The following is a 48718-nucleotide window of genomic DNA, read 5'->3' on the forward strand; positions in this document are numbered from 1 at the left end:
TCGCCGAGGAGCTGTCCCGCCTGCCCAAACGGACCCCGGTGGTGGCCATCCTGACCAAGACCGACAAGGTCGCCGACGCCGACCGGATCGGCGCGCGGCTGCTCGACGTGGCCGGCCTCGGCGAGTTCAGCGACATCGTCCCGGTCAGCGCGATCCGCTCCTACCAGGTGGACGTGCTCGCCGACGTGCTGGCCGCCCGGCTGCCGACGGGCCCGGCGCTCTACCCCGGTGGCGAGCTGACCGACGAGCCCGAACAGGTCATGGTCGCCGAGCTGGTCCGGGAGGCGGCGCTGGAGGGGGTCCGCGACGAGCTGCCGCATTCGCTGGCGGTGGTCGTCGAGGAGATGATCCCCCGGGAGGGTCGATCGCCCCAGAACCCGCTGCTGGACGTGCGGGTCAACGTCTTCGTCGAGCGGCCCAGCCAGAAGGCGATCGTCATCGGCTCCGGCGGCTCCCGGCTCAAGGCGGTCGGCACCCGGGCCCGCGGGCAGATCGAGGCGCTGCTCGGGACGCCGGTCTTTCTGGACCTGCACGTCAAAGTCGCGAAGGACTGGCAGCGAGACCCCCGCCAGCTACGCCGCCTGGGCTTCTGACCCCGCGGCCGGGACGGGGTCCCACCGGTGACCGCTGACCGGTCAGCGGCCACCGGCGCAGCGGTCACCGGGGCCACCGGGGCCATCGGGGCCACCGACGCGGGCGTGGAAGCGCCACGGTCGGGGGGTCGGATCCGTCGTTGACGACCGCACCGTCGACGATCTCCAGGATCGGTGGCATGGCCCGCCGCGGCCGCCGCTGCGCTGCCTTGCCGGAGTCCACGGTCGCGGGGGCGGGGGATCCGTCAGCCGGCGTCCCGGCGTCACCGCAACCGGCGCGCTGGGACACCGTGGCGTCGCTGGCCGTACCGTGCTGGTCGGTGGCCGTGGCCTGCTCGGACATCCTGGCCTGTTCGGTGGTCACGGTCTCGTCGGTCGTGGTGTTCTGGTCGGTAGCCGTGGTGTTCTGGTCGATGGCCGTGTTCTGGTCGATGGTCGTGTTCTGGTCGGGGCGGGCGGCCTCGGCGGACGCCGGGGGCTCGCCGAACGTCCCGTCCCCGGGGGATGTCGAGGCCCGGCCGGATGACACGGCCGGCTTGGCTGCGCCGGCATCGCCGGATGCCGCGGTCTGGTCGGTCGCCGCGGTCTGGTCGGTCGCCGAGGTCTCGTCGGCGGCCGGTGCCGCAGCAGAGCCGGTTGCCGCCTCGGACCGCGCGGGCGGGACGGCGGTGGCAGTGGCCGGGTCGTCGGCAAGGGTCAGCGGTGGTGCGTCGTCGGTGAGCGCGGCGATCAGCAGCGCCTGACGGTTGGCGAGGATGAAGGCCTTGGCCTCCGGGGGTTGCAAGGCGTAGCGACTGAGCTTCTTGCCGCGCAGGTCGATCCGTTCGACGTCGTAGCGGCCCTTGGCGGGGTTCGTGAACTCCTCGCCGGTGCGCTTGCTCAGGTCCATGGAGACCAGGCGGCAGACGAAGAAGTGCGACACCGCGATCCCGTCGCCGCGCGGCGGGCTGGTGAGGAACACCTGTTGGACGCGGTCAACCGTGGCGCCGAGCTCCTCGGCGAGTTCGCGGTGCAGGGCCGCCTCCACCGAGCCGTCCTCGCGGTCCACCCCGCCGCCGGGGGTGGACCAGTAGGGCTTGCGCTTCGGCAGTGTCCGCCGGAAGAGCACCAGTCGGCCGTTGCCATCGATGAGGATCGCTCGCGCCGTCCGCCGTACCACCCGCACCGAGCCATCATCCGCAACCTGCGGCGTCCCGTGCAGGGGGAGTCCGGCTTCCACCGGCGAAAGTGTCCATTTGTGTTCTTTCGTATACGAGAGGTTGCGAAACGGGGCTGGTTCGTCGCGGCCATCTGCCGGATGACCTCGCCTTACCGCGCCGACCCGGGGTCGTGCAACCATGGGCGGGTGCCGGTGTATCGCGACGAAGGGGTCGTCCTGCGAACGACCCCTCTCGCCGAGGCTGACCGCATCATCACCGTGCTCACTCGGCGCAACGGTCGGGTCCGGGCAGTCGCCAAGGGTGTGCGCAAGACGTCCTCGCGGTTCGGCTCCCGGCTGGAGCCGGGCACCTACGTCGACCTGATGCTGCACTCCGGCCGGTCGTTGGACACCGTCACCCAGGCCGACATCATCTCCCCCTACGGGACGACGATCGCGCTCGACTACGCCCGGCACACCGCCGCGGCCGTGATGCTCGAGACCGCCGAGCGGTTGACCAGCGAGGAGCGTCAGCCCGCGCTGCGGTTGTTTCTGCTGCTCGTCGGCGGTCTGCGCACGCTCGCCGCGGGGAAGCGGCCGGCCCCGCTCGTGCTGGACGCGTTTCTGCTCCGATCGCTGGCGGTGTCCGGATACGGCATGGCCCTGGACGACTGTGCCCGGTGCGGAGAGCCGGGCCAGCACCTGTCGCTGTCCGTTGCCGGCGGCGGCGTAGTGTGCCCGCAATGTCGTCCGCACGGCGCGGCGTCGGTCTCGGCGGGTGCGGTACGGCTCCTCACCGACCTGTTGCGCGGCGACTGGGACGGCGCGCTGGCCAGCGAAGCCCGCGCCCGGCGGGAGGCCGGCGGCATCGTCGCCGCCTATCTCCAGTGGCATCTCGAACGGGGGCTGCGCGCGCTGCCGCACCTGGAACGGGCATGAGTGGCCGTGAGCGGGCCGGCACTGGACCCGCTGTTCGACGACCGCGCCGGGGTGGCGTCGCATCGATCGGTCCTTGGGCCGCGGGACGCGTTGGTCGGGAGGAGCGCGCTGCTCGGGAGGAGCGCGCTGGTCGGGAGGAGCGCGCTGGTCGGGGACGCGCTGGGAGGGGATGAGGACGGACATGGTGAGGTGGACAGCGGCGGTGGGGGCTCCCGGCGCGATCCGGCGTCGGCAGGGGGACGGTGCGGCGATGGCAGATACCGGTACGACGGATGACGGCTCGGCGCTGCCCCGGCCGGTTCTGGGGAGGTAGGCAGTGACTTTGCGCAATGACGTGGGGACGCGGTTCCGTGATCCGCACCCCCATCCCTCGGGGGCCCGGCCCCCGGCGCTGCCGCGCAGCCTGGTTCCGCGGCACGTGGGCATCGTCATGGACGGCAACGGCCGCTGGGCCAAGCGGCGCGGGCTCGCCCGGACGAAGGGGCACGAGGCCGGGGAGGACGCGCTGTTCGACTGCGTCGAGGGGGCGATCGAGCTCGGCGTGCGATGGCTGTCGGTGTACGCCTTCTCGACGGAGAACTGGAAGCGTTCGCCGGACGAGGTGGCGTTCCTGATGCGCTTCACCGACAGGGTGTTCGGCCGACGGATCGCGGACATGGATGCGCTCGGGGTGCGGGTGCGGTGGGCGGGGCGACGGCCCCGGCTCTGGGGGAACGTGATCCGGCGTCTGGAGTCCTCGGAGGAGCGAACCCGCGACAACGACCGGCTCACGCTGGTGATGTGCGTGAACTACGGCGGCCGGGCCGAGATCGCGGACGCCGCTGCGGCGATCGCCCGGGACGTGCGCGATGGGCGGCTGCGGGCCGACCGGATCGACGAGGCCACGGTGAGCCGCTACCTCGACGAGCCCGACATGCCCGACCTCGACCTGGTCATCCGGACGTCCGGCGAGCAGCGGCTGAGCAACTTCCTGCTCTGGCAGGCGGCGTACGCCGAGTTCTCGTTCGTCGAAACGCTCTGGCCCGACTTCGACCGCCGCGACCTGTGGCAGGCATGTGAGGAGTACGCCCGCCGCGACCGGCGCTACGGCGGGATCGTCGCGCATCGTGCCTGACCATCCGGCCGAAGCCGAAGCCGAAGCCGAAGCCGAAGCCGAAGCCGGAGCCGAAGCGCCCGGGCCCCCGGATGCGGCCCCGTCCGGCTTGGCGGCGGGCGGCGGGCTCGAGTCCGGGTGGCCCGGCGCCGGTGCGGGCTGGGCGGCGGCGGGTTCCGGCGCGCCGGTGGTCGCCGAGATCCGCTTCGCGGTGCCGGCGGCGGCCGCGGCCGGCTTTCCCACGGCGGCGCGGGCCGCGCTCGACGCGCTTGCCCGGGCTGCCGGTTTCCGGTCCGGCCGGCTTGCCCGAGCGCTCGACGAGCCGGAGTCCTGGCTGCTGACCAGCGAGTGGGACGGCCCCGGCCCGTGGCGCCGGGCCCTGTCCGCGTTCGAGGTGCGCTATGCCCTCACGCCGCTGCTCGTCCATGCCGTCGACGTGCCCGGAGCCTTCGAGGTGCTCGCCGCCGTGGACCCACCCGTGGCGCGGGATGCCGGCGGCGACCGGCTCGACGTCGATCCCGCCGAGGCGGCCGGCGGAGACGTCGCTCGCCTCGCCCGGACCTACTGCTCGGACCGCGCCGCGGACGCGGACACCGCCGCGCCCGGCCCGTCCTGATCTGCCCGCGCCCGTTCTGTTCCGTGGCGCCCGCCTGCCGGCGCGACTCCGGCCGCGTCTGGCCTGGCGGCGGATTGTCGGTGCCGACCGGTAGCCTCGAGTCAGCATCACCGACCCATGGATCTCCGCGTTCCGACGCATCGTGATGTCGGATCTCGGGGAGATCGGACCCAGGGCGACCGGGCCGGCCAGATCTTCGGGACTCCCATCCACGATCGTCGGAGGGTTCGTCCGGTAGGTCGCCGCGCGCGGCCGGGGCCGGACCGTGGATGGGGCGCCCCGCCCCGCTCGTGACCGTGACAGCGAAAAGCCGAGGCTCACCCGATGTTGACCATGCAGGACGCGTTGCTGGCGCTGACCCGCTACTGGACCGACCGCGGTTGCATGATCATGCAGCCGTTCAACACCGAGGTCGGCGCCGGTACGCTCAACCCGGCGACGGTGCTGCGGGTACTCGGTCCGGAGCCGTGGCGGGTGGCCTACGTGGAGCCGTCGGTCCGTCCCGACGACTCCCGCTACGGCCAGAACCCCAACCGGCTGCAGACGCACACCCAGTTCCAGGTGATCCTCAAGCCCGATCCGGGCAACGCCCAGGAGCTCTACCTCGGCAGCCTGGCGGCGATCGGGGTCGACACCGCCGCCCACGACGTGCGCTTCGTCGAGGACAACTGGGCCTCGCCCGCGCTCGGCGCCTGGGGGCTCGGCTGGGAGGTATGGCTCGACGGGCTGGAGATCACCCAGTTCACCTATTTCCAGCAGGCCGGCGGCCAGACGCTCGACACGATCAGCGTCGAGATCACCTACGGCATGGAACGCATCCTCATGGCGCTGCAGGGGGTCCGCCACTTCAGCGAGCTCGCCTACGCGCCGGGCATCTCCTACGGCGAGGTGTTCGGCCAGGCCGAGTACGAGATGTCGCGGTACTACCTCGACGACGCCGACATCGACACCGTGCGCCGCCTCTACGCCGACTACGCCGCCGAGGCCCGGCGGCTCGTCGACGCCCGCCTGCCCGTTCCGGCGCACTCCTACGTCCTGAAGTGCTCGCACGCGTTCAACATCCTCGACTCGCGCGGAGCCGTGTCGACCACCGAGCGGGCGACCTCCTTCGCCCAGATGCGCGGGCTGTCCCGCGAGGTCGCCGCCCTGTGGCGGGACCGCCGCGAGGAGCTCGGCCACCCGCTCGGCGTGGCGAGCCCGCCCCCGGCGGCCGTGCCGGTCGCCGTGTCCACCCCGGTGCGCGAGCCGGCGACCCTGCTGTTCGAGATCGGCACGGAGGAGCTGCCCGCGGCCGAGGTGACCCGCACGGTGGCGGTGGTGCGCGCCGGCCTGCTCGACCGGCTGGCCGCCACCCGGCTCACCCACGGCGAGATCCGCGTGCAGGGCACTCCCCGCCGGATCGTCGCGATCGTCGAGGACGTGGCCCCGCGCGAACCGGACGTCGAGCGGGTGGTGCGCGGCCCGCGGGTCGCGGCCGCCTACGACAGCGCCGGTGCGCCGACGAAGGCCGCGGTCGGTTTCGCCCGCGGGCAGGGCGCGGACCCGGCGGATCTCCAGATCGTCACCCACCGCGACGTCGAGCATGTCGCCCTGGTCCGCACCGAGGCCGGCCGGGACGCCACCGACGTGCTGGCCGACGTCCTCGGCGAGCTCGTCGCCGGGCTGCGCGCGGAGCGCAACATGCGCTGGAACGACCCGGAGCTGTCCTTCAGCCGCCCGGTGCGCTGGCTGGTCGCCCTGTTCGGGGAGACGGTGGTGCCGGTCGCGGTGTCCACCCTCGCCGCCGGGCGGACCACCCTGGGCCACCGGCGGGCGGGATCGCCGCCGATCGAGGTGGCCAGCGCCGACGGCTACCCGGAGCTGCTCGCCGCCCGCTCGATCCTGCTCGACCCGGCGGTGCGTCGCGACCTCGTCGTGGAGGAGGCCGCCAAGCTCACCGCGGACACCGGCGGCCACATCGATCCCGATGCCGACGCCGACACCCTGGCCGAGGTGACGAACCTCGTCGAGTTCCCGCGGCCGCTGCTGGGCGCCTTCGAGGCGCGGTTCCTGGAGCTGCCCGCGGAGATCCTCACCACCGTCATGCGCAAGCACCAGCGGTACCTGCCCGTGCGTGACGCCGCGGGGCGGCTGCTGCCGGCCTTCATCGCCGTCGCCGACGGGCAGATCGACGACGCGCTCGTGCGCGCCGGCAACGAGGACGTCATCCGGGCCCGGTTCACCGACGCCGCCTTCTTCTACGACGCCGACGTCAAGGTGCCGTTGGAGACCTTCCGCGCCGGGCTCGCGAAGCTCACCTTCGAACAGCGGCTCGGTTCGGTCGCCGACCGGGCGGACCGGATCGGGACGCTGGCCCGCGCGCTCGGCGACGAGATCGGCCTCGGCGCCGACGACCGGGCGACCCTGGATCGGGCGGCCACGCTCGCCAAGTTCGACCTGGCGACCCAGATGGTGGTCGAGCTGTCCAGCCTCGCCGGCACGATGGCCCGGGAATACGCCCGTCGGGCCGGTGAGCCCGAGGCCGTCGCCACCGCGCTCTACGAGATGGAGCTGCCGCGCCGGGCGGGCGACGACCTGCCCGCCACCGTCTCCGGATCGCTGCTCGCCCTCGCCGACCGGCTCGACCTGCTCGTCGGGCTGTTCGCTCTGGACGCCGCGCCGACCGGCAGCTCCGACCCGTTCGGGCTGCGCCGGGCTGCGCTGGGTGCCGCCGCGATCCTCGGTAGCCGGCCCGAGCTCGCCGGCCTTGCCGTCGCCGACGTCCTCGCCCGGGCCGCCCGGCTCACCCCCGTGCCGGTGTCCGGGCAGGCGCTCGCCGCGGCCGAGGCGTTCCTCCGCGGCCGCTACACCCAGCAGCTCCTCGACAGCGGGGTCGACCACCGCCTGGTCGGCGCGGTCGCCCCGCTCACCGGCACCCCGGCGCGCGCGGCGACCACCCTGGCGACGCTGCGCGGGCTGATCGCGGTGCCCATCGGGGCGGCGCTGGCCAATGCCGGCGAACCGGCCACCGCCACGACGACGCCTGCGACGACGACGCCTGCGACGACGGCCGATCCGGCCGTGTTCGCCGCCCTGGCGGCTGCGCTGCAGCGGGTGCGCCGCATCGTTCCGGCTGACGCCCCCGCCGTCCTCGACGGCGAGCGGCTCACCGAGCCGGCCGCCGCCCGGCTTCTGACCGTGGTCACCGCACTGACGGAGCGCCTCGGCGCGCGAGCAGGTTCGCCCGCTCCGGCCGTGGCCGACGGTCCGGTCGTGGCAAACGTTCCGGCCGGCTCGAGGGCGTCGGCGTACCCGGCGTTCGTCCCGCTCGGCGAGCTCGTCGCTGCGGCGGGGGAGCTGCCGGCCGCGATCGACGGGTTCTTCGACGCGCTGATGGTGATGGACCCCGATCCGGCGGTCCGGGCGGCTCGGCTCGGACTGCTCGCCCGGATCCGGGATCTCACCGCGGGAACCCTGGACTGGGAGGCGCTCGGCTCGCTGCCCGCCGGGCACTGACCTCGGCGCCGAGGACCGGACCGGCGCTGCTCGGGCCGGGTGACCGGCCGGTCCGGCGGGCACGGTCCGGCCGCCGTCCGGTCACCCGCGAAAGAACCAGGACAAACGGGCGCATAGGCCGCGCTGTGTCGGATAGCCCGCCACGGGGGGCTACTGTTCCATCGCGTGGGTCTGTCCCGTCCTAGCCTCGCCGTCCATCCGTTCCGCGCGACCTGGTACCAGGTGCCCTGGTGGCGGTGGGCGATCCGGGCTGTGGCCGCGGTCGTCGCCGCCGTCGTGATCCTCACCGTGGTCACGTTCGTTCAGGTGTGGTGGGTGGGCCGGGAGGATCACCGGCCCGCCTCCGACACCCTGGTCGTCCTCGGAGCCTCGCAGTACGACGGGCGTCCCTCGGCGGTCTTCGCCGCCCGCCTCGACCACGCGCTGGAGCTCTACCGGCAGGGCGTCGCACCCAACGTGATCACGATCGGTGGCAAGCAGCCCGGCGATCGCTACACCGAGGCCGAGGCCGGCGCCGCGTACCTGCGCCGCCGGGGAGTTCCGGCCGATCGGGTGATCGTCGTCCCGGAGGGCTCGGACACCCTCGGCTCGCTGACCGCGGTCGCGGGGGTCATGAACACCCGGCACTGGCGGTCGACGGTCCTGGTCACCGATCCCCCGCACAGCCTGCGGTCCCGGACGATGGCGCGCGACCTCGGGCTGGACGCGACCACGTCGCCGGTGACCCGCGGCCCGGCCGTCCACGGCTTCGACACCAAGGCCCGCTACATCATTCGCGAGGGCATCGGCTACCGCTGGTATCAGCTCTTCCACCGGGCCTCGCCGCCCTCGGCGACCACGCGGGCGGTCTGAGCCCGGGCCGCGACGGCCCGCCGCCGCGGTGGGCAGGGGCGGCCGGGGTGCGCAGGGGCGGCCGGGGTGCGCAGCGGCAGCCGGGGTGCGCAGGGGCCGCAGGGGCGGCCGGGGCGGCAGGGTGCTCCCCGAGACCGCTCCCGCGCGGCCGTCGCGAGAGTTGTCGATTCGGGCGCGGACAGGCCCGCCTCCGGCACCGACCGGCTCGGCACCTTCCGGCGCGTGGGCGGCCGCCGGCGCGGTGGCCTCGCGCGGGCGGGCGGCGGTGGGCAGCGGCGGGACGGCCAGGGGCGCGCGGCAGCTGGCCGGGCCAAATCGGACGATTCACCGATGTGACCTACCCGCAGCGCGTTCGACCCTCTTCGGTGGTCACCCGCGCTGGTACGGTTCGGATCGCCGGGTGAGAGGGTAGTGCGACAAGCGGCAGTGACGCAAGGCGGCGGAGGCGGCCACCCGACGCGTGCGACAACACCCCGGAAATCACCTTCCGCGAGTGTAACGACTTCCTAAGGAGACTGGTGTGGCAACTCCCGTATCCGAGAGTGCGGTCGGGACGGCCGATCTGGAGACAGTCCGGGAACTCGCGCAGCAGCTGCGGGTCGACTCGGTGCGCAGCAGCACCTCGGCCGGCTCCGGGCACCCCACCTCTTCCATGTCCGCCGCGGACGTGCTGGCCGCCCTCGTGGCCCGGCACCTGCGCTATGACTGGGACAACCCCGAGGACCCGGCGAACGACCACCTCATCTTCTCCAAGGGCCACGCCTCCCCGCTGATCTACTCGATCTTCAAGGCGGTCGGGGTCGTCAGCGACGAGGAGCTCATCAACGGCTACCGCCGCTTCGGCGAGCGGCTGCAGGGCCACCCCACCCCGATCCTGCCCTGGGTCGACGTCGCCACCGGTTCGCTCGGGCAGGGCCTGCCCGACGGCGTGGGGGTGGCGCTCGCCGGGAAGTACCTGGACAAGGTGCCCTACCGCGTCTGGGTGATCTGCGGTGACAGCGAGATGGCGGAGGGGTCGGTCTGGGAGGCGCTGGACAAGGCCTCCTACTACAACCTGTCGAACCTGATCGCGATCGTCGACGTCAACCGGCTCGGCCAGCGTGGCCCCACCGAGCTCGGCTGGGATCTCGACACCTACGCCAGGCGGGTCGAGTCGTTCGGCGCGCGGGCGGTCGTCGTCGACGGCCACGACATCGCCGCGATCGACGAGGCGCTCGCCGGGGCCGAGGACGCGACCCGGCCGACCGTCATCCTCGCCCGCACCCACAAGGGCGCCGGCTTCTCGGAGACGTCGGACAAGGAAGGCTGGCACGGCAAGCCCTTCCCGGCGGACATGGCCGAGCGCGCCATCGCCGAGCTCGGCGGCGAGCGCAACCTGCGCATCCGCGGCCCGGTGCCGGGGCCGGACTTCCCGCGCCCGGAGCCGATCAGCCGGCCGGCGATCACCCTGCCCAGCTACGAGCTCGGGGCCAAGGTCGCGACCCGTCGGGCCTACGGGCAGGCGCTGGCCGCTCTCGGGGCGCGTACCGACGTCGTCGCCCTCGACGCCGAGGTGAGCAACTCGACCTACTCCGAGGACTTCGCCAAGGCGTACCCGGACCGGTTCTTCGAGATCTTCATCGCCGAGCAGCAGCTCGTCGCGGCGGCGGTCGGCCTGTCGGTGCGCGGCTACGTGCCGTTCGCCTCCACCTTCGCCGCCTTCTTCTCCCGCGCCTACGACTTCATCCGGATGGCGGCGATCTCCCAGGCCGACATCCGGCTGTCCGGCAGCCACGCCGGGGTGGAGATCGGCGCGGACGGTCCGTCGCAGATGGCGCTGGAGGACCTGGCGATGATGCGGGCCGTCGGCGGGTCGACGGTGCTCTACCCGAGCGACGCGACGTCCGCCGCCAAGCTCGTCGCGGCGATGGCCGACCTGTCCGGGGTGAGCTACCTGCGTACCACCCGGGGCGCCTACCCGGTGCTCTACGGCCCGGACGAGCCGTTCGCCCCCGGGGGCTCCAAGGTGCTGCGCCGTTCGGACGGCGACACCGTCACGCTCATCGGTGCCGGTGTCACCCTGCACGAGGCCCTGGCCGCCGCCGACACGCTCGCCGCGGAGGGAGTCGCCGCCCGGGTGATCGACCTGTACTCGGTCAAGCCGGTCGACGCCGCGACCCTGCTCGACGCCGCCCGGGCCACCGGCGGGCGCATCGTCGTCGCTGAGGACCACTACCCGGAGGGCGGCCTGGCCAGCGCCGTGCTCGGGGCGCTGGACGACAGCGGGCTGCCGCTGTCCGTCCGGCACCTCGCGGTGCGCTCGCTGCCCGGTTCCGGCACGCCCGAGGAGCTGCTCGACGCCGCCGGCATCTCGGCGAAGCACATCGTCGAGGCGGCCCGAGACCTGCTGCGCTGACGGCCTCCCCGGCGGCGCGCGGCGCCGCCGGGGAGGACCGCCGAAAGTGCGAGACGGCAGCGGGGCCGGGAGGACGACGTCCTCCCGGCCCCGCTGCCATCGTTACGCCCGTGGCCGCGCCACCAGGGCTCGGCGCCGTCACACGCCCGGCAGTCCCGGCTACGCGGCCACCCCCGCGTCGTCCCCCGCGGGTGAGATCCGTGCCGCCGGCGTCAGTCGTCGCCGGCCGGCGACGGCGCCCCACCGAAGGTCATGTCGACCAGGGTGAGGTAGAGCCGGTCCGGTCGCGGCAGGAACTGGATCTTGGATAGTGCCTGGTCCTGACCAGCGGACTCGACCACGAACTCGCCGTAACCGAGCAGCCGGCCTAGCGGATCCCGGTTGTAGGTCAGATCGGTGATCTTGGACAGTGGCATCGTCTGGACCTTGCGGAAGAAGATCCCCGACACCTTCAGCAGCCGCTTGTCGGTGATCATCAGATGATCGAACTGCCAGTCGGCGACCTTCCAGAGCATCCGCAAGATCATAAAGAGCGCGAAGTACCACAACAGTGTGGTGATGAAGCCCGCGTCGACGTCCTGCGCGGCGAACAGGATGTTCGCCACCAGGGCGAGCAGCACCGCACCCAGGGTCTGGAGGAAGACGGGGAGCAGGACGGCCCAGTGCAGCCGCACCATCATCACCAGGCGTTCCTGCGACGCCAGGTACTTGGTGTCGCGCTGGGCCGGATCCGGGAGCTGAAGTCTCACCACGTCCGCAGTGTCCCAGACATCAGGGCCGCCTGGGCGGGCATTACAGAGCGGTGTCGGTGACGAACGTGGACACCCCGTCGGCCCATGACTGCAACCATCCGAACACGCGGTCGATGATGCTGGCCGCACTGTTCGGTGCGGTCACCACGAAGAAGATAACGAACGCGATCGCGCCATACTTGATGATCTTGTCCACGGCGGGCCTCCGGGCCGATTGGGAAGGGTGCGCACAAAGTATCGTCGCTGCGATCGGCCGAGGTCCCCGAATCGCGCCGATACGCTCAACCTCGTGGTCGGTGAGTGGTATGACGCTTCGGATACGGTCCGTCGGGTCTCGGAACGCCCGAAGGCTACACCGCAGCCGCGGCCCCCGTTCGCCCGGGACCGGGCGCGGGTGCTGCACTCCAGCGCGCTGCGCCGGCTGGCGGGAAAGACGCAGGTCGTAGGCCCGCTCGACGACGATTTCCCGCGTACTCGGCTCACCCACTCGCTCGAGACCGCCCAGGTGGGGCGGGAACTCGCGGCGGAGCTGGGAGCCGATGCGGACCTCGTCGATGCGGCGTGCCTCGCACACGACCTCGGACATCCCCCTTTCGGGCACAACGGTGAGCTGGCGCTGGACGAGGCGGCGGCGGCCTGCGGCGGGTTCGAGGGCAATGCGCAGAGCCTGCGGGAGCTGACGAGACTGGAGGTCAAGATCGTTGATGACGAGGGGCGCAGTGCGGGGCTGAACCTGACGCGCGCGAGCCTGGACGCCGCGACCAAGTACCCGTGGGCGCGCCAGGACGCCCCGCCGGAGCACGCCGGCAAGTTCGGCGCGTACGACGACGACCTGCCCGTGCTGGAGTGGGTGCGCGCGGGCGCCCCGCCGGGGCGGCGGTGCTTCGAGACCCAGATCATGGACTGGGCCGACGATGTCGCCTACTCGGTCCACGATCTCGAGGACGGGGTCGTCGGCGGCCACATCGAGCTCGCCGCGCTCGACGATCCGGGGCACCGCGAGGAGCTGGCGGTCGCCACCGCGCAGCGCTATCCGGGCGCCTCGGCGGCGGCGGTGTCGGCGGCTCTGGACACGCTGCGTGCCCAACCCTGGTGGATCCGTTCGGAGATCACGTCGGCCCGCGGTCAGGCGGCGCTGCGGGCGATGACGAGCGAGCTGATCGCGCGGTTCTCCCGGGCGGCGGTGCGGGCCACGCGGGAACGCCATCCCGAGGGTCCGCTGTGGCGCTACGGCGCGGACCTGGCGGTGGATTCCGCCACGGTGGCGGAATGCGCCGCCCTCAAGGGGGTCACCGCGTGGTACGTCATGGAGCGGCCGGGCGCGCGGACCCGGCAGGCCCGGCAGCGGGAGGTCGTCGCCGAACTCGTGGAGCTGTTGCTGCGCGGTGCGCCGCGATCACTGGACCCGTCGTTGCGCGCCCGTTTCGAGGCGGCCCCGGACGACGCCGCCCGGCTGCGGGTGGTCGTCGACCAGGTGGCCCGGCTGACCGACGCGAGCGCCGAGCGGCGCCACGCCGCGCTGCGCGGGCAGCCGGTGCACCGTGTGCTCTGAGCGGCCCGATCGCCGGTCGGCGCCCGCCCGCGGCGGCTGCGGGTGGCGCCGTGTCGGCCGGCGCGCGGCGCGGGGCGGTGCGGGGTCCCCCACGCGGGTGATCATCGCACCCCCGGCGGAGGGAACGAACCCGTCCCCACCCGGGGTAGGGGCGTCTCCCCCGTCGGAGGGAGGGTTGCCGCGGCCGGCCGCGAGTCCGCTCTTCCGGCCCGGGATGCAGGTGGCGGCCATTGTCCTCAACATTCCCGTGGCATGATCGGTACTGTCGTGCTTACGACACGTACCATCGCACCGGTAGGACCGATGTGAGCGGCGTCGCGGCCGCCTTCACCGCCGACATCGGCCGGGGGCACGGCGACGGTGCCGTGATGATCGGCTACGCGGGAACGGGATGGCGCACTACTGGCGGGCGTTCTGCCCCGGGCGAGGTACCTCTCGCCCGACACGGACGAGGGGAGGGACGGGTGGCCGGACGAATCCGTGACGCCGACGTCGCCCTGGTCCGGGAGCGCTCGCCGATCGCGGACGTCGTCTCCGAACACGTCCAGTTGCGCCCGGCGGGGCGCAACGAGCTGGTCGGGCTGTGCCCGTTCCACGAGGAGAAGTCACCCTCCTTCTACGTCAACGTGGCCACCGGCCTGTTCCACTGCTTCGGCTGCCAGCAGGGCGGCGACGTCTACTCCTTCGTCCGCGAGATCGACGGGCTGAGTTTCCGGGAGGCCGCCGAGCGGCTGGCCCGGCGCGCCGGGGTCACGCTGACCTTCGAGGGCGGTGGCACCACCGACCGGACCGTGTCCAGCCAGCGCCAGCGGTTGCTGGAGGCGCACCGGATCGCGGCCGAGTTCTACGCCGAGCAGCTCGGCGGTCACCCCTCGGCCCGCGCCGGCTGGGACTTCCTCACCGCCCGGGGCTTCGATCTCACAGCGGCGCAGCGCTTCGGCGTCGGCTACGCCCCGACCGGCTGGGACACGCTCACCCGCCACCTGCTGTCGCGCCGCTTCACCGGCGAGGAGCTCGTGCTCGGGGGGCTGTCCAAACAGGGAGCCCGCGGGGGCCTGATCGATCGGTTCCACCACCGGCTCATGTGGCCGATCCGCGACCTCGCCGGTGAGGTGGTCGGCTTCGGCGGGCGCCGCCTCGCCGAGGACGGTTCGCCGAACGCCGGTCCGAAGTACCTCAACACGCCCGAGACACCGCTGTTCAAGAAGGCGAGCCTGCTCTACGGGGCGGAGCTGGCCCGCCGCGACATCGCCCGGCGATACCAGGTCGTGGTGGTCGAAGGCTACACCGACGTGATGGCCTGTCACCTCGCCGGGGTCACCACGGCTGTGGCGACCTGTGGCACCGCCTTCGGCCCGGAACACGTCGGGGTCGTGCGCCGGCTGCTCATGGACTCCGACGAGCGCCGCGGCGAGGTGATCTTCACCTTCGACGGTGACGCCGCCGGTCAGAAGGCGGCCCTGCGGGCGTTCGAGCACGAGGAGCGCTTTGCCACCCAGACGTTCGTCGCGGTGGAACCCGCCGGGCTCGACCCATGCGAGCTGTGGATGCGCGGCGGTGACGCCGCCGTGCGCGAGCTGGTCGCCCGCCGCGTCCCGCTGGTGGAGTTCGCGATCCGCGGGGTGCTCGCCCGCTACGACCTCGATACCACCGAGGGACGCCTCGCCGCCCTGGACGCCGCGGCCCCGCTGATCAACCGGATCAAGGACGCCGGTCTGCGCCACCGCCACGCGGTGAACCTGGACCGCTGGCTGGGCTTCCTCGACGAGCGGTTCGTGGCGCGCCGGGTCGCCGAGCACCGGGAGCAGCAGACGGGCGGCCGGTCCGCCGCCGTCGCGTCGGCGGTGGGCCGCCGGGAGCCCGCCGCGACCGACCCGGTCGTCATCGTGGAGCGTGAGGCGCTCAAACTCGCGGTCCAGTTTCCGGGACTTGCAGGGCCGATGTTCGACACGCTGGCCCCGGAGATGTTCACTGTTCCCGCGCACCGTGCCGTCCGTGAGCTCATCGCGGGTCTCGGTGGGGTGGACGGGGGGCTGGCGAGGACCGGCGACGTCGCCGCGTGGGCGACGGAGCTGTCCGCGGCGGCGACGGAGGAGGGGCTGCGACGTTTCGTCACCGCCCTCGCCGTGGAAAGGGTGCTCTGCGACCACGATGTGGATGATCGTTATGTCGACGAACAGATGTCACGCGTACAGGAGTTGCATGTGACACGTCGGATCACCGACCTGAAGTCGCGAGTGCAGCGGCTTAACCCGGTGGCCGACGCCGAGGCCTTCAACCGTGCCTACGGTGAGCTGATCGCTTTGGAACAGCACAAGCATCAACTCCGGGAGCGGGGCGTAGGTGCCGCGTAACCTGGGTCGATCCCGAGAAGGAAGTGACGAGATTCCGCCCATGAGTCCTACCGTCCTACCCCGCGAAGCCCAGGTGGACGAGGTCAAGGACCTCATCACCCGGGGCAAGGAGATCGGTTTCCTCACCACCGAGGACGTCACGGTCGCCATCCAGGCTGCGGAGCTGCCCCCGGAGCAGGCCGAGACGGTGCTGCAGGTGCTCAACGACGAGGGCATCGAGGTACTCGAGGCGGGGGGNGAGAACCCCGACGAGGCCGATCTGCTCGCCCGCCGGCGCCGCGAGGAGGAGGAGCTCGCGCTCAAGGCGCCGACCTCCGACCCGGTGCGCATGTACCTCAAGGAGATCGGCAAGGTCCCGCTGCTCACCGCCGAGGAGGAGGTCGACCTCGCCAAGCGGATCGAGGCCGGGCTGTTCGCCTCCGAGAAGCTCGCGGTGGCGACGAAGAAGACCTCCCCGCAGATGCGGCGGGATCTCGAGGCCATCGAGCGCGACGGGCAGATCGCCAAGCGCAAGCTGGTCGAGGCGAACCTGCGCCTCGTCGTCTCGATCGCCAAGCGCTATGTCGGTCGCGGCATGCTGTTCCTGGACCTCATCCAGGAGGGCAACCTCGGCCTGATCCGCGCGGTCGAGAAGTTCGACTACACCAAGGGCTACAAGTTCTCGACCTACGCCACCTGGTGGATCCGGCAGGCGATCACCCGTGCCATCGCCGACCAGGCGCGCACGATCCGCATCCCGGTACACATGGTCGAGACCATCAACAAGCTGATCCGCATCCAGCGGCAGCTCCTTCAGGACCTCGGCCGCGAGCCGAGCCCGGAGGAGATCGCCAAGGAGATGGACCTCACCCCGGACAAGGTCCGGGAGATTCTCAAGGTCTCCCAGGAGCCGGTCTCGCTGGAGACGCCCATCGGTGAGGAGGAGGACTCCCACCTCGGCGACTTCATCGAGGACTGCGACGCCGTCGTCCCGGTCGACGCGGCGAGCTTCATCCTCCTGCAGGAGCAGCTCGACTCGGTCCTACACACCCTCTCCGACCGGGAGAAGAAGGTCATCCAGCTCCGCTTCGGGCTCACCGACGGCCATCCCCGCACGCTGGAGGAGGTCGGGCGCGAGTTCGGCGTCACCCGCGAGCGCATCCGGCAGATCGAGTCCAAGACGCTGTCGAAGCTTCGCCACCCGTCGCGTTCGCAGAAGCTGCGCGACTACCTGGAGTAGACGCGCCTGAGTGGTTACTCGGGTCGTTGACCATGAGTGGCGACAATATTACTCTTGGCTAGTGTCGGTGTCCTGATCCTCGGTGGCTGCTGTCCATCGACGCTCGTCGGCCCGGTGCGCGGCGGCACACTCGGTGCCGTCTGTCCGGCCGAGAGGATGGCGAGCATGGCTGCCAGGGGATCCGCCGTCGCATGCCGGCTACGCCCGCTGGCGGGATTCGCCGTGGCGACAGCCGGTGCGCAGAACTTCCTCGGCGCTCGATGGGTGCCTGCGCTGCTGGCCGTGACTCCGGCTGGGCGGCGCCCGGCGGTCGCGCTGCGCCTGCTGGCCTGGAGCCCGCACTACTTCCAGCCCGGCGAGCATGACCGTCACGCGGTGGCCGAGCGCATCCGGCACACCCGGCAGGTGCTTGCCGACGAGGTGCTCGGCCGTTACCTGCATGCGGACGACGATGTCCTCGACGTCGGCTGCGGCCCCGGCTACCTGGCCGCGGCCGTGGCGCCGCGGGTCCACTCGGTGACCGCGGTCGACGTCTCCCGTGGCGCGCTCGCCTGCGCGCGGGTGTTGAACCCGGCCCCTAACCTGGACTACCTCACCGTCGACGAGTTCATCCGCGGTGGCCGTGACGTCGACGTCGTCTACTCCGTCGCGGTCGTGCAGCACCTCACCGACGAGGTGTTCGCGCACGCACTGCGTGGCTGGCACGCCGCGCTGCGCCCCGGCGGCCGGCTGCTCGCGCACGTGGTCGTCGACGACCCCCGCTGGCAGACCGAGGCGCAGTGGCGCGCCGAGCGCGAGCTGGCGGGCCGGCTGAAGCGCCGGTTCGCGCTGAACTGCTTCGGCCGCAGCGCCGACCAGGTGCGCCGACTCGTGACGGCGGCCGGATTCGGCGAGCTGGATCTCGTGGCGGTGGCCTCGTTCGTCGATGTCGACGACGACGTCGCCGGTCAGCATCTGCTGGTCGCCCGGCGCCTTGACGTGGCCGCGGCGTCCGTGGCGACGCCGTCGCGCGGGCTCACGGTGCCGGTCCAGGCGACGCCCGTCGAGCCGTTCGATCTGGAGCCGTTCGATCTGGAGCCCATCGGTCCGGCGCCGGCGAACACCGACCCGACCCGTTGAGCGACCCGACCCGACCCGCTGAGCGAGCTGCGTCTGCTGAGCGGCCTGGATCCGCCGCGGCGGACGCGGTCGCGCCCGATCACCCGGAGCTCGGGCAGCCGGCGGTCCCGCAGGTAGAAATCGGACTCGTGCAGCAGGCGTTTCGCGCCGCCGATGCGGGTGTCGGCGCAGTCGGCCATGATCTTCGTCATGCTCCCGAGTGCGAGGGTGCGCCGGCGCGGGTCCTGCCGTGCGGGGCGTCCGCCGGCTGGTGGGGAAGCTCGGCCCCGCCGAGGTCGGCGGGGGGACGCCCGGTCAGGGCGGTGAACACGAGCCGGACGTAGTCGTCCGGCCGGGTGGCTGCCGCCGCCCATTCGGCGGCGCGCCGCCCGATGCGGGCGAGGCGCGCCCGGTCGGCGAGCATGGCGCGCAGCACGTCGGCGAGGGCCTCGGCGGACTCGTCGACGGGCGTGGAGCCGGTGACACCGTCCTGGTAGGCGTCGTGGCTGCCGCCGGAGGCCGGGCCGACCACGGCGCACCCGGCGAGCTGGGCCTCCAACAGCACGATGCCGTAGCCCTCGCCGCTGGCCGCCGGCCCGCGCGGTCGGGTGCGGGTGCACAGGGCGAACAGGTCGGCGGTGGCGTAGAACCGGGCGAGGTCCTCGTCAGTCGGAGACTCGTACAGCTCGGTGTCGGGATCCGCGGACACCAGCTCGTGCAGCGCGCCCGGAGCCGGGCCCTGGCCGGCCAGCACCAGCCGGACCGGGCCCAGGGTCTGCCGGACGGAGCGTACCGCCTCCATCAGCACCGCAGCGCCCTTGCCCGCCCAGTCCGCGAGCCGGAACACGCTGAGCATGGTGGGGACCGGAGGTAGCGGCCGTCGCCGGCTCGCCTCGGCGAGCAGCATCGCCCGCCAGGCCGGGGAGATGCCGGGCGGCAGGATGGGGGCAAGGCCCACGGTGGACAGCGCCCCCGCGCTGTAGGAACTGATCGTGACCGGGTGCAGCAGGGGGTCGACCCGCAGGATCGCCCGGTCGGTGGCGCGCATGCCCCAGATGTCGGTGCCGTAGAACAGGACCGGGCCGAAACGGGCCCGGGTCAACCGCAGGGCGGCGGCGGCGACCGGGATGAGGTTGGCATGGCCGGCGACGACGCTGTCCGCGGGGCCGAAGCGCCGGGCCTGGTCGAGCGCTCGCAGGGTGAAACGGGCGCGGGCGGCGGCGGTCAGCTCGACCCCCGGTCCCAGCATGTCGATCCGTAGCAGGTCCGCCCCGCCGGCCCGCAGCGTCTCCTCGACGGTGGTGAGGTAACGCTCGATGCCGCCGCCGAGCCCGCGCGAGACGGTCAGCAGCAGCACGCGCGTGGGCTGGTCGGGTGCGGGTGCGGGGGAGAGGGCAGGAAATCGGCGAGGAAGCGGCACAGAAGGTGATGCTAATCTCTCGCCAGGTGTTCGATCCGCGTTGAGTGCCGTGTCATCGGCACCTTGGGGATTGATCCACATACTTGCAGTGGCCTTCGCGCGAGGCGGGAAGGGTGTCGGGGACCCGCTCGGGCGCGCGGCGACCGGCGTGGGGAGGGTGCTCGCGGCCGGTCCGACGCACGTATGCCCGATTCCAGCGGAGGCTCCTTTGCGGCCGACACGGGGCCGACGGTGGTCCCGGCGCGAGGTCGACGATTATGCGTCACGATGGCATTACTCTATGTAAACATCGGGCCTTGTCTCTGAGGTCGAGGACGCGTGCCGTGCCGGCGCGAAGGGAGTCGTACATGGAACTCGATCTGCGGTATCGCAATGGCGGCAATTCCGACCTGCTCGATCTGATCGACATCCGACCGGGGCGGGCGCTCGACTGCGGCTGCGGGGCGGGGGACAACGCCCGGCTGCTGCGGGCCCGGGGCTGGCGCGTCACCGGTGTGACGATCGACCCCTCGGAGCGGGCGGCCGCGGGCGTGGAGTGCGAACAGGTTGAACTTGCCGATCTCAACGACGGGCTGTCCTTCGCGCCGGACGGCAGCTACCAGCTCGTCCTGCTCTCCCACATCCTGGAACACCTGGCCGAGCCCGCGCCGCTGCTGGCCGAGGCCCGCCGGGTCGTCGATCCGGCCGGGCGCATCCTGGTGGCGCTGCCCAACGTGCTGCACTACCGGCAGCGCGCGCAGTTTCTGCTCGGGCGCTTCGAGTACACCGAAACCGGGCTCATGGACGCCACCCACCTGCGCTTCTACACGGTGGACTCGGCGCGGCGTCTGCTGGCGGACAACGGCTTGCGCCTCGTCGCCCACGCGACGACCGGCGGCCTGCCGTGGTGGCGCAGCCGCGAGGTGCTGCCGCGCGGGCTGACGCGCGGTGCCGACCACCGTGTTCTCGCCCGGTGGCCGAACATGTTCGCGTGGCAGGCACTGTTCCTCGCCACCCCCGCCCCCGCTCCCGCCGCCGGCGTCGAGCTCGGCACGCCCGAAAGCGCACCCGTGGTCGTGCCGGCGCAGAGTCCGGGGTCGTCCCGGCCGCCGGCGGTCATCGGGCGGGTCGGCGCCGAGGCCGGGGCCGGCCCACGGACACCGTCCCGGCGGCCGTGAGAGCGGGACCGGCAAGCCACGTCTGCCACCGGCGACCTGCAGTCGGTCGGCGCAGCGGGGCCGACCGTCCGGGGTGCGCGACGGTCGGGTGGCGCGGGGGACGTACGGTCCGGGGCTATCGCCGTGCCGTCCAGTGGGCCGCGCGCGGCTCGTCGGCCCTCGGGTCGCCGGGGGGCGGCAGGGGGCCGAGGCCGTCGATCAGGCCGTGGCGGACCAGCGCTGTCGTCTCGAGTCCCCGCCCGCGCGCCACGTCCAGCACCACACTGCGGGGTAGGACAACGGCCGCGGTGACGGCGGCGACCAGCGTCGTGCGCAGCCGCCAGCCGCGGATGCGGGTGAACCACAGCCGGTTGCGCACGATGTAGTAGGCGTTGCCGCGGTGGGGGATCATGGTGCTGCCGGTATGCCAGGCCCGGTGCGGGCTGAGCACGACGCTCCACCCGGCCTCCCGGACCCGGTAGCAGAAGTCGACGTCCTCGAAGCCGAGGAAGTACCGGCCGTCGAACGGGACCCGTCGCAGGCATTCGGCCTTGATGAACATCACCGCGCCGGTGACCCAGTCCGCCTCGCAGGGCCGGTCGTCGGGGGGGCGCCGGGCCCGTGGTGCGACGAGGACCGGACTCAGCCGCGCCGAGCCGGACTGCAGGCCGTCCCCGTTGATGAGGGTGGGGGCGACGACCCCGATGTTGGTGCCGGTCAGCAGGTCCAGACACGCCCGGATCGTCGCCTCGTCGATCCGGATGTCGTTGTTGACCAGCAGGTAGGCGCCCGCCGCCGGATAGTCCCGGACGGCGAGCTGGAAACCGCCGCCGAAGCCGAGGTTGCGCGGCGGCAGGATCCACGCCACGGAGGTCGCCAGCTCCGCCGGCCGGGTCGAACCGTCGTTGGCCACGATGGTGACCTGGGCGATCGACGGGCTTGCGTCCAGGCGTTCCGCGAGTTCGACCGTGGGCTGGTGCGGGCCCCAGTGGACGATGACCGCCACGGTCTTCATCGGGCCCCCTGCCTCGGTCGAGCGGAGCGTGAGTCCTGGCGGCCGCGCGACGATGCCACCGACTGGATGCAGAGAGTAGCATAATCGTGTCACGGTGTAATGCAAGGTGGAGGTGTAGGCCCGCTGCGGCGGAGGTGTGGCGCCCGATCGATCTCCCGAATAGATTGCTAGAAGTAGTTGAACGATGCCTTAGGGTGATGGTGTGGCTGGAGCATCCTCGGTCCCGGCGGCCGAAGACGAGCAGGGAACCGCGTCGAGCGGTCCGGCGACGGGCGGGATACCCGGACCCGGTCGGCCGGCCGTTCCGGCGGCCGACGCGCCCACGGTGCTCGTCGAGGACCCGGCGTCCGGCGGCGAGAGCGCTCCCGCCGCCGGGTGGCGGCGGATGCTCGCCGGCCGGCTGGCCCGTGGGTTCGGCGAGCTACTGATCACTGCCGGGATCGTCGTCGCGTTGTTCCTCGCCTACCAGCTGTGGGTCACCGACCTGTTCGCCGGGCGGACCCAGGATCGCCTGCACCACCAGCTTGACCAGGCCTGGCGACGGCCACCGGCACCGCGGGCGCCCGCCGGCGATCGGGTGCGGCCGGCTCCGCCGCCGCCGGTCGATCTCGGCGACGGTCTGGCGATCCTGCGGGTGCCGCGATTCGGTCGGGACTATTCTCCGGTCGTCGTGGAGGGGGTCGCCGCCGCCGACCTGCGGCGCGGACCAGGCCATATTCCGGGTACGGCCATGCCCGGTCAGCTCGGCAACTTCGTCGTTTCGGGGCATCGGACGACGTATGGAAAACCGTTTAGTCGTCTCGATGAATTGAAGGTTGGCGATCCCCTTGTCGTCGAGGTCCGGGACCGTTACTACACCTACCGGGTCACCGGCTCCGAGGTCGTGACGCCGAACCGGGTGGATGTCACCTATCCGGTCCCCAAGCGACCGGGAGTGGCGCCGGCCAAGGACCTGATCACCCTGACCACCTGTCATCCGAAGTTCTCGGCGAGCCATCGACTGATCGTGTACGGCGAGCTGGTCGACACCACCGTGAAGTCCGCCGGGGTGCCCCCGGCGCTCAGGGGAGAGTGAGCGATGTACGCGTGGTTCTACCGTCACCTGCCCGGTCCGCCCCGGCTCCGGTTGACCCTGGCAGTCATTGCGGTGCTTGCCATCGTGGCCTTGCTGATGTTCGTGGTCTTCCCTGCGGTGGAGACGGTGTTGCCGAACGGTCGAGTCACACTGGGTGACTGATGGGCGTCGACTCGACGGCGGCGGGCCGCCGGCCCCCGCTCGTCCGTCGCCGGACCAGCGGATTAGTCGAAATGGCGACGGCCTGGTCCCATCGGGTAACGGAGTGGAATTCGGCAACGCCTTCCCGGGCATTAGGACCCGATGGTTGCGGGAGCGGGCCGGGGGCACCGGACGGCTGAGCCGATGCCACCGGAAAGTCGGGCATCGGATACCCTGCGAACTGGGCGGCGTTACGCTCGGATAGCGCGGAGATCGGCGTGGGCGTGGGGCCGGATGGGCCGGTGGAGGTGGCGGCGAGTGGGTCAGCCACAGCCGGTCCGGAGAGCGGCGCAAGGGCATTGCGGGATCGGCTTCGGGGGAATTCAATGAAATGGCCGGATCGGATACGGCGTGGTTCGGTGCTCCGCCTCGGCGGCGTGGCGTGGAGACCGGGCGGTCGCGGATCGTCACGCCGCCCGCCCGGCCGGGGCGGCCGCGGCGTCGCCCGCCCGGCGGTGGCCGTCCTCGCCGTGCTGATCGTGCTGGCGCTCGTGGTCGGATTCGTGCGCCCGCCGGCCTTATCCGGCGCCGGGGGTCGCGTCGGCGCGGCCGCGATCTCCCTCGCCGCGTTCGCCGCGGTCCTCGTCCCCGCGGTCCTCGTCCCCGCGGTGCGGTCCGGCAGGGGACGCGCCCGCGGCGGCACCGGAGGGGGCTACTGGCGGGGGCGGCGGCGCTGGGCCGGAGACGAGCTGACCGGGCTCGCCGACCGCCGGCACTTCCTCGACGCGGTCGGCCGCAGCCTGGGCGGCGGCCACCGGGCGCGCGCCGTGACGCCGGTCGCGGTCCTGCTCCTCGACCTCGACCGGATGCGCGACGTCAACGGTGCCCTCGGCCACGAGCAGGGCGACCGGCTGATCGTCACCGTGGGCCGGCGGCTGCTCGCTGCCCTGCCCGGCTCGACCCCGCTCGCGCGGGTCGACGGCGACGCCTTCGCGGTGCTGCTGCGCGGCGGCGGGGTCGAGAGCGCCGAGCGGCTCGCGGCCGTCCTGCGGGAGGCGCTCGAACTGCCGGTCCTGCTCGCCGGCACCCCGGTCCGGCCCGACGCGAGCATCGGGATCGCCTGCTCCCCCGAGCATGGCCGGACGGCGCTGGAGCTGTTCCGCCACGCCGAGGAGGCGATGCACGCCGCGAAGCGGTCCCGGTGCGGGCAGGCGGTCTACATCCGGGCGCATCCCCCGATCAACCGGGCGCGCCTGCTGCTGCGGGCCGAGGTTCGCCAGGCGCTGGACCGCGGCCAGCTCGAACTGAGCTACCAGCCGAAGGCCGACCTGCGCAGCGGCCGGATCAGCGGGGTCGAGGCGCTCGTGCGCTGGCGCCATCCGGTCGACGGGGTGCGGCCGCCCGACGTGTTCCTTGCCGAGCTCGACCGGGCGGGGCTGATGCCGAAACTCACCATGCACGTCCTCGACCAGGCGCTGGCCGCCTGCGCGGGCTGGCACGCCGGGGGGGCACCGCTGACGGTCTCGGTCAACGTGCCGGCGTCGGTCATCGTCGACCGCGCCTTCGTCGGCGTGGTCCGCGCGGCGCTCGGCCGCCACCGGCTCCCGCCGTCGGCGCTGGTCGTCGAGGTCACCGAGGACAGCCTCATCGAGGCCCGGGAGGCGGCCCGCCGCACGCTGGCGGGTCTGCGCAGCCTGGGCGTGCGGGTCAGCCTGGACGACTACGGCACCGGCTTCTGCTCGCTGACCTACCTGCGCGAACTGCCGGCGGACGAGGTGAAGCTGGACCGTACGTTCCTGCGTGATCTCGACCGTGACCCCGCGGCGGTCGAGATCGTGCGCTCCACGGTCTCGCTCGCCCATGCGCTGCGGCTGCGCATCGTCGCCGAGGGGGTGGAGACCCAACGGTCCTGGCAGGCACTGGCCGACTGGCAGTGCGACGAGGTGCAGGGCTTCTTCGTCGCCGGGCCGATGACGGGCGACCGGGTCGTCGGGTGGCTGCGTGAGTGGGCCGCCCGGCTCGCCGTCCCCGCCGACGCCGGGACGTCGGCGGGCGCCGCCCTGGTCGGCGCCGGCAGGGTGCCGGGGGGTGCCGCTGTGGCCATCCCGGCGCTGTCGGCACCGCCGTCGGCCGGCGCGGGCACGCCGCGGCCGGGCCAGTGGCCGGCCGGCCTGCGCGGCACCCCGGCGCCCGCCACGGCCTGGCGGGCGACCGGCTACCGGGTGCAGACCGACCTCGCGGCCTCCTGAGTTCAGGAACCCGACCCCTGCCGGGTCGCCGCCGCGTCCAGCCGCAGCGTCAGCTCGGCGACCGCCCTGATCTCCCGCGCGTCGTCGCCCGGCGCCCCCGCGACGAGCCGCTCGCAGATCCCGCGATACATCGCCGGGTAGCTGTCGAGCCGGTTGACCCGGCGACGGCGCAGGATCCGGGAGCCGGCCTCGGCGGTGTAGCGGGCGCCGTCGACGATGGTCGCCGTCACCCCGTTGGCGCGCAGCTCGGTGTGCTCGCGCAGGCCGTAGCGGCTGCCGCCGGCGCTGGTCAGCACGAGTGCGAGGATCGCGTCGTTCACGAGCTCGACGTACACGGTGAAGGTGCCTGTGCGGGCGGAGGTGACCGTGGCACGGCGCACCGGCGCGAAGTCGTTGAGCCACAGGAAGTGGTCGATCCAGTGGCAGCCGTTGCTCACCAGCCGGGTGCGCGAGGCCGGCCAGCGGTACCAGTGCCGAGCGGGCAGCGGCTCCTCGTACACCACCGCGCTGTAGACCATCGGCTCGCGGGCCTCGCCGAGGCGGAGATCCTCACGTAGCCAGGCGTTGATCGGCGAGTGGCGGCGCTGGAAGCAGGCGAACAGGCGCCCGCCGCCGTCGATGAGCTTCGCCAGCTCCTCGAGGTCCTCCTCGGTGGTGACCACGGGTTTCTCGACGACGGCCGCCGAGCCGCGGCGCAGCGCCGCGCGGGCCAGCGGTGCGTGGGTGTGGTGGTAGCCGGCGATCAGCAGGACGTCCGCCTGGTCGTCGTCGGCCGGCAGCGGCGAGGTGTCCCACGACCACCGGTCGGTGCGCCGGACGCCGATCTGCACGGGATCGAGCTCATGCACCCGGATGAGGTCGAGGTGCTCGCCGATGTGCGGGACGATCTGGGTCTTGGCGTAGTGGCCGAGCCCGAACAGGGCCGCGGTGGGCCGGCCGGCACCGGGCGCCGGGCGCCGCCGCGTGCTGGACGCGATCGGGCTGGCGCCGGTGAGCAGCCGGTCGTCCGGCCTGGCCCCGCGCCACTCGACCGCGAGCCACGCCACGAGTCGGTCGACGGCCGCCGGGTCCAGCGCGATCCCCGCCATCGGCGACCAGCCGACCAGCGCGTCGTCGACCGCCGGCGGCGGGCTCGCCGGTCGGGCCCGGTGGACGATCGTGGCCCGGCCCGGCCGGGCACCGGGCCCGGCCGGCCGGGGGACGCCTGCCGGGTGGACCGGGCGGATCAGGTCGCGGTGCAGGACGACTCGCTCCATGCACGCCGGGTGACAGGGCGCGACGAAGGCCACGGGCGAGCCGGCCGCCGGGACGCCCGCCGAGGGCTCCTCCGCCGGGGGCTCGCCCGCCGGGGACGGGCCCGGTTCGACCGTGCCCAGCCCGACCCCCACGTACCGCCGGTTGCGGTCGCGTTCCCGCAGCCGGCTGGCGGTCTTGCGGGCCACCGCCCGAGCCCCGAACTCGCGGGTGTAGGCGGCCAACGCCCGGGAGCCGCCCGACCGCACGAAGAACTGGTCGTCCACCGGGACCAGGGTGATCCAGACGGACGGGCGGATGCGTGCCTGCCCGGCCGTCGGGGTCTCGTCGAGGAAGCCGTCGGCCCAGCGCTGCGCGATGAGAACCCTCATCCCGTCGCCGTCGCCGTCGCCGTCGCCGTCGCCCATCCGGCCGGCTGGGCGTGGCAGGCGCCAGCGAGCAACGCCAGTGGACCCGACAGCGCCTCGTCGATCATCCGGGCGCAGGTCTCGAACTCGTCCCGACCGCCCTCGAGCGGATCGGCCAGGTCGTCGATCGACGCCGGCACGATGCGGCCCGAGGCACGGACCCGCCAGGCGGCCGCGGTCAGGTACTCCCCGGCCAGCCGCGGCTCACCCGGTGGGAGGTCCGCGGGGCGCACCCCGGAGGTCAACCGGCCGAACTCGCGCACGGTGAAGGTCCGGCGCAGGGCGCGCGGCGCGAGGGCGACCACCGCCGAGCGGTGCCGCCGGGTCGCGCACAGGACCAGGTCACTGGCGCCGATCAGCTCCGCGGTCAGCGGCCGGGCGCGGAACGCCCCGGGGTCCACATCCCGCGCGCGCAGCAGCGCCGCGGCATGGGGGTGCATCGGCGCGGCCGGCTCCGCGCACACCCCGGCGCTGTGGAACACGGGCGCCGCGCCGGGCGTCGCGCGGAACCGGACTGCGGCGAGGTGCTCGGCCAGCGGCGAGCGGCAGAGATTGCCAGTGCAGACCATCAGCACCGTCCATGGCCGACGCTGCTCGCCCGCCCCACCCGCCCCACCCGCTCCGCCAGCCTCACCGGGTCCGATCGGCCGGGTGGCGGGGCGGGGCCAGCCGGTGGTGCTCATGCCGGACGGGGCGCGTTGCCCCGGCGCCAGTACACGCCCGTCCAGTCGACCTGGATGATCGGCTCGGACACGCCGTGGGCGGCCCGGTAGTCCTCCACGGCCGCCCGGCAACCGGGAACCGCCCCGTAGTCGTCGATGATGCAGTAGCCGCCGGGGGACAGCTTCGGATACAGCGCGCCGAGCGCGTCGATGGTGCTCTCGTACATGTCACCGTCCAGGCGCAGCACCGCCAGGCGTTCGATCGGCGCGCCGGGCAGCGTGTCGCGGAACCATCCCGGCAGGAAGCGGACCTGGTCGTCGAGCAGGCCGTAGCGGCGGAAGTTCTCCCGTACCTGGTCGATGGAGACGGCGAGGGCGGAGTGCTCGTGGTGGCGGTCGCCGGTGTCGGCCGCGTAGCGCGGGTCGGGCACCGGCAACCCGGCGAACGAGTCGGCGACCCAGACCGTGCGGTCGTCGACCCCGTAGGCCGCCAGCACCCCGCGCATCAGGATGCAGGCCCCGCCCCGCCACACCCCGGTCTCGATGAGGTCGCCGGGGACGCCGTCGCGGATCACCTGCTCGGTGCACTCCTGAAGGTTGCGCATGCGCTCGTCGCCGGTCATCGTGTGCGCGAGTCTCGGCCAGTCCCGCCCGTCGCCGCGGGCATCGGGTGAGGATCTCTTCACGATCTCCACTCCCTGACGCTCGGCGGCCAGGGCCAGGATGCGCCGGGCGCCGCCGCGCGCCTCCCACACGCTGCCGTCCCCGCCGTCCCACAGGGAGCAGGTCAGGGTGGACCGGAGGAGATCGAGGTACCGCGACGTGGTGTCGGGCAGGTCGTCGCGGGTGACGGTCGGCGTCGTGGTCATCGTCGCTCCTGGATGGGGATGGATCGCCGGTGAGGTCGGTGACGGGGGCGGTGGTGGTGCGGGGCGCGAAGCGCGGGGATCGCGGGGTGCGGGCGGCCCGCGAGATCGGTCGGGACGGTGCGGTCGGGACGGGTCACCGCGGCCGCGCCGAGCGGCGCACGGTGGCGACCGCCCGGTGGAACCCATCGATCGAGGCGTCGAGGTCGATGTCCGGCACCGCCTTCTCCGACTCCAACGCCATCGCGGCAAGCAGGTCGGGCCGGCGGCGCAGCTCGTCGAGGATGCCGGCGAGCGCGCCGACATCGCCGACGGGGTGGATCCGGGCGTTGCGGCCGGGGCGCACGTCGTCGGTCGGGCCGATCGACCCGACCCGGTCGCTGACCACCACCGGCAGGCCGCACAGCACCGCGTCCTTCACGGCCAGCGGATGCGGATCACGCTGTGCCGGATGCAGGTACAGGTCGCTGGCGGCGTACAGGCGGGGCAGTCGTTCCTGGTCGGCGAAGCCCACCACGCGCAGCGCGCCGTCGAGGCCGGCAGCCGCCGCGTCGAGGGCGGGCCGCAGCNCCCCGTCGCCCGCCATGATCACGACGAGCTCCCGGGTGTCGGGCCTGCGTGGGGCGCGGGCGACGATCCGCAGGGCGTCGGCGATGTCCAGCGGGCGTTTCCGGGAGATCATCTTGCCGACGCACAGGGCGACCACCGCGTCCGGGGCGATCCCGAGTTCGGCGCGGACGGCGGCGCGGTGGGTGGCCCGATCGGTCACCGCCTTGTGTAGTGCGGCCTGCTCGGTGGGGTAGGGCGTACGGAACATCCGCTCCCGCGGGACGCCGTAGTGGGCGAGATAGTCCTCGTTGTTGTCGCCGACGGTGAGGAACGCGTCCACCCGGCCGAGCAGCGGCGGCAGGGCGAGCCGCTTGGCGGCGCGCACGCGGGCCGCGCGGTGGCCGAGCAGCTCGCTGTCGCCCATCATCAGGGCGCCGACGCCGCGCCGGCGGGCCCAGGCGAGGGCCGCGAGCGAGCCGACGTGGCGGTAGCCGTGGACCAGCACGCAGTCGGGCCGCAGCCGGTCGAGCGCCGTCCATACCCGGCCCGCTGCCCGGGTGCTGGCCACCGGCTGGCGCCACTCCGGTCGCAGCGGCAGGTCGGCGACGAACTCGTGCCGGTAACCCGCGGTGATGTCCGGCCGCCAGCGCACCTCGGCTCCGAAGCCCCGGTCGAAGTAGCGGTCGAGGCCGGCGCGGGACAGGAACAGCACCCGCAGGTCCACCGGTCCCTCGCCGACGGCCCGGTACAGCGGCGCGAAGTGCTGGATCGGATGGGGCACGACGGCGGTGACGGCCGTCGGCCGGGAGGTGGACGTCATGGGCATGCTGCGCCTCCTCGGGGCCGCCGCTCCGAGCGGCCGGCCGGCTGTCGGGCTGTCGGGCTGTCGGCTGTCGGGCTGCCGGGAGCGCCAGTCTTCACGATGCGTGTTCGTTAATCAACACACTGTAGATATGTGTTGTGGAACCGGTCCCTCGTCCGGTCCGAACGGGCGGTCATCGCGGCCGGGATCGGCGGGTCATCCAAGTCGACCGTGACATGCTGTGCTATGAGTCATACTCTTCGTGAGCGGCCTGACCCGGCCCGATCGCCCGGCCGGGTGCGCCGAGGTCGGCTCCGCCAGAGAAGCTGGGGAAGCTGTGATGTCCATGCGTGTCGTCGTCGCCGGGGGAGCGGGCTTCCTCGGTAGTCATCTCTGCGAGCGACTCCTGGCCGGCGGGGCCGAGGTGATCTGCGTCGACAACTTCCTCACCGGCCGGCCGGAGAACATCGACCCGCTGCGGGCGCTGGACGCCTTCCGGATGCTGCGCCGCGACGTCACCGGGTCCGTCGACGTCGCCGGGCCGGTCGACGCGGTGGTGCATCTGGCCTCCCCGGCCTCGCCGGTGGACTACCGGGCGCTGCCGCTGGAGACGCTCGCGGTGGGCGCCTGGGGCACCCGCCGGCTGCTGGAGCTCGCGCGGCGCAAGGGGGCCCGGTTCGTGCTGGCGTCCACCTCCGAGGTGTATGGCGACCCGCAGGTGCACCCGCAGCCCGAGGGGTACTGGGGTCACGTCAACCCGGTCGGCCCGCGCAGCATGTACGACGAGGCCAAGCGCTTCGCCGAGGCACTGACCACCGCGCACCGCGCCACCCACGGCACTCGCACCGGCATCGTGCGGATCTTCAACACGTACGGCCCCCGGATGCGTGCGGATGACGGCCGGGCGGTGCCGACCTTCATCACCCAGGCCCTGCGCGGCCAGCCGGTGACCGTGGCCGGCGACGGCTCGCAGACCCGCTCGTTGTGCTACGTCGACGACCTCGTGGACGGTCTGGTCCGGATGCTCGACGCCGAGCATCCGGGGCCGCTGAACCTCGGCAACCCGAGCGAGCTGTCGATGCTGGAACTCGCCCGGCTGGTGGTGCGGCTGTGCGGCGAGGAGGTGTCGATCGTGTTCGTCCCGCGGCCCCAGGACGATCCCAGTGTGCGTCGGCCGGACGTCACCCTGGCCGGGGAGGCGCTCGACTGGCGACCCAGGGTGGACCTGGTGGACGGGCTGAGCCGGACCGTCGACTGGTTCCGCAACCGGGCGGCCGGGCCGCCGGCGGCGCTTGTACCCCGGCAGAGCGGGGCGCCGCGTTCCCGGGCGGGTGGCGGCTGAGCGGGGGTTTCCGACCGGGCGGCGACAGGTTGCCACACTCTTGGTAATCGATCTGATACAAAGAGTGAGTGACCTCTGTTGTCTCCGGGACTGCCGCAACCACCGGTCCGTGCGCGACCGGGGCGCCGCGCGCCCCGCTGCGCTGGCGCGCGGCCGGGCGGCTGGCCGCGGCGCTGCCGGACATCCGCGGGCGCGACCGGGTCACCGGCTGGGTGCGTGGCACCCCCCGCTTCACCGGACCGTTGCGCGGCCGGCTGACCAACGGAATGGTCTTCGAGCTGCCGGACTGCCGCGACGGGTCCGTCCGCGACCTGGTCGAGCTGTGCTACCGACCGCCGGCGCTGGCCGGCGTCTTCGACACCGTTCTGCGTCCGGGTGACTGCTGCTACGACGTCGGCGCCAACATCGGCGTCTACACGCTGTGGGCGGCGGGCGCGGTCGGGCCGACCGGTCAGGTGCACGCCTTCGAACCGGTGCCCGAGCCACGCGCGGTTCTCACCGCCCTGGCCGCCCGCAACGGGCTGACCCAGGTTCGCCCGACCGCCGCGGCAGTGGGCTCCACCGCCGGGACCGTCAGGCTGCGCCTGCATCCCGGTGCTTCGGGACTGACCCACCAGGTCCCCCCGGGCAGCGTGGTCTCCCCGGCAGACGCGGCCGTGCTGACGGTGCCGGCGACGACGCTCGACCGGCATGCCGCCCGCCATCGTCGTCCCGACCTGATCAAGATCGACGTGGAGGGGTTCGAGCTCGACGTGCTCCTCGGCGCCACCGAGCTGCTGCGCGCACACCGCCCCGCGGTGCTGCTGGAGATGCTGCCGAGTCATCTGACCCGCCGGGGTGACCAGGCGCGGGGCAAGCTGATCGACGTCCTCGCCAGGGCCGGCTACCGCCTGTTCAACCTGACCCGCCGAGGGCTCGCCGACGAGGGGGAGTTCACCGCGAACGTGCTCGCGCTGCATCCCGGCTGGGCCCGCTTCGACCCGGTCGTCGCGGCTCTGCACCGCACGCCGTTCCCCCGCAACCAGACGACGTGAACCCGTGACGGCACGCCGCCCGGACAGGCAGGCAGGGGCTCTGGCGGGACGGCACCGGTCCGTGGAGCGTGACCGTGGATACCTCGCCGGGGTGCGGGCCAGCGCCGCGACGAGTCTCACCGTCACCGTCGTCGGGGCGGGGATGAGCGTCCTGCTGGCCCGACTGCTCGGACCGGCCGGCCGCGGAGCCTACGCGGTGGTGACGTCCTATGCGTTGGCCGCGGCGGCGGTGGGCGAATGCGGACTGACCGCGGCGATCTGCTTCTTCGTCGCCCGCGACCCGCGGCGGGCCCCCGACGTCGTGCGTACCGGCGGGGCGCTGCTGCTGGCTCTCGGTGCGGTCGTGGGTGTCAGCGGGTTCTTCGCCGCGTCGCTGGTCCTGCCGCACGATCATGCGGCGGCCACGGCCTTCCGTGTCGTCTTCGCGGCCCAGCCGATCATCTTTGTCTCGGCCTGCTGGGTCTTCGCGCTGCAGGCGACCCGGTTGGCGATGTGGAACCTGACCCGGGCCGTCCAGCCACTGCTCCACCTCGCCGGCATCGGGGTGCTGGCAGCGACGGTCGGGCTCACCCTCGGCGCCACGGTGGCGTGCCTGCTCGTGTCGATCACCGTCCAGGCGGCGCTCGCCGCACTGCTGTGGCGTCTCGACGTCCCCGATCGCGGCCGGATCCGCCGGCGGGAGGCCCACCGACTGCTGCGCTACGGCGCCGGGGTGTTCCTCTCGACGTTGCCCTACCTGCTCAGCACCAAGCTCGACATCCTCCTCCTCGCCCTGCTCGTCGAACCCGCGAAGGTCGGCTACTACGCCGTCGCGGTGTCGATGAGCCTGGTCAGCCAGCCGATCTGCGTCGCCTTCGGCAACGTCGCCATGCCTCGGCTGGCCCGCCAGGGCGGCGCAGCCGACGCGGATCGGACGCCCACCAGTTCCCGGCGGACCGCGATGATTGCCGTCGGGGCGAGCCTGGCCTGCGGGATCGTCGTCATCGGGGCGATGAGTGCGCTGGCCCCGCTGGTCGTCCCGCTGGTCCTCGGCGCGCGGTACGCGCCGAGCGTCCACCTGCTGTGGCTGCTCGCGCCCGGCGCGGCCCTGCTCGGCTGCAACCGGGTCACCGACGACGTGCTGCGCGGCCTCGACCGGGCGCTCACCGTTGCGCGCTGCGAGGGGGTGGGCAGCGTGCTCACCGTCGTGGGTCTCGCGGTGCTGGTGCCGGTCCTCGGGATCGAGGGTGCGGCGATCGCGTCGTCCGTCGCCTACACGGCGTCGTTCCTGCTGCTGTTCCGTGCGGTGCTGCGTGCGGTCGACGTGTCGGCCCGCACGGTACCGGCGCGGGCATATGGGCTGCTCGTGGCACGGGCGGCGGGCATGCGCCGACCGATGCCGCTCGGTGGCGGAAGGTGAGATGAAGGTGACCGAACACGTTGGACGCGACGCGGCGTCATCGATGGATGCGCGGTCCGCGGGTACACCGACCGTGGGTACACCGTCCGTGGGCGCGCTGCGGGTCGGGGTTGTCGGCCCGGTGGGGCTCGACGACTTCGCCGACAACATCGTCGACTGCCTGCCCGATCTGGGGGTGCACGCCGTGGCGCTGGGTCCGGCGGTCCCGCTGCCGCGGGGCCGCTGGTTGGCCGGCGCGGCGCTTGCGGCGCGCACCGTGTCGGACCGGCCGGACCACCTCCACCAGCGACGTCTGATCGACCGGGTTGAGCGGGAGAACCTCGACGTGGTGCTCTCGGCGGACGCCCGGCTGCTGCCCTCGACGGTGCGGACGTTGCGCCGGCGGGGGGTCCGCGTGGGCCTGTGGTTCCCGGACGCGGTGGTGAACCTGGGGCGCCAGTACCTCCTGATGGGGGACTACGACGCGCTGTTCCTCAGCGACCCGCTGCTGACCCGCCGGTTGTCGGACGTGCTCGACCTGCCCGCCTGGTACCTGCCCGAGGCCTGCAACCCGGCGCGCCACCGGCCGCCCTCGGCGGTGGACGACGAGGCGCACGCGGTGTTCGTCGGCAACACCTACGGAGTGCGGGTCCGGCTCGTCCACCAGCTCCTCGACGCCGGGATCGCCGTGCGGCTGTACGGTCCGCCGCCGCCGCGCTGGTTGCGCGACCCGCGGGTGCTGGCCTGCCACACCGGCCGCTTCGTCACCGGAACCGCGAAGGCCGCCGTCTTCCGCGGTGCCCTCGCCGTGATCAACGCGCTGCACCCGGCCGAGATGGAAAGCGTGAACTGCCGCCTGTTCGAGGCGACCGCCTGCGGCGCGACAGTCGTCTGCGAGCGGCGCGCGGCGCTGCCCGAGCTGTTCACCGAGGAGCGGGAGATCCTCGGCTTCACCGACTTCGCCGAACTGATGGCGCACCTGAAACGCTGCGCCGCCGACCGGGCCGGCGTTCGGGCGCTGGGCGACGCCGCCCGCGCCCGCAGCCACCGCGACCACACCTACCAGCAGCGGCTCGACACCCTGCTGAGCGTGCTGCTGTGACCGTCCCACGCCGCGGGCGCCCGGGTCCCGCCGACCGGACCGGCGCGGCCGACCGGCCCAGCCGCGCGGGGCTGCTCCTGCGGGCCAAGATCTCGACGGCTGGGCTGCTGACGAGCCCGGCCGCGGGGGCGGTCGTGGGCGCCGCCACCCGTAACCGGATCCGCAACCACGGCGTCCGCTTCGACGTCACCGATCCGGTGTTCACTCCGCGGCAGCGGGCGGCATTGTTCTGGCGGCTCTACGAAACCGCCGAGATCAGGATGATCCACCGTTACGTGGGCCCGGCGGGGACAGTCGTCGAACTCGGCGCGAGCCTCGGCGTCACCGGCGCGCACATCGCCAGCCGGCTGGCTCCCGGCTCCCGTCTTGTCTGCGTCGAGGCCAACCCCGACCTCGCCGCCGGCCTGCGGCGACGGCTGGAGCCACACACCGCCCACCTCACGCTCGACGTCGCCGCATTGGCGATCAGTGAACGGCCCGGCCCGGTGCTGTTCGACATCGCCGCCACCACCCTCGGCTCGCGGCTGCGCGACACGACTCCCGCCGCCCCCACCACCGCCACCGCCCCCACCACCGCCAGCGCCCCCACCACCGCCAGCGACAACGCCGCCGGTCCGGGCGCCGTGGCCGTGCCGGGGGTGACGCTTCGCCACCTGCTGGCCGACCGTCGGATCGACGCCTTCGACCTCATCAGCGACATCGAGGGGGCCGAGGCGTCGTTCCTGCTGGGTGATCCCGGTGCGCTCGACGGCTGCCGTCTCGCCGTGATCGAGCTGCACGACACGGTCTTCGCTGGCCGCCGCGTCACCACCGACGAGCTGCTTGCCGCCGCCTGCGGGCTCGGCTTCCGTGTCCTGCATCGCCACGGCGTCGTCGCCGCCCTCACCCGCGACCCCACCTGAGCCACCCCCGCTACGGACACGCCGTCGCCAGTCGCGGTCGTCGGGCTCGCGTTGACCGCCATCACTGCCCGCGGCCGCCCGCGCCGCGGTGAACGTGCACAGGCCCAGGTTCGCGCCGAGGTCCCAGACGATGTGGCCGGGTCAGATCACCTCGGCGGCGAGACCGGTGAGCATCGGATCGACGCGGGCGAGGCTCGGCCGCAGGTACTTCAACCCGCCCTCGCGGCGGCGCTCAGTGCGACGGGTCAGCGTCGGCGCGACGCGGGGCGTCGAGGGGATGCGAGGCGTCGAGCGGAGGTGGGGCGGCGGGCAGACGCGGGGCGTCGAGGGGACTGGCGGCGCGGCTGGGGCCGGGGGGCCGGTCGGAGGAGTGACTCGGGGCGCGGGCGGTCAGCGTCGCGTGCAGTTCGACGGGCAGCTCGGCGTCCAACCGGAACTCGGCGGTGGGGGCGGCCACCGTCCGTTCCCAGCCGGTTGCTCGCCGGGTCGTGCGCACGTGCCACCGGCCGGGTCCGCCGGCGCGCAGCAGCAGGCATCTCCCGGTGGGGGTGGTGACGTCGAGGGCGGCGGGCTCCGGTGGGCCGCCGGGACCGGGCCGGCGGGCGGCGGCCAGCGTCACCCCGGGCGCGAAGTGGAACAGCACGGCAAGCCGGTGTCGTCCGCCGCCGCTGATCCGGTCGGAGACGGTGAGGCCGTCCGCGTCGAGCCGCCAGGTGCGCCAGTGGATGGGCCGGCCGGGCAGGTGGCGGTAGCCGTCATGCCCTGCGGTCAGAGTCGCCACCTCATCGCGGTGGCGCATGGTGACCAGGGTGGGGCGGGCGCGGCGGCCGGCGCGGAACGCTCCCCAGACCTCGGTCGAGTCGGCGCCGTCGACGGTGACGGTGTTGTGGGCGGCGGAGCCGCGCTCGGCGTCCCGGCGCTGCCCGGGTGCGTAGGTCGAGGTGCCCACGTCGACGAGCAGCGGGCGGCCGTCCAGCCACAGCAGGAAGCCGAGGGTGTCCGCGTGCGCGTGCGCCGGCAGGTCGTCGGGGCAGGGCAGGCCGACGTCCGCGAGCAGATGCCAGCTACCGGCCGTGAGCGCCGCCAGCCCGCTGTCCGCCAGCAGCAGGCCGCCGGCCCGGCCTGGTCCCCCCGCACCCGTGGCGGCCGGGACGCCGGTCCGGCCGTGAGCGCCGGCAGGGCTGGTGACGCCGGCGGGGCTGGTGACGCCGGCGGGGCTGGTGACGCCGGCGGGCGGGTTCACCTCGGGGCCGGGTGGGGGCGGCTGCGCCGGCACCGAGGGCAGCAGCCGGCGCAGCAGGTCCGGGCGCACCGGGAACCCGTCGTTGAGCAGCGGCACCGTGCCGTCCGGACCGAGCACCGCACCGAGCCAGGCCCGCATCCGGGTGATGGCGTCGAGCAGCTCGATCGGTACGGCCCACCCGCCCGCGGCGAGCAATCCGGCGACGTCGTCGAGGTCGGCGAGGACCTGGCAGTGGTAGGACGGCGACCTTTCGTAGTGGCCACCGTCGCCGAGCACCTGCCGGCGGGTCTCGCGCACGAGCTGGTCGACCCAGTGGCGCAGCCCGCTCGGGTCGTCGGCGGCCACCGCCAGCGCGATCAGTGCCTTGTGGTTCTTCAGCAGGTGGTTGCCCCCGACGTCGGTCTCCAGGTGGATCCGCAGGAACGATCGGTGGACGCCCAGATCGGCGCGCAGCACGTCCCGCGCGGGGGTGTCCCGGGCCAGCGTCGGGCCGAGCGCGCACAGCGTCCAGGCCCGCAGCGAGGCGACGTAGGGCGACCAGGCCACCGGATGGCCGACGGTGACCGCGGCGCGCCAGCCGAGGTAGAGCCGTGCGAACAGGGCGCGCTCCCGATCACCGCCGGGCGTCAGCGCCCACGCCCAGTCCCAGTAGTGCAGGTGGTAGCGCCACAACAGCGGGGCGCCGGCCTGCTCCCAGTCCCAGCGCGCCGGATCGTCGTCCACGTCGCGGACAGGGTCGGGTGGGTCGGTGTGGCTCAGCGGGTCGGGGTGGCCGAGCGGGCGGGCATGGCCGAGCAGGGTCAGCCGGCCGAGGGCGAGCTCGTCGACGGTCGGACCCGGGGGTGGGCACGTCTCGTCCACCGGGACGAACCCGGCCGGCCACTGCCCCGCCGACGGGCGGCCGCGCAGCATCGCCGCGGTCAGGGGGGGATGGCGGCGCAGCACGGCGCGCTGTCCGCGTAGCCGCGCGCGGGCGGTGACCTGACGTGGTCGCAGGCGTGCGACGGTGCGCAGGTAGCGACCGAGATCCGCCGGGGGGTTCATGCGCCGATCGGTCCCTTCGCGGCGCCGGCGGGGATCGTGCGCTGTCTGGGGACGGGCACTGCGCGCTCGGCACCCGGCGCGGTTGCCGCGGCTGTGTCGCCCCTGCCGGGCTCACCGGTTGCGCCGGGGGCGCCCGTGTGACCGGCGCGGGCGAGTGCGCCGACGGTGAGTTCGTACCAGGCGTAGTAGAGGCAGAACAGCAGCCCCTGCCGGCCGTCGCGCCAACCGGCCCGCAGCACGTACATGTAGCAGAACAGGGCCGCCGGCTTCGCCGGGACGAGCGGGAAGACGACGTCCTTGGCGATGCTGCGACCCAGCGGGCGGGTCGAGCGGCCGGGATGACGGATCTCGCGGCGGATGCGGGAGATCCGTTCGCGCAGGGCCGGCTGGGCCGTGCGGCGCTGCGCCTCCAGCTCGGCGTAGTGCACGTGCTTGCGCAGCCAGGCGGCGAGGCCCTTGCGGTCCTCGTCGATCAGGTCGGCAGCCAGGCGCGCGACCGGACCGGCCACGCTGGCCCGCTCGCCGTAGTTGACGCTGTCGTCGAAGGAGGCGGCCCGCCGGTCGAGCAGACGGGCCTGCCAGCTGTTGGCGTACCACCCGCTGTGCGCGATCCACCGGCCGTCGAACACGAACCGGCGCCGCTGGCTGTACGCGACGCACTCCTCCGTGCCCAGCCGACTGGCGATCTCCGTGGCGAGCGTGGTCGAAACCCATTCGTCGCTGTCGAGGAAGAACACCCAGTCGTGGCGGACCTCCGGGGACATCATGGCCTGCTGACGCTGGCCGGCGTAGCCCCGCCAGGGGATGTGCCAGACCGCGGCGCCGCTGCGGCGCGCGAGCTCGACCGTGTCATCGGTCGAGCCGGAGTCGACGACGACGACCTGCTCGCACCAGCCGACGGAGCCGACCGCCCGGACGATGTTCGGCGCCTCGTTCCGGGCGAGGATGATCGCGGTCACCGGAACGGATCCCGGCGCGGGCACCGGGCCGACCGCGTCCTGCCCGGTGGCCGCGTCCTGCCCGGTGGCCGTAGCCTGGCCGGTGGTCGCGTCGCGCCCGGCAGCGTCGTAGGGGACGGGCCAGCCCGCGCGGCCGCCGGAGGGCGGGGCCGGCTCGCGGGAGTCGGCGGTGGGCCGCTGGCTTCGGGTGATCACAGCGCCGGTTCCTCCGCATCGAGCAGCCAGGTGAAGTAGTCCACGGGATCGAACGGGTTGGCGGGTTCGGGCTGTGGCGTCAGCGTGAGCGTGGCGTGCATCGCCGCCGCGAGATCGTCGGCGGACTCGTCCCGGTACGGCACGAGCACCGGACCGGCGATTTCCGCGTTGTGCCCGGTGTCGCGGGCGATCACGGGCAGGCCGGCCAGTCGGGCCTCGGCGAGGGGGTAGCCGAAGGACTCCGCCGTCGTCGGGTACAGCAGGGCGCCGGCTCGCCGCTGATGGCCGCGCAGGGCGGCGGGGGTGAGCCGCCCGACGAAGCGCAGCGACCGGCAGTCGGCGAGGCCCTGCACCCGGGCCTCCGTGTCGGTAGCCGTGACCACGATCGACACCGGCTCGCCGGTCTGCTCGGCGACCATCGCGGCGGCGGTGTCGGCGAGGCGGAGCAGCCGGCCCATCGGCTTGAACGAGGCGAACAGCACCGGGCACAGGATCGTGCCGCGGCTGCGTTCGCCGGGCCTCGGCGGGGGGGACAGCGGGTGGGGCCGGACGACCACGCGGTCGGCGAGGTCCGGCAGGGCGGTGAGGACCCGTTCGGCCATCGACGATGCCGGCACGACGACGACGTCGGCGCGGCGGGCGAGCAGTCGCACGACGGGCGCGGCACGGGCGATGTCGGCGGGCAGCCCGCCGGGCAGCGCCCGGACCTCGGCCGGCGTGAGGAAGTGCAGCGCGTTGCGCAGCAACACCCAGCGTTCGCCGCGGGTGGCGAGGTACCCGACGTTGTTCAGGGCGACGGTGCGCCGGTAGCGGCCGGGGCGTTCGCGGCGGGCCAGCCAGCTCGGCGCGACTCGCCGGCCGCGGCCGATCAGGCGGACGCCGGCGCTGGGCCGCGGTGCCAGGAACCCGTCGAGCTCGGTCAGGAACCGCAACGCGCCGCCCATCTGCGCCCCCGCACAGTCGACGAGGACCGGGCCGCCCGCCCGGCTCATCCGGGTATCCCGGCGGGCACTGCGGCGGGCGGGCCGGCGGCCGCGGTGCCCGCAGACCACCCGTCGCGGCGGGCGTAGAGGTATCCCGACGAGGCCCCGGCCAGATCCCGGACGCGGCGCAGGTCGTTGGCGAGCAGGGTCACCTCGAACCCGTGGCGGCGCAGCCGCGCGACGAGAGCCGCCGGATCGCCGAAGGCGGGGTGCACCTCCATCACGAGCCGGCCGACCGCCTCCAGCCAGCCCGGCTCGTCGAACAGGGCGAACTCGGAGCCCTCGATGTCGAGTTTGAGCAGGTCCACCCGGTCGGCGCCCCCGGACTCGAGGACCTGGGCCATCGTCAGCCCGTCGACGTCGCCCTCCCAGTGGGTGGCGCCGTGGCGCGCCCGCGGGTCGGCGAACACCCCGGTCGACGGCCCGACCAGGGCGTGCAGAAGCTGAATGCGGTGGGAGACGCCGTTGGCGGCGGCATGGTTGACGAAGGCGGAAGCGAAGCCGCGCTGCGCCTCGACGGCGATGACGTCGGCCCCCGCCCGGGCCGCCAGCACCGAGAACAGGCCCTGGTTCGCCCCCAGATCGACGACGATCTCCCCGGCCGCCGGCGCGAATCCGGGCAGCGCGTGGTAGACCCCGCGGCAGTACATCTCCCGGGCGCCCCCGAACGCCCCGCCGGGCAGGGTGATCTGGACGCCCGGCAGCGGGCGGTAGGTGTGGCTGCCCCGGGCCATGGCCCGGTCGGCGGCGTCGAGGGTGCCGGTGCGCAGGACGGCCGGGGCGTGGTGGGCGATCGCGGCGCCGAAGCGCAGCGCGGTGGATCCGCCTGCCACGGCGGCGACGTCGCGGACGTCGCGGATCAGCCGGCGTAGCTGGTCGGGCCGGCTCATCACACGCGCCCGCCGGCTCGCCCGGGCCGCCGGGGCGGACCGGCCGGCGGCGCGACGCTGCGCGGCGGCCTGCTCGGCGATGCCGACGCCGAACGGCCGCGGCCGGTGATCGAGGTCGCGCATGGCGGGGCCGATGTCGAAGGCCTTGTCCTCGGCGAGGCGGGCGATCTGCTCGGCCTTCAGCCGCGGCGTGGCGGCGCGGCGCTCGTACGCGCGGGCGGCGGCGAGGACCGGGCGGGCCGGGACCGGAACGCAGTACACCCGGCGACCCTCGGCCGCCGCGGCTGCGGCGACGATCTGGCGCAGGGACAGCGCCCGCGGACCGGCGACGTCGTAGCCGCGCCCGACCGCCGCGTCGGCGCTCAGCGCCCGCAGCACGGTCGCGGCCAGGTCGTCGACGTGCACGGGCTGGTGCAGCCGCCGCCCGCCGCCCGGCAGCGGCAGGATGGGAACGCGGCGTACCAGCGCGAGCAGCCGGGCCATGTTGCGGTCGTCCGATCCGCCGTAGATCATCGTCGGGCGGATGATCGTCCAGTCCAGCCCGCTGGTCTCGATCGTGTGTTCGGCCGCGATCCGCACGCGCTTCGACGGCGGGTCGAGCGAGGTGAAGATCCCGGTGGTGGACAGGAACACCGCCCGGCGGATGCCCGCCGCCCGGGTCGCGGACACGATCGCGTCGGCGTGGCCGAAGCCGAGCGAGGCGATGTTGAGAAGGGCCGTGCAGTCCGCCTTGGTGAACGCTGCGGCCAGCCCGGCCGGATCGTCGAGGTCGCCGGTGACGGCCGCAGCCCCCTGCCGGCGCAGCGCCGCTGCGGCCGTGGCGCTGCGCGCCAGCCCGACGATCTCGTGCCCCTGCGCGAGCGCGCGGGGCACCACCCGGCTGCCCAGGAACCCCGTTGCCCCGGTGACCAGAATCTTCAAGCCAGTGCCTCCGATCCAGGTGTCAGCGCCGTCTGCTGCCCGGCCGGGTCGTGGTCCGGGGCGGGTGTCGCTACCCGCTGCGCCGGGACCGTAGGGTCCGGCACGCCGGGGGTTCGCCCGTCGCTGTCGGCGCGACCGGCAGTGGCGCGGTCGGCAGTGGCGCGGTCGAACAGCAGCCGGCGGTAGTACCGGGCCAGCTCGTCGCGGTCGAAGTGCCGCTCGACGTGCGCCCGGCCGGCGCGCCCCATCCGGGCCCGCCGTTCCGGGTCGGCGGCCAGGTGCGCGACGGCGGCCGCCAGCGCCGCGGGATCCTCCGGGGGGACGACGACCTGCCCGGCGGCGGTGAGGATCCGGGCGGCCTCGCCGCGCACCGCGCCGATCACCGGCCGACCGGCGGCGAGCAGCTCGAACATCTTCGACGGGATGAACGTGTCGAACATCGGCACGTCTCGCAGCGGCACCACGCAGAGGTCGGCGGCCGCGATGACGCCCGGCACCTGCTCGCGGGGCACGCCGTCGTGCAGCACCGTGTTCGTCAGCCCCAGGCCGCGGACGTGCTCGGCGAGCCGGCGTTTGTCGGCGCCCTCCCCGACGAAGGCGAACCGGATCCGCGCGTCATCGAGCCGCGCGTCATCGAGCAGGGCGGCGGCGTCGGCGACCGCGGTCAGGCCGTGCGAGATGCCGTGGGCGCCGATGTAGAGCACGAGGGTCTCCCCACCCGGCGCGCCCAGCCGCGCGCGCAGGCCGACCGGCGCGACGGTGTCGGGGTGGAACCGGTCGAGATCGACGCCGTTGCGCACGACGTGCACCTTGTCTGCCGCGATGCCGCGGCGGACGATGTCGTCGCGGAAGCCCTCGGTGACCGTGACCACGGCGTCGGCGGCCCGGTAGGCGGCCAGTTCGAGGCGTTCGAGCAGGCCGAGGACGCGCGGGTCGGTGATGACGCCGAGCTGTTCGAAGATGGCGGGCCACAGGTCGCGCACCTCCACGACCAGCCGGGCCCGCCGCAGCCGGGCGAGCAGCCACGCCGAGCCCAGCGGGAAGAAGGTCGGCGAGGACACCACGACCACGTCGCACGGGCCGGTCCGCCAGCCGCCGAGCAGGACGCTCGAGACCATGAACGACAGGTGGGACAGCGTCTTGCGGACCACGCCCTCGTTGGGGGTGGCGTACAGCCGGGTGCGCACGACGCGGTAGCCGTCGACCCGTTCGGTGCGCAGCCAGGCGCCGTGATATTCGGGCGGGATCACCCCGGTGGGATGGTTCGGCATCCCGGTGAGCACGGTGACGTCGAGGCCGTCGGCCGCCCACGCCCGGGCCGTCTCCGACAGCCGCGCCTGCGGTGCCCCGATCTCCGGGGGGAAGTAGTGCGTCACCACCAGGACGCGGCGGCCGGGCAGGGGGGACACGGAGTTCGACCTCCAGCCGTCGACGACTATTGCTAAAAGTAGCGTAGACCTTACTTGGAGTGATTATTGGTAGTGCCTCGTCCGCGTGTCGCGGCGGCGACCTCGTCCCAGGCGGGCTGCCCGAGCGGCAGCCGGAAGCCCCGCGCGTCGAGCCAGCCCCGCTGCTGTCCCTGGCCGAACAGCAGCAGCTCCGCTCGGCGGCACACCGCGCTCAGCGGCGGCAGCCACTGCCCGGTCGGCTCCGCGCTGCGCAGCAGTCCCCGGACCGCCCGCGTCGGCAGCGGGTGCAGCGGTCGGCCCGGCGCGAACGTCCCGTAGAGGCTGCGCACGGTGTGTCCCTCGTAGGGATGGGACACCACCAGAGGCGCGGTGGTCGCCGCCAGAATCGCGGCGACCACCGCGCCGACGTTGCCGATCAGCGCGACCGGCACGGGCTGGCTGCCGTCCCCGCACGTCACCAGGGGCCAGCGGCGGCAGAACGCGGCGAAGGCGGTCGTCATCCGCCGCCCCGGGCCGTGCACGGAGGGGGGTCGGTAGAGGATCACCTCGACGCGGCCGGCCGCCGCCGCGTCGCGCAGGAGCTGCTCGCCGAGGGTCTTTGACCGGGCGTAGGGGTTCACCGGCGCGTAGTGGAGGCTCTCGTCGAGCCGGTCGACCCGGCCCTGCACCGCCGCGGTGCTGATGTGGACGAGCCGAGGCACCCCCGCCCGTTCGCAGGCGTCCGCGAGCAGCCGGGGCCAGGCGGCGTTGCCCCCGACGAGCTCGGGTGACAGCCGGGCGGCCGACACCGCCACCCCCGCGGCGTTGACGACCGCCCCGAAGCCGTCGAGCTCGGCGGCGAGCCCCGCCAGGTGGGGTCGGTACGCGCGCTCGGGGGTCCCGGTCAGGGCCTCGCCGTCGACCGACAACCGGCGCGCCGGGCGGGGCAGCACCTCGTGGCCGGCGCCGGCCAGCGCCGCCGCGCACGCGGCGCCGATGAAACCGGTGGCGCCGAACAGGGCGATCCTCGTCATCGGGTCCTCCCCGGCGCTGCCCGGCGGTCCGGCTCGTCGTCGGTCCGCCGCTGTGCCGGCAGCCGGGCGGGCTGGTGGGGCGACGGCGCGGCGGGGCGAGCCGTGAGCGGGTGGGCGGCGGTCCGGCCGCGCCGCGCCGCCCACCGGGGTGCACGGAGGTAGGCCAGCAGCACCAGCCCCGCGGCGGCGTCCGCGGCGAGCCGGCCGGGCAGCGGGCCGAAGGCGGCCAGGGAGAGCGCGATGAGCACCGCCGTCGCGGCGGCGACGAGGCCGGTGACCCGCACGTGCGACCAGCCGGCGATGGTCAGCCGCTGGTAGGCGTGCGAGCGGTGCGGGGAGTACCACTGCTCCCCGGCGCGGATCCGTCGCGCCAGCGTGGCGGTGGTGTCCGTCAGGTAAAGAGCGGTCGGGGCGAGCGCCGACTCCGGTGGGATGCCGGCCAGCACCGCCTGGACGGTGAGCACGGCGAGCACGGCACCCAGCGCGTAGCTGCCGACGTCGCCGAGGAAGACCCGGGCCCGGGGGAAGTTGAACGGCAGGAAGCCGAGCGCCGAGGCCGCGACGAGGACCCCGCCGGCGGTCGCCGTGGGCAGGTCCTGCGCGGCGCCGAGGGCCGCGAAGGCCCCGCCCGCCAGCGCCGCCGTGACCGCGGAGATGCCGTTGACCCCGTCCATGAAGTTGAAGACGTTGACGAAGCCGGTGATCCAGACGGGTGCCGCGACGGTCACCAGCAGGACCGTGAGGAGGCCGGGCGTCGCGTCCCCGAGCACGGCGCCGAGCACCGCCATCGCCGCGACGACGAACGACGTGGCGGTGTGCAGGGCCAGCCGCCGCATCGCGGTGACCCCGCCGACGTCCTCGGCCAGCCCGATCAGCCCGAACAGGGAGGCCGCCGCGGTCAGCGGCAACAGGTCGGGGGAGTCGGCGCCGCCACGGGTGAGGAGCATGACGAGGACGCCCGCGAACAGGCCGAGCACCACGGCGATGCCGCCGCCGCGCGGGGTCGGTGCCTGATGCGAGGAGCGCGCTGTGACCTCGTCGATCGCGGCCAGGCGCCGCATGCAGACGATGACGATCGGGGTCGCCGCCAGGGTGACGATGCACGCGGCGGCCGGCGCTCCCAGCACGGGCGTTCCTCCGGCTCTGACACGTCGGGTGGAGCACGAGCGGCGTTCATCGCTGAATGTAATGCATCAACTACACTGAGCGGCACGATGCGGGTGCGGGTGTCCCGCGCGGCCGCCCCCGGCCGCTACCGGCCGGGGGCCGGGCTCGCCGACGCTCACCGGAGGTTCGCGCGATGAAACAGGTGGTCCAGGCGGCATCCGGGGGAGCGGTGCGGGTGCTCGACGTGCCGGTGCCGGTCATCGGCCCGACCGAGGTGCTGGTGGCGACGGCGGCGACGATCGTGTCGGCCGGCACCGAACGAGCTGTCACCGAACTCGCCCGCGCCGGGCTGCTGGCCAAGGCGCGGGCCCGCCCCGACCTGGTGCGCAAGGTGACGGAGAAGGCCCGGACCGACGGACTGGTGCCGGCGGCGCGGTCGGTGCGCGACCGGCTCCGCGGCGATGTGCCGCTCGGCTACAGCGGCTGCGGCCGGGTCGTCGAGGTCGGCTCGGCGGTCGCCGGCATCCGCCCCGGTGACCTCGTCGCCACCGGCGGTGCGGGTCGGGCCAACCATGCCGAGTTCCAGGCCGTGCCCGGGCTGCTGTGCGCGCGGGTGCCCGACGGGGTGGAGCCCGCGGCGGCGGCGTTCGCCACCATCGGGTCCATCGCTCTGCACGGGCTGCGCCTCGCCGAGGTCGGGCCGGGAGCGAAGGTCGTCGTCGTCGGCCTGGGCCTGGTCGGCCAGCTCGCCGCCCGGCTGGCGCTGGCCAGCGGCTGCGAGGTGGCCGGCATCGACCTGGCGCAACTGCCGCTGGCGACCGCCGCGGCGGTCGGCGTGCACGCGCTCGCCGAGGTCGGCGAGGCCACCACGGCCGCGGTGCGGGCCTGGAGCCGGGGCCGTGGGGCCGACGCGGTGCTCATCTGCGCGGCCGGCCGATCGGCGGAGCCGGTGATGCGGGCGACCGCGCTGGCCCGCGACCGCGCGCAGCTCGTCGTCGTCGGCGACGTCGGGCTGGGCCTGCTGCGCGCGCCGTTCTATGACAAGGAGCTCACCCTGCGCTTCGCCCGCTCCTACGGACCGGGACGCTACGAGCGCGGGTACGAGGACTGGGGGGTGGACTACCCGGCCGGACAGGTGCGCTGGACCGAGGGGCGCAACCAGGAGGCCGTGCTCGACCTGCTCGCCGCGGGCCGGCTACGCGTGGACGACCTGGTCACGCACGCCTTTCCCATCGACGCGGCGCCGCGGGCCTACGAGCTCGTCGCGGGTCGCAGCGAGCCGTACCTGGCTATCCGGTTCGACTACCCGGCCGAGGTCCCGGCCCTGCCGGCGAGCCGCCGGCCCGGGGACGACGCGGGCGGGCGCACCGCGGACGACACGAGCGGGCGGGCGGCGAGCGGGCGGGCGGCGGGCGGGCGGACCGCGGACGACGCGGAGCGGCTGCCCGCGCCCGGGCTCGCCGCCGCGCCGCGCCTCCGCCCCCGCCCCCGCCTGGGACTGCCGCGCCAGCGTGGGGTGCCGGCGGGGCGCCGCGGCAGCCGGGTGGGCTGGATCGGCGCCGGGACGTTCTCCGGGGCGGTGCTGCTGCCCGCGTTCCGGGCCGCCGGGTTCGACCAGTTCGTCACGGTCGCCTCCGCCGGCGGCCGCTCGGCGCGGTCGTTCGCCGACCGGCACGGCTTCGCCGAGGCGGTGGCCGGCGCCGACGCCGTCCTCGACGACGACGACATCGACGTCGTCGTCATCGCTACGCCGCACGCCACGCACGCGGGGCTCGCCGCCCGGGCGTTGGAACGGGGGCGGCACGTGTGGTGCGAGAAGCCGCTCGCGCTCAGCTTCGACGAGCTGGAGCGGGTGGAGAAGGCGGCGGCGGTCGGCGGCGGCGCGCTCGTCGTCGGCTACAACAGGCGGTTCTCGCCTGCGGTCGGCGCCGCCCGCGCGGCCCTGGCGGCGCGGACCGGGCCGCTCACGACCGTCTACCGGATCGCGGCCGGCGCGGTACCGGCCGGCCATTGGTACAACGACCGGGTCCAGGGGGGTCGCCTGCTCGGCGAGGTGTGCCACTTCGTCGACACCTGCGCGGCGCTCGCCGGCAGCGAGGTCGAGGCGGTCGCGGCGCTCGCGGGGCGGGAGGCCGAGCTGCTGCTCGCCCCCGACCTGGCGGTGTCGCTGCGGCACGCCGACGGGTCGCTGTCGACCATCGCCTACAGCTCCGCCCGGCCCCGCGCAGCCCGCAAGGAACAGGTCGAGGCCCTGGCGGGGAGCCGCCATGTCCGCATCGACGACTACCGGGAGCTCGTCGTCGACGGCCGGTCGGTGTGGAAGGGGGTCCAGGACAAGGGGCACCGCGATGCCGCGGCCGCCTTCCTGCGGATGTGCCGCGGCGGCGATGCCGCGGTGACCGCGGAACTGCTCGCGTCGAGCCGGGCCACCCTTGCCGCCGCCGACGCGCTCGGCGTCGAGGCGGTGTGCAGCTCCGGTGACGTCCGGGCCTGACTGGAACCGTTTCTTTGCGACGACGACGACGACCGCCGCCGCCGGCTCGCCCCGGCGAAAGAAAGGATGACGACGTGCCGCGTGCGCTGATTACCGGGATTACCGGTCAGGACGGGTTGTATCTGGGTGAGTTGTTGACCGCGAAGGGTTATGAGGTGTTCGGGTTGGTTCGGGGGCAGTCCAACCCGAAGGTGGCGGTGGTGGAGCGGGTGGTGCCGGGGGTGGTGTTGTTGGAGGGTGATCTGACGGATCTTTCGTCGTTGATCGGTGCGGTGGAGATCTCGCAGCCGGACGAGGTGTACAACCTGGGGGCGATCTCGTTCGTCGGACTGTCGTGGAAGCAGGCGGAGTTGACGGGGGAGACGACGGGGATGGGGGTGTTGCGGGTGTTGGAGGCGTTGCGGATCGCGGGTGGTAACGACATGTCGGGTGTGCGGTTCTATCAGGCGTCGTCGTCGGAGATGTTCGGGAAGGTGCGGGAGACGCCGCAGCGGGAGACGACGCCGTTTCATCCGCGGTCGCCGTATGGGGTGGCGAAGACGTTCGGGCATTATTTGACGGTGAATTATCGGGAGTCGTACGGGGCGTTTGCGTGTTCGGGGTTGTTGTTTAATCACGAGTCGCCGCGGCGGGGGATCGAGTTTGTGACGCGGAAGATCACGCGGGCGGTGGCGCGGATTTCGTTGGGGTTGCAGGACTCGTTGACGTTGGGGAATCTGGAGTCGCGGCGGGACTGGGGTTTTGCGGGGGATTATGTGGAGGCGATGTGGCGGATGTTGCAGCAGGACACTCCGGATGACTATGTGGTGGCGACGGGGGTGACGCATAGTATTCGGGAGTTGTTGGATGCGGCGTTCGGGCGGGTGGGGATTTCGGACTGGTCGGGGTTGGTGCAGCAGGATCCGCGGTTTTTCCGGCCGGCGGAGGTGGATGTGCTGGTGGGTGATCCGTCGAAGGCGCGCGAGGTGTTGGGGTGGACGCCGCGGGTCGGGTTCGAGGAGTTGATCGCGATGATGGTCGACGCCGACCT

General features: G+C 73.7%; 38 protein-coding genes and 2 pseudogenes (1 of these 40 running past the window's edge). 23 read left to right on the forward strand and 17 right to left on the reverse strand.

Features of this window, described 5'->3' with window-relative positions; translation table 11 throughout:
- Positions 1-593, forward strand: the 3' portion of a protein-coding gene (era, locus tag FF36_RS01035) for a GTPase Era (RefSeq protein ID WP_199865294.1). 352 nt of this gene lie to the left of the window's left edge; 593 of the gene's 945 nt are visible here — the last part of the coding sequence; the start codon falls outside the window, past its left edge; its stop codon occupies positions 591-593.
- Positions 594-657: 64 nt separating this feature from the next.
- On the opposite strand, the gene FF36_RS01040 is transcribed toward era, so the two are convergent.
- The gene (locus FF36_RS01040; protein WP_044883003.1) at positions 658-1758 is read right to left on the reverse strand and encodes an NUDIX domain-containing protein; all 1101 of its coding nucleotides are present in this window, start codon (positions 1756-1758) and stop codon (positions 658-660) included.
- 186 nt (positions 1759-1944) lie between these two features.
- Between FF36_RS01040 and recO the strand changes: the two genes are divergently transcribed.
- The 6 genes from recO to FF36_RS01075 all read left to right on the forward strand — a co-directional run bounded on the left by recO (position 1945) and on the right by FF36_RS01075 (position 11121).
- A complete protein-coding gene (gene recO, locus FF36_RS01045) occupies positions 1945-2670 on the forward strand; it encodes a DNA repair protein RecO (protein ID WP_044883068.1) in 726 nt (241 codons plus the stop codon).
- 316 nt (positions 2671-2986) lie between these two features.
- Positions 2987-3784, forward strand: a complete 798-nt coding sequence (locus FF36_RS01055; protein WP_044883005.1) for an isoprenyl transferase — start codon at positions 2987-2989, stop codon at positions 3782-3784.
- Positions 3777-4379 (forward strand): antibiotic biosynthesis monooxygenase, encoded by a 603-nt coding sequence (locus tag FF36_RS01060; RefSeq protein ID WP_052680876.1) that lies wholly within the window; start codon positions 3777-3779, stop codon positions 4377-4379. Before FF36_RS01055 ends, FF36_RS01060 begins: the two co-directional genes overlap by 8 nt.
- 324 nt (positions 4380-4703) lie before the next feature.
- Positions 4704-7874 (forward strand): glycine--tRNA ligase, encoded by a 3171-nt coding sequence (locus FF36_RS01065; RefSeq protein ID WP_044883006.1) that lies wholly within the window; start codon positions 4704-4706, stop codon positions 7872-7874.
- A 165-nt stretch (positions 7875-8039) separates the two neighbouring features.
- Positions 8040-8726, forward strand: a complete 687-nt coding sequence (locus FF36_RS01070) for a YdcF family protein (RefSeq protein ID WP_044883007.1) — start codon at positions 8040-8042, stop codon at positions 8724-8726.
- 520 nt (positions 8727-9246) lie between these two features.
- Positions 9247-11121 carry a transketolase gene (locus tag FF36_RS01075; RefSeq protein WP_044883008.1) on the forward strand — a complete coding sequence of 625 codons (1875 nt, stop codon included), beginning with the start codon at positions 9247-9249 and terminating at the stop codon, positions 11119-11121.
- 212 nt (positions 11122-11333) lie between these two features.
- Here FF36_RS01075 and FF36_RS01080 read toward each other — a convergent pair whose 3' ends face one another.
- Positions 11334-11873, reverse strand: a complete 540-nt coding sequence (locus FF36_RS01080) for a PH domain-containing protein (RefSeq protein ID WP_009739724.1) — start codon at positions 11871-11873, stop codon at positions 11334-11336.
- Between the two features lie 40 nt (positions 11874-11913).
- Positions 11914-12069 (reverse strand): hypothetical protein, encoded by a 156-nt coding sequence (locus FF36_RS35810; RefSeq protein WP_173402683.1) that lies wholly within the window; start codon positions 12067-12069, stop codon positions 11914-11916.
- Between the two features lie 93 nt (positions 12070-12162).
- On the opposite strand from FF36_RS35810, the gene FF36_RS01085 reads away from it, so the two are divergent.
- The 5 genes and pseudogenes from FF36_RS01085 (at position 12163) to FF36_RS01100 (ending at position 18117) form a co-directional block, all read left to right on the forward strand.
- Positions 12163-13425 (forward strand): deoxyguanosinetriphosphate triphosphohydrolase, encoded by a 1263-nt coding sequence (locus tag FF36_RS01085; protein ID WP_044883009.1) that lies wholly within the window; start codon positions 12163-12165, stop codon positions 13423-13425.
- Between the two features lie 464 nt (positions 13426-13889).
- On the forward strand, positions 13890-15779 hold the full coding sequence (gene dnaG, locus FF36_RS01090) for a DNA primase (RefSeq protein ID WP_044883010.1): 1890 nt from the start codon (positions 13890-13892) through the stop codon (positions 15777-15779).
- A 40-nt stretch (positions 15780-15819) separates the two neighbouring features.
- Positions 15820-16016: RNA polymerase sigma factor region1.1 domain-containing protein (locus FF36_RS36715; RefSeq protein WP_242422213.1), on the forward strand; the 197-nt coding region annotated here is incomplete at its 3' end.
- Between the two features lies 1 nt (position 16017).
- Positions 16018-16998: pseudogene (locus FF36_RS01095) on the forward strand (RNA polymerase sigma factor); the annotation flags it as partial.
- Positions 16999-17163: 165 nt separating this feature from the next.
- Positions 17164-18117 (forward strand): class I SAM-dependent methyltransferase, encoded by a 954-nt coding sequence (locus FF36_RS01100; RefSeq protein WP_044883070.1) that lies wholly within the window; start codon positions 17164-17166, stop codon positions 18115-18117.
- 187 nt (positions 18118-18304) lie between these two features.
- Here the strand turns inward: FF36_RS01100 and FF36_RS01105 are convergent, their stop codons facing one another.
- Complete coding sequence (locus tag FF36_RS01105) at positions 18305-19516, reverse strand: glycosyltransferase family 4 protein (RefSeq protein WP_044883011.1); 1212 nt, start codon at positions 19514-19516, stop codon at positions 18305-18307.
- Positions 19517-19863: 347 nt separating this feature from the next.
- On the opposite strand from FF36_RS01105, the gene FF36_RS01110 reads away from it, so the two are divergent.
- A complete protein-coding gene (locus tag FF36_RS01110; RefSeq protein ID WP_044883012.1) occupies positions 19864-20673 on the forward strand; it encodes a class I SAM-dependent methyltransferase in 810 nt (269 codons plus the stop codon).
- Positions 20674-20788: 115 nt separating this feature from the next.
- Here the strand turns inward: FF36_RS01110 and FF36_RS01115 are convergent, their stop codons facing one another.
- Positions 20789-21667 carry a glycosyltransferase family protein gene (locus FF36_RS01115; RefSeq protein WP_044883013.1) on the reverse strand — a complete coding sequence of 293 codons (879 nt, stop codon included), beginning with the start codon at positions 21665-21667 and terminating at the stop codon, positions 20789-20791.
- 202 nt (positions 21668-21869) lie between these two features.
- On the opposite strand from FF36_RS01115, the gene FF36_RS01120 reads away from it, so the two are divergent.
- From FF36_RS01120 to FF36_RS01125, 3 genes are all read left to right on the forward strand, one after another.
- On the forward strand, positions 21870-22742 hold the full coding sequence (locus FF36_RS01120) for a class E sortase (RefSeq protein ID WP_095212091.1): 873 nt from the start codon (positions 21870-21872) through the stop codon (positions 22740-22742).
- A gap of 3 nt (positions 22743-22745) precedes the next feature.
- Positions 22746-22904 (forward strand): hypothetical protein, encoded by a 159-nt coding sequence (locus FF36_RS35815; RefSeq protein ID WP_095212092.1) that lies wholly within the window; start codon positions 22746-22748, stop codon positions 22902-22904.
- 398 nt (positions 22905-23302) lie between these two features.
- Positions 23303-25132 carry a putative bifunctional diguanylate cyclase/phosphodiesterase gene (locus tag FF36_RS01125; RefSeq protein WP_370657160.1) on the forward strand — a complete coding sequence of 610 codons (1830 nt, stop codon included), beginning with the start codon at positions 23303-23305 and terminating at the stop codon, positions 25130-25132.
- A gap of 2 nt (positions 25133-25134) precedes the next feature.
- Here the strand turns inward: FF36_RS01125 and FF36_RS01130 are convergent, their stop codons facing one another.
- From FF36_RS01130 to FF36_RS40300, 5 genes and pseudogenes are all read right to left on the reverse strand, one after another.
- Positions 25135-26757 (reverse strand): Gfo/Idh/MocA family oxidoreductase, encoded by a 1623-nt coding sequence (locus FF36_RS01130; protein ID WP_044883072.1) that lies wholly within the window; start codon positions 26755-26757, stop codon positions 25135-25137.
- Positions 26754-27362, reverse strand: a complete 609-nt coding sequence (locus tag FF36_RS01135) for an arsenate reductase/protein-tyrosine-phosphatase family protein (RefSeq protein WP_044883073.1) — start codon at positions 27360-27362, stop codon at positions 26754-26756. The genes FF36_RS01130 and FF36_RS01135 overlap by 4 nt, the downstream gene beginning before the upstream one ends.
- 110 nt (positions 27363-27472) lie before the next feature.
- Positions 27473-28324 carry a TylF/MycF family methyltransferase gene (locus FF36_RS01140; protein ID WP_044883015.1) on the reverse strand — a complete coding sequence of 284 codons (852 nt, stop codon included), beginning with the start codon at positions 28322-28324 and terminating at the stop codon, positions 27473-27475.
- Positions 28325-28457: 133 nt separating this feature from the next.
- Positions 28458-28890: glycosyltransferase (locus FF36_RS36720; protein ID WP_242422214.1), on the reverse strand; the 433-nt coding region annotated here is incomplete at its 5' end.
- 1 nt (position 28891) lies between these two features.
- Positions 28892-29696, reverse strand: a pseudogene (locus FF36_RS40300) (glycosyltransferase); the annotation flags it as partial.
- Positions 29697-30018: 322 nt separating this feature from the next.
- On the opposite strand from FF36_RS40300, the gene FF36_RS01150 reads away from it, so the two are divergent.
- The 5 genes from FF36_RS01150 to FF36_RS01170 all read left to right on the forward strand — a co-directional run bounded on the left by FF36_RS01150 (position 30019) and on the right by FF36_RS01170 (position 35430).
- Positions 30019-31014: a UDP-glucuronic acid decarboxylase family protein gene (locus FF36_RS01150; protein WP_044883074.1), complete on the forward strand. Its 996-nt coding sequence runs from the start codon at positions 30019-30021 to the stop codon at positions 31012-31014.
- Between the two features lie 68 nt (positions 31015-31082).
- Entirely contained in the window at positions 31083-32048 is a 966-nt protein-coding gene (locus FF36_RS01155) for an FkbM family methyltransferase (protein WP_082121570.1), read from the forward strand.
- A gap of 61 nt (positions 32049-32109) precedes the next feature.
- Complete coding sequence (locus tag FF36_RS01160; protein WP_236706236.1) at positions 32110-33447, forward strand: oligosaccharide flippase family protein; 1338 nt, start codon at positions 32110-32112, stop codon at positions 33445-33447.
- 73 nt (positions 33448-33520) lie between these two features.
- Positions 33521-34528 carry a CgeB family protein gene (locus FF36_RS01165; RefSeq protein WP_242422215.1) on the forward strand — a complete coding sequence of 336 codons (1008 nt, stop codon included), beginning with the start codon at positions 33521-33523 and terminating at the stop codon, positions 34526-34528.
- Positions 34525-35430: an FkbM family methyltransferase gene (locus FF36_RS01170; RefSeq protein ID WP_082121571.1), complete on the forward strand. Its 906-nt coding sequence runs from the start codon at positions 34525-34527 to the stop codon at positions 35428-35430. The genes FF36_RS01165 and FF36_RS01170 overlap by 4 nt, the downstream gene beginning before the upstream one ends.
- Positions 35431-35662: 232 nt before the next feature.
- On the opposite strand, the gene FF36_RS01175 is transcribed toward FF36_RS01170, so the two are convergent.
- Genes FF36_RS01175 through FF36_RS01205 form a run of 7 tightly spaced genes read right to left on the reverse strand, consistent with a single transcriptional unit; the run spans position 35663 to position 45214 of the window.
- Positions 35663-37717, reverse strand: coding sequence for a heparinase II/III family protein (locus FF36_RS01175; protein ID WP_044883017.1), 2055 nt, complete (start codon positions 37715-37717; stop codon positions 35663-35665).
- On the reverse strand, positions 37714-38871 hold the full coding sequence (locus FF36_RS01180; protein ID WP_044883018.1) for a glycosyltransferase family 2 protein: 1158 nt from the start codon (positions 38869-38871) through the stop codon (positions 37714-37716). The genes FF36_RS01175 and FF36_RS01180 overlap by 4 nt, the downstream gene beginning before the upstream one ends.
- Positions 38868-39863 (reverse strand): glycosyltransferase, encoded by a 996-nt coding sequence (locus tag FF36_RS01185; protein WP_044883079.1) that lies wholly within the window; start codon positions 39861-39863, stop codon positions 38868-38870. The genes FF36_RS01180 and FF36_RS01185 overlap by 4 nt, the downstream gene beginning before the upstream one ends.
- Positions 39860-41665, reverse strand: coding sequence for an FkbM family methyltransferase (locus tag FF36_RS01190; protein WP_044883019.1), 1806 nt, complete (start codon positions 41663-41665; stop codon positions 39860-39862). The genes FF36_RS01185 and FF36_RS01190 overlap by 4 nt, the downstream gene beginning before the upstream one ends.
- Positions 41662-43074, reverse strand: coding sequence for a glycosyltransferase family 4 protein (locus tag FF36_RS01195; RefSeq protein WP_044883020.1), 1413 nt, complete (start codon positions 43072-43074; stop codon positions 41662-41664). The genes FF36_RS01190 and FF36_RS01195 overlap by 4 nt, the downstream gene beginning before the upstream one ends.
- A 50-nt stretch (positions 43075-43124) precedes the next feature.
- The gene (locus FF36_RS01200; RefSeq protein ID WP_044883021.1) at positions 43125-44087 is read right to left on the reverse strand and encodes an NAD-dependent epimerase/dehydratase; all 963 of its coding nucleotides are present in this window, start codon (positions 44085-44087) and stop codon (positions 43125-43127) included.
- The gene (locus FF36_RS01205; RefSeq protein ID WP_052680877.1) at positions 44084-45214 is read right to left on the reverse strand and encodes an MraY family glycosyltransferase; all 1131 of its coding nucleotides are present in this window, start codon (positions 45212-45214) and stop codon (positions 44084-44086) included. The genes FF36_RS01200 and FF36_RS01205 overlap by 4 nt, the downstream gene beginning before the upstream one ends.
- Before the next feature lie 173 nt (positions 45215-45387).
- Here FF36_RS01205 and FF36_RS01210 point away from each other — a divergent pair, with 173 nt between their 5' ends.
- Positions 45388-47688 carry a bi-domain-containing oxidoreductase gene (locus FF36_RS01210; protein WP_044883022.1) on the forward strand — a complete coding sequence of 767 codons (2301 nt, stop codon included), beginning with the start codon at positions 45388-45390 and terminating at the stop codon, positions 47686-47688.
- A gap of 74 nt (positions 47689-47762) precedes the next feature.
- On the forward strand, positions 47763-48718 hold a 956-nt coding region (locus tag FF36_RS01215; protein WP_044883023.1), incomplete at its 3' end, for a GDP-mannose 4,6-dehydratase.

It is taken from the genome of Frankia torreyi (assembly GCF_000948395.1).
GTDB lineage: Bacteria > Actinomycetota > Actinomycetes > Frankiales > Frankiaceae > Frankia > Frankia torreyi.

What these genes read in the sequence shown, in the direction of transcription:
- FF36_RS01065 (WP_044883006.1), top strand. Translation starts at nt 4,704, where the DNA reads ATGTTGACCATGCAGGACGCGTTGCTGGCGCTGACCCGCTACTGGACC.
- FF36_RS01100 (WP_044883070.1), top strand. Translation starts at nt 17,164, where the DNA reads ATGGCTGCCAGGGGATCCGCCGTCGCATGCCGGCTACGCCCGCTGGCG.
- FF36_RS01110 (WP_044883012.1), top strand. Translation starts at nt 19,864, where the DNA reads ATGGAACTCGATCTGCGGTATCGCAATGGCGGCAATTCCGACCTGCTC.
- FF36_RS01115 (WP_044883013.1), bottom strand. Translation starts at nt 21,667, where the DNA reads ATGAAGACCGTGGCGGTCATCGTCCACTGGGGCCCGCACCAGCCCACG.
- FF36_RS35815 (WP_095212092.1), top strand. Translation starts at nt 22,746, where the DNA reads ATGTACGCGTGGTTCTACCGTCACCTGCCCGGTCCGCCCCGGCTCCGG.
- FF36_RS01130 (WP_044883072.1), bottom strand. Translation starts at nt 26,757, where the DNA reads ATGAGGGTTCTCATCGCGCAGCGCTGGGCCGACGGCTTCCTCGACGAG.
- FF36_RS01135 (WP_044883073.1), bottom strand. Translation starts at nt 27,362, where the DNA reads ATGGTCTGCACTGGCAATCTCTGCCGCTCGCCGCTGGCCGAGCACCTC.
- FF36_RS01140 (WP_044883015.1), bottom strand. Translation starts at nt 28,324, where the DNA reads ATGACCACGACGCCGACCGTCACCCGCGACGACCTGCCCGACACCACG.
- FF36_RS01150 (WP_044883074.1), top strand. Translation starts at nt 30,019, where the DNA reads ATGCGTGTCGTCGTCGCCGGGGGAGCGGGCTTCCTCGGTAGTCATCTC.
- FF36_RS01175 (WP_044883017.1), bottom strand. Translation starts at nt 37,717, where the DNA reads ATGAACCCCCCGGCGGATCTCGGTCGCTACCTGCGCACCGTCGCACGC.
- FF36_RS01185 (WP_044883079.1), bottom strand. Translation starts at nt 39,863, where the DNA reads ATGAGCCGGGCGGGCGGCCCGGTCCTCGTCGACTGTGCGGGGGCGCAG.
- FF36_RS01200 (WP_044883021.1), bottom strand. Translation starts at nt 44,087, where the DNA reads ATGACGAGGATCGCCCTGTTCGGCGCCACCGGTTTCATCGGCGCCGCG.
- FF36_RS01210 (WP_044883022.1), top strand. Translation starts at nt 45,388, where the DNA reads ATGAAACAGGTGGTCCAGGCGGCATCCGGGGGAGCGGTGCGGGTGCTC.